Consider the following 55,769-nt stretch of genomic DNA (forward strand, 5'->3'; position numbering starts at 1 on the left):
GCAGCTGACCGGGGCGGCGTCGCGCGGGCCGGGGGGGGGGCCCCCGGGGGGGGGGGGGGGGGGGGGCGGCGGGGGCGGGGGGGGGGGGGGGGTGGTTTCCCCCCCCCCCCCCCCCCCCCCCCACCCTCGTTCAGATCTCCAGCTTGAAGCCCACGTGCGAAGCCGTGAAGCCGAGCCGCTCGTAGAAGCGGTGGGCGTCGGTCCGGGACTGGTCCGACGTCAGCTGTACCAACTGGCAGCCCTCACGGCGAGATGCGTCGATCGCCCACTCGATGAACCGGGTGCCCAGCCCGCCGCCGCGCTCGTCGGCGTGAATGCGCACGGCCTCGATGATCGACCGGGTGGCCCCGCGCCTCGACAGCCCCGGGATGATCGAGAGCTGGAGGGTGCCGACGACCCGGCCCTCGCGCACGGCGACGACCAGCCGCTGGTGGGGATCGGCGCTGAGCCGCTCCAGGGCGCTCAGATAGGGCGCCAGGTCGTCCGGTGACTCACGCCGGGTGCCCAGTGGGTCGTCGGCGAGCATGCCGACGATGGCCGGGATGTCCTCGGCGACCGCGGCGCGTATTTCAAGATCTCCCATGCTCGCAGCCTATGCGGGCACGTTCAGCGATTCCACGACCCGGACCAGGGGAGCCAGCTCGGGGTTCCTGGCCGCCTCGTCCAGGGCCTCGCGCAGCGCGAGGTCATTGGTCGGGCGAGCCTCTTCCAGCAGCCGTACTCCCGCCTCGGTGACGTTCGTGTAGATACCGCGCCGGTCGGTCGGGCAGAGGTAGCGCTCCAGGAGACCGCGGTCCTCGAGGCGCGTCACCAGCCGGGTGGTGGCGCTCTGGCTGAGGACGACCGCGTCGGCGACCTGCTTCATCTGCAGATGGCCCCCTTCGTCGTCGTGCTGCCGGCTGAGGACGTCGAGCAGGGAGTACTCGCGCACGCTCAGATCGTGCTGCGCCTGCAGGGCGCGCTCGATGTGCGTCTCGATCCTCCCGTGCAGCAGGGAGAGGGCGCACCAGCCCTGAGCGAGAGCGGTGAGCGCGGGGTCCGTCGCTGTCATTGGCGTGTTCCTCCGTCCAGGAGCGGCTGAATCAAGGATAGAGCAGGTTCGCAATATCCCTCGCTTGCATATAGCCCGCGCCTGCAACTATTGTGAACGAAGGCAAAGCGCACCTGCAATCGTCTGGGAAGGTTGTCCCCCATGCCTCTCGCGCTTCTGGCCCTCGCGATCGGGGCCTTCGGAATCGGAACGACCGAGTTCGTGATCATGGGCCTGCTGCCCGAGGTCGCGGGCGACTTCGGGGTCTCCATCCCCACGGCCGGCCTGTTGGTCACCGGCTACGCGCTCGGAGTGGTGATCGGCGCTCCGCTGATGACCGTCCTGGGCACCAAGATCCCGCGCAAGCGGATGCTGATGCTGCTGATGGGCCTGTTCATCGCGGGCAATCTGCTGTCCGCCGTGGCGCCCTCCTTCAGCGTCATGCTGATCGGCCGGGTGGTCGCCTCCCTCGCCCATGGCGCCTTCTTCGGCATCGGCTCCGTCGTGGCCGCCGAGCTGGTCGCCCCCAGCAAGAAGGCCGGGGCCATCGCGATGATGTTCACCGGCCTCACCGTGGCGAACGTGATCGGCGTCCCGCTCGGAACCCTGGTCGGACAGCACGTCGGCTGGCGCGTCACCTTCGCCGTCGTCGCCGCCCTCGGTGTCGTCGGCCTGGCCGGGATCGCCAAGCTGGTCCCCGAGCTGCCCAAGCCAGAAGGCGTGCGCCTGCGGCACGAACTGGCGGCGTTCAAGAACACCCAGGTCCTGCTCGCCATGGCGATGACCGTCCTCGGCTTCGGCGGGGTCTTCGCCGCCATCACCTACATCGCGCCGATGATGACCCATGTCGCCGGCTTCGCCGACAGCTCCGTCACCTGGCTGCTGGTCCTCTTCGGCCTCGGCATGGTCGGCGGCAACCTCATCGGCGGGAAGTTCGCCGACCGCGCCCTGATGCCCATGCTGTACGTGTCCCTGGGCGCCCTGGCCCTGGTCCTCGCCCTCTTCACGCTCACCGCGCACAACGAGATCGCGGCCGCCGTGACCATCACCCTGATCGGCGCCCTGGGCTTCGCCACCGTCCCGCCGCTGCAGAAGCGCGTCCTCGACCAGGCGCACGGCGCCCCCACCCTGGCCTCGGCCGTGAACATCGGCGCCTTCAACCTCGGCAACGCGCTGTCCGCCTGGCTCGGCGGCATGGTGATCGCGGCCGGCTTCGGCTACACCTCCCCCAACTGGGTCGGCGCCGCCCTCGCCGCGTCGGCCCTCCTCCTCGCCTTCCTGTCGGCCGCGCTGGAGCGCCGGGACAGCGCCCCGAGCGCCGTGGCCACCGGCGGCACGCCCGCCGAGCGGCGGACGCCGATCCACCACTGAACCCTCCGTGCCTCTCACCGCACGTCAGCACCATCCAAGGAGAACCATGAGCACCACCGCCGTCGCCCCCCTCACCCTCCAGGACGCCGAGTTCCTGATCACCGAGGCCAGCCGTGCCGCCGAGGCCGCCGGGGTCACCGTCAGCGTCACCGTGCTGGACGCCGGAGGCCACCTGCTGGCCTTCCGGAGGGACGACCGCGCCGTGCTGATCTCCGGCGAGACCAGCACCCGCAAGGCCTACACGGCGCTTCAGCTGAACACCCCCACCGCCGACCTCGTCGACGCCGTCCAGCCCGGCGGCCTCTTCCACACCCTGCCCACGGCGCTCGACCGGCCGCTGCTGTTCATCGCGGGCGGTGTCCCCGTCCAGCGCGACGGCCGGCTGATCGGGGCCATCGGCGTCGGCGGCGGCGCGCCCGACCAGGACCACGGCTTCGCCACCACCGCCGTCCAGGCACTGGTCTGATCGCACCCCCCTCAGCGCGGAACGCCGGCTCCCCGGAGGAGAGCCGGCGTTCGCCGTGCCGTGGACGCCTCAGCCCGCCGCCACCGTCAGCGGTGCGAAGCGCCGGCTCCAGTCTCCCGGCGGCTCCGTGACGCCGTAGGCCATGACGGTGTTCATGGCGACGGAAGCCAGCCCCCGCTCCTTCGCCCAGGCCCGCAGCTGCTCGTGCCGGACGTCGATGTCGGTGCGGAGCGGCCGGTCGGTGCGGGCGGCGAGCGAGGCGATGAGGGACTTCGCCGTCTCCGTGTCGTCGGCGATCAGCGGGCCGACGACATGGGTGTCCATGTTGGGCCAGGCAGCCGCGTATCCCACGACCCGGCCGTCGTCCACGGCGACGCGCAACTGGTCCGAGAACGCGGGCAGCCGCGTGATGAGCGGGGTGCGGTCGGCGCCGAACACCTCCTCGTCCAGCCGGAGGATGGCACCGAGGTCCTCGGCGGTGGCGGCCCGTGTCGCCACCCGCGGCTCGGACCCGCCCGCTGTGAAGAGACCGGACAGCATCTCCGAGCGTCCCGCGGTCTTGAACCCCAGCTCCTCGTAGAGCGGACGGCCGTACGGCGTCGCGTACAGGGTCAGGGGAGTCGTTCCCGCAGCCGAGACGATGTGCCGTATCAGCCGGCGCCCGACGCCCTGCCGGGAATGCCGCTCGGCAACCAGGACCATGCCGATCGCGCCGAGTTCAGGGCGTTCCCCCGGGCCGTACTCCGTGATCACGCAGGCGGCGACCAGGCCCCCGGCGGGGTCGTCGATGCCGTAGCCCTTCCCGGCGGTGAGGAGCAGGCGCCACTTGTGTTCCTCACGCGGCCACCCCCGGTCCTCGGACAAGTCGGCGCAGGCGGTGAGATCGCGCGGCGTCAGTCGGCGAATGGGCAGAGCAGCGACGGAAGGAGTTGGCACGCAGGTCAGGCTTGCCGACCCGCGCCCTCGTCGTCCACCTGTTTCAAGGGAGACGCACACGCTTTTGGCCATGCCGTAGCCGGCAGCACAGGCCCAGGACAGACGCGAGACGTTTCACGTGAAACATGACCCTCCAGCCGCCGTGCACCTGCCCGTGATCGCCGTCCGCGCCCACCCCGGGGAAATGCGATCGCTCCCCAGTAGCCTCGGGCCCATGGCGAGACTTCATCTCTTCGATCTTGACGGCACGTTGTTGCACGGCACTTCCGCGCCCGTCGAGATCTCCCGTCAACTCGGCCTGGAAGCCGAGACGGTGGAACTCGACCGCGCGATCACCGAGGGACGGATAACTCCGCCGGAGTACGCGGACCGGGTGTACGCCCTGTGGGCGGAGCTGACCGACGCACAGGTGACCACGGCATTCGACGGCGCACCCTGGCTGGCCCGGATCCGGGAGGTCTGGGCCGAGATCAGGGAAGCGGGCGACTACTGCGCGGTGGTCTCGCTCTCGCCCTCGTTCTTCGTGGAGCGGCTGCTGGGCTGGGGAGCCCATGCCGCCTTCGGGTCCCGCTTCCCGGCGGTGCCGTTCGTCGAGCCGCTGGATCCGGCGGGCGTCCTCACGGCCGCGGCCAAGGTGACCATCGCGGACCGCCTGTGCGAGCGCTTCGGGGTGGACCGGGCGGACTGCGTGGCCTACGGCGACTCGATGTCGGACCGGGATCTGTTCGCCGTGGTCCCGGTGTCCGTGGCGGTCAACGCGGACGGACATCTCGCCGGTCTGGCGACGTACTCCTACACGGGCCGGGATCTATGGGATGCCTATGAAATGGCTTGTGCCGCCCGGTAATTGAGGGAATCGATGCTTCGCCCGTTGCCGGATCGGCGGCGGGGGCAGGGGGGACTTGTGTGCGGGGCGACGGCCGGTAGGGTCGACTCCGGTTCATGTCCGGGGCGAGCCGCTCCGGGGGAGCGACTGCGGCCCTTGTCACACTCTCGCCTTACTTGTCCGTACGCGAGGGAAGCACGGGTTCAATGTGGCCGTGTCGGCCGCGGGCCCGACCGGGAAGAACTAGCCGTCAACGGGGGCAAGCAGGCACCTTCCGAGCGAGGAGGTGCGCAGACCGACCGAAAGATGTTCGAGGCGAGGCACACCATGGACGCTCCGACCACCACGTCGGCGGGCAACGAGGGGGCCGGCGGGGGCAGCTGGTTCACGTCAGCCCCCAGCAGGCCCCCGGGCGAGCCCTCCGCCGAGCCGCCGGTCGCGCCGGGTGGTCAGCAGGAGGCGTCCCAGGGCCCGCGTCCCGCGCCCGCGCAGCCCCCGGGGCGAATACCGCCGGCACAGGAGCCGTCCCGCCCCCAGGAAGCCGCCCAGCTGCCGCCGACCGGCCAGCACGCGGCGCCCCGGTCCTTCGTGCCTCCGGCCGAGCAGTCCGCGCCCGACGCCTTCGACCGACGCGTCCCCCCTCAGCGCAGCGCACTGCCACCTCCCGGTGCCTCCCCGGACGCGCTCCGGATCCGCGGGACGATGACCGAGGTCGGTCCGATGGCCGACAAGGTGACCTCGTACTTCTACGCGCTGCTCTTCGTCCGCCACCCAGAACTGCGTTCCCTGTTCCCTGCCGCCATGGACACCCAGCGGGACCGGCTGCTGAAGGCGCTGCTCACCGCGGCCGAGCACATCGACAACACGCCGGTCCTGGTCGAGTACCTCCAGAACCTGGGCCGCGGCCACCGCAAGTACGGCACCCACGCCGGGCACTACCCGGCCGTCGGCGAGTGCCTCATCGGCGCCCTCAGCAAATACGCCTCGGCCATCTGGGACCCGGAGACGGAGGCAGCCTGGGTACGGGCGTACACCACGATGTCCCAGGTGATGATCGACGCGGCGGCAGCGGACGAGCTCCGCGCGCCGGCCTGGTGGCACGCGGAGGTCGTCACGCACGACCTCCGGACCGCGGACGTCGCGGTGGTCACGGTCCGCCCGAACCAGCCGTACCCCTTCCTCGCCGGGCAGTACACGAGCCTGGAGACACCGTGGTGGCCTCGGGTCTGGCGGCACTACTCCTTCGCCTCCGCACCCCGTTCGGACGGGCTGCTGACGTTCCATGTGAAGGCCGTCCCGGCGGGCTGGGTCTCCAACGCGCTGGTGCACCGCGCCCGCCCCGGTGACGTCATCCGGCTCGGCCCGGCCGCCGGCTCGATGACCGTCGACCACAGCAGGGACAACGGACTGCTCTGCCTGGGCGGCGGCACCGGCATCGCCCCCATCAAGGCACTGGTCGAGGACATCGCCGACCGCGGCTCCCGCCGCCCGGTCGAGGTGTTCTACGGCGCCCGGACCGACCACGACCTGTACGACATCGACACCCTGCTCCAGCTCCAGCAGAGTCATCCCTGGCTCTCGGTCCGCGCGATCGTCGACCAGCAGGCGCACCTCCAGCTCCCCGACGCCATCCGTGCCTACGGCCCGTGGAGCGAGTACGACGCCTATCTCTCCGGTCCGCCCGGCATGATCCGCAACGGAGTGCGGGCACTGCGGGACATCGGTATCCCCGCGCACCGCATACGGCACGACTCGGTCGAGGAACTGGTCGTCGTCGGCGACTGACCCGTCAGCCGAGGTCGGGGGCGTGCATGGCCCGTACGCCTTCGATGTTGCCGTCCAGATAGTGCCGCAGGGACAGCGGGACCAGGTGCACGGAGGCGATTCCGACGCGGGTGAAGGGGACGCGCACGATCTCGTACTCGCCGGTGGGTTCGTCGACTTCGGGGCCGTGCCGCAGGGCCGGGTCCATGGACTCCAGCCGGCAGACGAAGAAGTGCTGCACCTTCACACCGGTCGCGCTGCCGTTGTCGCCGATGTGCTCCACCGTGTCCACGAAGCAGGGCACGACATCGGTGATCTTGGCGCCGAGCTCCTCGTGCACCTCGCGGTGCAGGGCGTCGACGACGGTGGTGTCCTCCGGCTCGACCCCGCCACCGGGCGTGACCCAGTAGGGATCGACACCGGGCTTGGTGCGCTTGATCAGGATGAGGTCGTCGCCGTCCAGAAGAACGGCGCGGGCGGTGCGCTTGACCACGGGTCGGACGGTCATGGGAGAAATGTGGCCCAGCTGGTTCCACGTGAAACATCGCGAAGCGCCACCGTGCCGCCGCACCGCGTGAACTCGGACATTCGCGCTCAGCCCCAGTCCACGGCCGCGTGCTGGAGCCACTCGTGCGCCCGGGCCACATGCGGCATGGCGAGCGTGCCGGTGCGCACCACCAGGAAGTACGTCCGCAGCGGCGGCACCGCGGGATCGTGCAGCGCCACGACCTCGCCGCGCCGCAGGGCGGTGGCGCACAGATAGCGGGGCAGTACGGCGAGGCCGGCACCTGCGACGGCACAGGCGAGGACCGCCCGCAGATCGGGCACCACGACCGTGCCGGAGGCGGCCGGATGCGCGTCGAACACGGAGCCCCAGTAGCGCGAGACGAAGGGCAGCGACTCATGGACCTCCACGACCGGCAGGTTGTCCAGGACGGGCGAGCCCTTCTCACGCACCGTTGTGGTGCCGATCTCCTCGGCCCAGCGCGGAGCGGCGACCAGCACATGCTCCTCGTCGCAGAGCGCGGTGGCGGTGAGCAGGGCGCCGCGCGGCCGGGCCGTGCTGATGGCGAGGTCGTGGTGCCCGGCGGACAGCCCCTCCAGGGTCTCCTCGGCGTTCCCGAAGGAGGCGCGCAGCGCGAAGCCCTGGCCGTCGTCGCCGGCCAGCTCCGACAGGGCCGGCAGGGCGCGTTCGGCCGTGAACTCGGGCGGTCCCGCGAGGTGCAGGGTGCGAACCGAGGAGTCGTCGTCGAGGCCGCGTTCCGCTATCTCCACGAGGGCGTCGAGATGCGGGGCCGCCTTGTGGGCGAGTTCGTCGCCGATGGTCGTGGGGGTCACCCCGCGGGCCTGCCGCAGAAAGAGGGGGCGGCCCAGCTGCTTCTCCAGGGTCCGGATCTGGGAGGTCACGGCCGGCTGCGAGAGGCCGAGCAGCGCGGCGGCGCGAGTGAAGGAGCCGGCCCGGTGCACGGTCACGAAGGTGCGCAGCAAGGCCAGATCCATCGCACACCCTCCCGTTCGGCCCGCCCATTTCCGGCCCCCGGGCAGGCCTTCAACTATAAATAAGTCGATAGGTCTCTGTCGCTACAGTGATTGGACACTGACGCAGAGTCAACTAGCCTTGGTCGCGCGGTTCTTGGCGCGCGAGAACCGGGACGGTCCGAGCCACGAGGGGGGAGGCTCGGACCGTCCGTTATGCGTAGCGTGGCTCGCGAGGACGTCCGTAATCCGGTCACCGATCCGACTCGTCGAGCGCGCGGAGCACATCGGCCACCAGGTCTTCGGGATCCTCGGCCCCGACCGACAGCCGGATGAAGCCCTCCGGCACGTCGTCCCCGCCCCAGCGCCGCCGCCGCTCCGCCGTGGAGCGCACCCCGCCGAAGCTCGTCGCGTCGTCGACCAGCCGCAGCGACTCGAGGAAACGCTCGGCACGCGCGCGCGAGGGCAATGTGAAGGAGATCACCGAGCCGTAGCGGCGCATCTGCTGCGAGGCGATCTTGTGCGCGGGGTCGTCGGGCAGCCCCGGGTGGCGCAGTCCGGTTACCTCGGGCCGCTCGCGCAGCGCCTCCGCGAGCAGCAGAGCGGTCGCGTTCTGCCGGTCCACGCGCAGTTGCAGGGTGGCGAGGGAGCGGTGGGCCAGCCAGGCCTCCATGGGCCCGGAGATCGCGCCGACGATCTTGCGCCAGCGGCGTACGGCGGCCATGGCCTCCGTGTTCCGTCCGGAGACGTACCCCAGCAGCACATCCCCGTGGCCGGTGAGCTGCTTGGTCCCGCTGGCCATGGAGAAGTCGGCGCCCAGTGCCAGCGGCCGCTGGCCGAGCGGGGTGGCCAGGGTGTTGTCGACGGCGACGAGCGCGCCCCGCGCGTGCGCCTCCCCGGCGAGGCGCCGGATGTCGCACACGTCGAGCCCGGGGTTGCACGGAGACTCGATCAGCAGCAGCTTCGCCCCGTCCAGGACGTCGAGCTGGGCGTCGCCGGCGGTCGGCGCGGTGCGCACCTCGATGCCGTACGTCTCCAGCTGGGCGCGGACCAGGGGCAGTACCTGGTAGCCGTCGGAGGGCAGGACGACCGCGTCCCCGGCGCGCAGCTGGGAGAAGAGCACCGCGGCGATGGCCGCCACGCCCGAGGCGAACACCAGCGTCTCGACGTCCTGGCTGCCGGGCGCCTCCAACTCGCCGATGGCCCGCTCCAGATGGGTCCAGGTCGGGTTCTCCTCACGGCCGTAGGCGTAGGGCCCGCTCACCTCGCCGGGCAGATGGAAGTGCGCGGCGAACACCGGCCCGGGCAGGGTCGGCTCGTTCTTGACCGGCTCGGGCAGCCCCGCGCGCACCGCGCGCGTGCCCTCGCCCTGCGGCGCGTCGCTCATCCGGCTGTTCCCTCCACCTCGTCCCGTACCGCGGCGAGCAGGCCCTCGCTCGCCGCCTCCACCATCTCAAGACACTCCTCGAAGCCGTCCAGACCGCCGTAGTACGGATCCGGTACATCGAGGTCGTCACCCGCGGATTCAGAAGGTGTGTGCGAAGCACTCGTTGAGGGGCGGTGGTCGGGCGACGGGCGGGCGTACGAGCGCAGCAGCCGCACCTTGCGGGCGTCCTCCTCGGTGGGGGCGAGGCGGCGCAGGGACTTCAGGTGGCCGGAGTCGAGGGCGATCACCAGGTCGAGGCGGGCGAACCAGGACGCCTGGAACTGGCGTGCGGTGTGCTCGCCGTCGTAGCCGTGCTCCGTCAGGACGCGGACGGTCCGCGGGTCGGCGCCGTCGCCCTCGTGCCAGCCGCCGGTGCCGGCGCTGTCGGCCTCGACGCGGTCGTCGAGGCCGGCCTCGGCCACCCGGGCCCGGAAGACGGATTCGGCCATCGGGGAACGGCAGATGTTGCCGGTGCAGACGAAGCAGACGCGGTAGGTCATCGGGCGCTCAGTCGGTGTCGGGAAGGATCATGTTCAGGGCCCAGGACACGATCGAGATGATCAGGCCGCCCAGCACGGCCGTCCAGAACCCGTCCACGTGGAAGCTCAGGTCCAGCTTGTCGCACACCCACGACGTCAGCAGCAGCATCAGCGCGTTGACCACCAGGGTGATCAGGCCGAGGGTGAGGATGAACAGCGGGAAGGTCAGGACCTTCACGATCGGCTTGACCAGGAAGTTCACCAGACCGAAGACCAGGGCGACCAGGATCAGCGTCCAGACCTTCTTGGGCGTGCTGTCGCCGGTCAGGGTGATCTTGTCGAGCAGCCACACGGCGACCGCCAGGGCGCCCGCGTTGGCGATCGTCTTGACTACGAAATTCTTCATGTGTCTGATCGTGACAGAAGAGATCGGATGCAAATAGTGAGGCGAGGGCGACAACTGAGATGAAGGCATTCCGGCTGGACGAACTGGAGGCGGAGCGCGCCGCCAACGACGGTGCCTACCTGCAGTTCCTGCGGGAGCGGAACATGTCGGTCGGCCTCTACGCCCTCGACGCGGGTTCGCACGACCCGCAGCAGCCGCACAACCAGGACGAGGTCTACTTCGTCGTCAGCGGCCGTGCCGCGATCACCGTCGGCATGGAGACGACGCAGGTGGCGCGGGGCAGCGTGGTGTACGTGCCGGCCGGGGTGGCCCACAAGTTCCATCACATCAGCGAGGATCTGAGGGTTCTGGTCGTCTTCTCTCCGCCCGAGGCCTGACCCCGGCCCTCGGGGTTCCCTAGGGGAAGGGTCAGGGGAGGACAAGGGATCCGAGGCCTCCGGACGACCCCCTCGCGGCTCTAGCATCGAGTGCAGGACATCGCATCGTGCGGGACGCACGAGACCGTACGTGCCGGAGCGCACGAGAAAGCTGAGGGGACAGGGCAATGCGAGAGATCTTCACGGGACTGCCGTGGTGGGTGAAGTGGATCGCGGTGCCGGTCATCGCCCTCGTCGTGTTCGGCGGTCTGATCACGGCCGTGATCAGCTGGGTGGTGTTCCTGCTCTTCAAGTTGCTGATCTTCGTGGCGCTGGTCGGCGGTCTGATCTACATCGTGCGGAAGTTCATGTCGAACTCCTCGTCGAAGAGCGACTGGTGAGGACCGAGGGAATCGGCGTCCGGTAACAGGAATCGCCGGTTCCCTCGGGGGAGGGAAGTTTCCCGCACGCGCCGACCCGGAGCGGCGGCGGACGGTTAGAGTCGCTGACCCCCTCGCGCTCCGGGAGTGACCCTTGGCCACGCTTGACGCCACCTCCGCACCCACGGAACATCCCCCGCCCCCCACCCAACGCCGTTCCAGTACGCCCCCCGTGCAGCGGCCGGCCGTCCCGGCCGACCCCGCCCAGTCGCACTCGGCCACCCTCATCGGTTCCGTGCAGCGTGCGATGCGGCTGCTGGAGTGCGTCGCCGGGCACGAACACGGCGCCCCGGCCAAACAGCTGGCCCGCGAGACCGGCCTCGCGCTGCCCACCGCCTACCACCTGCTGCGGACCCTGGTCCACGAGGGCTATCTGCACCGCGACAAGGGGCTGTTCTTCCTCGGCGAAGCGGCGGAACGGCTGAGCAGCAGCGGGGCGCAGCAGAAACGTCGCAGCGCGGTGGCCGACACCCTCGCCCACTGGCGCGATTCGATCGGTGTGCCCGTGTACTACGCGATGTACCGGGACGGCGAGATCGACGTCATGTGCGTCTCCGACTCCCCGGGCTGTCCCGCGGTCGAGGAGTGGGCCGACTTCCGCGAGACCGGGCACGCGCACGCCATCGGCCAGTGTCTGCTCTCCCAGCTGGACGAGGACGCCCGCCGCGACCATCTCGGCCGCTACCCCGCCCAGGCCCTCACCCCGTACACGGTCCGTGACAGCCATGCGCTGCTGCGACGCCTGGAGCGGACGCGGCGGATGGAGCCGCTGGTGGAACGTCAGGAGTACGCGCTGGGGACGGTGTGCGCGGCGATCCCCATCACCGTCGGCACCACAGCCGCCACGATGGCCATCTCTCTTCCCCTGCACCAGTCCGACCGGCTGCTGCCGGCCGTAGGGCTGCTCCAGGCCGAGGTGGGACGGCATCTGGGATCACTGGCGATCTCTATCAGTATCTGAAAACTCACTCCTTGTGATCTCCCGTGTACGTTCAGCAAGATTTGACTACCATTAAAGGGGTAAATCCCGGCCGGTCGGTGCCATATGACGGGGTAGGCGATGCGCGAGTCCGTACAAGCAGAAGTCATGATGAGCTTTCTCGTTTCGGAGGAGCTCTCCTTCCGCATCCCCGTGGAGTTGCGCTACGAGACGTGTGATCCGTATGCCGTGCGGCTCACCTTCCATCTGCCCGGGGACGCGCCGGTGACCTGGGCCTTCGGCCGGGAGCTGCTGATCGACGGGGTGGGCCGGCCGTGCGGGGAGGGCGATGTGCACATCGCGCCCGCCGATTCCGAGGTGCTGGGCGAAGTGCTGATCCGGCTTCAGGTCGGCGGCGACCAGGCCGTGTTCCGCTCCTCCGCGCCGCCCCTGGTGGCCTTCCTCGACCGTACGGACAAGCTGGTGCCGCTCGGCCAGGAAGGCGCGCTGGCCGACTTCGACGCCCATTTGGACGAGGCTCTGGACCGCATCCTGGCCGAGGAGCAGAGCGCCGGCTGAAGCGTTGCGGCACGGGGCGGGATCCGCTCCGCCGAGCCGCGCGAGGGGGCGCAGGAACGCTTCTGCGCGCCCTCCGGCAGGCGCCGTGCCCCTCTCCTCGCACGGCCCGTCCGCCGGGGCCGTGCGCCGCTCTCACCGCTTCCGGCGCCGCCCCCGCCCGCCGCGCGCCGGAGCCTCCACGGCCGCGACCGCCTCCTTGCCGGGCCGGTCGGCCGACACCACCAGGGCCGCGAGCAGTGTGGTGACGGGCACCGAGGCGACCAGGCCGATCGAACCCACCAGGGTGCGCACGATCTCCTCGGCCACCAGTTCACTGTTGGCGACCGTGGCCACGCTGCTCTGCGCGATCGAGAAGAGCAGCAGCAGCGGCAGCGCGGCGCCCGCGTAGGCCAGGACGAGGGTGTTGACGACGGAGGCGATGTGGTCGCGGCCGATGCGGATGCCCGCCCGGTACAGCCCGCGCCAGCCCATCGTCGGATTGGCCTCGTGCAGCTCCCAGACGGCCGAGGTCTGGGTCACCGTCACATCGTCCAGGACACCCAGCGAACCGATGATGACACCGGCCAGCAGCAGACCGCTCATGTCGATCGACGGATACAGACCGTGGATCAGACCGGTGTTGTCGTCGGTGTTGCCGGTGAGCGCGGCCCAGTCGATGAACTCCGAGCCGAGCAGGCCGATCAGGCACAGTGAGACCAGCGTGCCGAGCACCGCCACCGAGGTCCGGGCCGACAGCCCGTGGCAGATGTACAGGGCGATCAGCATGATGGCGCTCGACCCGACCACCGCCATCAGCAGCGGATTCGAGCCCTGCAGGATCCCCGGCAGGATGAACATGGTCAGCACCAGGAAGCTGACCGCCAGCGCGACCAGCGCCATCACACCACGCAGCCGGCCCACCACCACGACGGCGAGCGCGAAGATCCCGGCGAGCAGCGCCATCGGGAACTTCCGGTTGACGTCGGTGACCGAGTACTGCAGGTCCTTGGGTGCGGAAGGCTCGTAGGCGGCCACGACCTGCTCACCCTCGTGCAACTGCCGGGACTGGTCGGGCTGCACGATCTCGGTGAAGGTACGGCCCTTGTCCTTGCCGGTGTCGACCCGGACCGTGGCCTTCTTGCAGGTGCTGTCGTCCTCCTGCTTCGAGGAACCGCCGTCGGCGGTGGCGGTGTCGCCGGTCGAGCCGCCCCCGGAGGCGTTGACCGACTTACAGCTGACCGAGACGACCTTGGTGACCGTCGCCTGCTGCGTCTGGCGGTCGAAGCCGACGCCGGTGCGCTCGTGCGGTGGGGCGCCGCCGGGCCACAGCACCACCAGGCCGACCACGACCGCGGCGGTGAAGGGGATCAGGATCGCCGCGATGACCTTGCGCAGATGCTTGGAGACAGGTGCGGCGGGTCCGTGGCTGTGGCTGTGCGAGTGGCCGTGCCCGCCGCCGGCTCCGGAGCCGCCCTGGGCGGGGCCCTCTCCGGGCGGGTGTGCGTGGGCATGGTCGTGGCCGGGCTGTGGGCCCTGTCCGGGAGCGTGGCCCTGGTCGTACGGCCGGCCCTGCCCGTGGCTGTGTCCGTCACCGGCACCATGGCCCCCGTGGCCGGCACCGCCGTCCTGCGGGGCGCCGGTGCCGCGCCTCGGCTCGGGGGGCGGATGAGGGTGCTGCTGCGTCGAGGTCACCGCCCGATCATCGCAAGAACGGCAGGGGCCCCCTGTTCACCGCGCCCGAATTGACGCTAGCGTGGAGGCACCTTTGCACACGCGGGAGCTCGGAGCACCGGGCTGAGAGGGCGCTGACCTCCGTATTCGCGATGTTTCACGTGGAACGAGTGATGTTTCACAGGGAACGCCGCCCGACGGAAGCCGCTGCGTCGACCGCCGAACCTGTTACCGGGTAATGCCGGCGTAGGGAGTAGGTCTCATGACCGACAAGGACGTACGCACGCCTGCCTTCAGTCAGGACGAACAGCCCATTTCGGGCGAATCATCCCTGGAGGCCGGGAAGTCCATCGGCTGGCACAAGGGGTATGTCGAGGGTTCGCGCCCCGACCTCCGGGTGCCGGTCCGTCAGGTGCATCTCACCAACGGGCAGTCGGTGACGCTCTACGACACCTCGGGCCCGTACACCGATCCGTTCGTCGAGACCGACGTCCGCAGGGGTCTGCCGCCGCTGCGGGAGAACTGGATCATCACGCGTGGCGACACCGCCGAGTACGCGGGCCGGCCCGTCCGTCCCGAGGACGACGGGATCAAGCACACCTCGCCGCGCGGCGGTCTGCGCAACCTGGACGCGGTCTTCCCGGGCCGCCCGCGCCAGCCCCGCCGCGGCCGGGACGGCGAGGCGGTCACCCAGCTCGCGTACGCCCGCCGGGGCGAGATCACCCCGGAGATGGAGTACGTCGCCATCCGCGAGAACGTTTCTCCCGAGGTGGTCCGCGAGGAGATCGCGGCGGGCCGGGCCGTGCTGCCGGCCAACGTCAACCACCCGGAGATCGAGCCGATGATCATCGGCAAGCGGTTCCTGGTGAAGGTCAACGCCAACATCGGCAACTCGGCGGTGACCTCCTCGATCGAGGAGGAGGTCGAGAAGATGACCTGGGCGACCCGGTGGGGCGCCGACACGGTCATGGACCTCTCCACCGGCCGCAACATCCACACCACCCGCGAGTGGGTGCTGCGCAACTCCCCCGTCCCGATCGGCACGGTGCCGCTCTACCAGGCCCTGGAGAAGGTCGACGGCAGGGCCGAGGAGCTGACCTGGGAGATCTACAAGGACACGGTCATCGAGCAGGCCGAGCAGGGCGTGGACTACATGACCGTCCACGCGGGCGTGCGGCTGCCGTTCGTTCCGCTGACCGCCAACCGCAAGACCGGCATCGTCTCGCGCGGCGGCTCGATCATGGCGGCCTGGTGCCTGGCGCACCACAAGGAATCGTTCCTGTACGAGAACTTCGAGGAACTCTGCGAGATCCTCGCCGCCTACGACGTCACCTACTCGCTGGGTGACGGCTTGCGCCCCGGCTCCATCGCCGACGCCAACGACGAGGCGCAGTTCGCGGAGTTGCGCACGCTCGGGGAACTCAACCGGATCGCCAGGCGTTTCCATGTACAGACGATGATCGAGGGCCCGGGCCACGTCCCGATGCACAAGATCAAGGAGAACATCGACCTTCAGCAGGAGATCTGCGATGAAGCTCCATTCTATACGCTCGGCCCGCTGACCACGGACATCGCGCCGGCGTACGACCACATCACCTCCGGTATCGGCGCCGCGATGATCGCCTGGTGGGGCACGGCGATGCTCTGCTACGTCACGCCCAAGGAGCACCTGGGCCTGCCCAACCGGGACGACGTCAAGACCGGCGTCATCACCTACAAGATCGCCGCCCACGCGGCCGACCTCGCCAAGGGCCACCCGGGCGCCCAGGAGTGGGACGACGCGCTGTCCGACGCCCGCTTCGAGTTCCGGTGGGAGGACCAGTTCAACCTCGCCCTGGACCCGGACACCGCCCGTGAGTTCCATGACGAGACCCTCCCGGCGGAGCCGGCCAAGACGGCCCACTTCTGCTCGATGTGCGGGCCGAAGTTCTGCTCGATGAAGATCAGCCAGAGCATCAACGAGCGCTTCGGCGGTGCGGCGGCCGAGGGAGCGTCGCCCGAGGAGATCGCGGAGGGGATGCTCCAGAAGTCCAAGGAGTTCGCGGCGAGCGGCAACCGGGTCTATCTGCCACTGGCGGACTGAGCCGCTCCCCTGGTGCCGTTCCGGGCCGTCCAGCACCCTGGACCGGTATCCGGGCCCCTGGGGCCCGCGAGGCATCTCTCACGGCACCACGGAGGAGTACGACGGGCGCGCGCCCGTCAGTTCCCCGGTGCCGCCTCGTGGACCGGGTGTCCGGCCTGCGCCCCCGGGCCGGGGGCGCAAGCCGGGTCATTCCGGCTGGTGTTCCGGGCCTCCGAAGTCCGGGCTGGTGTAGTCCGGGCTGGTGAAACTCGGCCGGGGGGCGGCGCCGGCGCCGTCGTCGGTGCTGAAGCCGGGACGGCCGTAGCCGAGGCGTGGCATCCGGCCCGCCGGACCGGACGGGGCCGTACGGCGCAGTCCGGCCGTGCCGGGTTCGGTGGCCAGCGCCTCCCGGAGGAAGGGCAGGATGCCGCGCTCCAGCAGGGCGTCCCGCCAGGCCTCCCGGGCCTTGGCCACCTCCCCGCCTGGTTCGCCGTAGGGTCCTGCCTCCAGCGAGGGGCTGTTGCGCAGTGCGGTGAGCAGCAGACCCGCGCCGGCCATGAGGATGGCGGCCGCGGTCACGACGCCGAACACCCAGCCCGCGGTGAGCATGGTCTGGGCGAACGCCGGGGCCGGGTCCAGCATCTTCAGGACGTAGCCGACGAGCAGGAAGATCGCGGCGGCGGTGCCGGCGAGCACGGGTGCCAGGACCAGGGCGAGGGCGAAGCCTCCGGCGCCGGTGGTCTCGGCGGCCTCGCCGAGGGTGGTGGCGAGCCCCACCGCACCGCCCGCGCCCGGCTCCGTGGAGCCGGTCTCGTGGACGGTGGCCGGGGTGGACCGCGCAGGGTTGCGCAGTTCCTCGCGGACCTTCACGTAGTGCTGGTACTCGGTCGCCGCGGCCGCCGTGATCAGTGCGGTGGCGTTGAGCGCCATGGTGCGCAGCTGTTCGGTGTTCAAACGCTGGCCTATACCGGCCAGTTCGGGACGGTAAGGGGCGGAGCGCAGCGCCTCATCGAGGATCCGCTCGTATTCCTGGCGGTCCTCGCTGTGCAGGTGCTGCGGAACGCTGTTCATGTGCATCCCCCGATGCTCCGTAGGGCTGGGGGCTCGCACGCCGGCGAGCCGTCGGGCAGAAACGGAGGGGAGCCTGCTACGGATAAACCGATGGTAGAGCCGTTACGGCACGCGGTGACAGGGGGTTGCCGGAAATTGGGGGTGGCCCGCGTGTGAAGCCGGAGGGATAGAACAGCGCATCGAACGCTCAGGCGTCCAGTGGAAGTTGCCTCACCAGCAGCTTTCCGGCCATGGTCACTCCGCCGTCCATGGCGATGGCCAGACCGTCGGCGTAGACGTGCGGTCCTTCCACAACGGGGCCGGTGCCCTCTTCGCCCTCCTCGGAGCCGACTTCCCCCAGGAGATAGGGAATCGGGCTGTGTCCGTGAACGATCCGGGTGCCGCCGTACGTATCGAGAAGGGAACGGACGGCGTCTGCACCCCCTTCGTCTCGGAAGGAGAAGCGCTTGGTGAACTTGCGGAAGAGATCCCAGACCTCGTCCGCGTCATTACGGGTGATGGTCTCGCGGACGGTGTCGTTGACCGCCTCGATCGAGTCGCCGTAGTCGAGGTAGGCGGTGGTGTCGGAGTGCACCAGCAGGTAGCCGTCGACCTCCTCGACCGCGTCCAGGCGGGCCATCCACTGGAGGTGGTGGTCCTGGAGCCGGTCCATGTCGGTCTTCTGGCCGCCGTTGAGCAGCCAGGCCGCCTGGAAGGTGGCGGTGCCCGCGCCGGAGTTGACGGGGGTGTCGCCGAACCGCTTGGCGCCGAGCAGCAGCAGCTCGTGGTTGCCCATCAGGGCCTTGCAGTAGCCGCCGGCCGCGGCCGCCTCGGCGGACAGCCGCATCACCAGGTCGATGACGCCGATGCCGTCCGGACCCCGGTCGGTGAAGTCGCCGAGGAACCAGAGCCGGGCGGTGCCCGCGCACCAGTTGCCGTCGGCGTCGATCAGGCCCTGCTCCCGCAGCGCGGCGAGCAGCTCGTCGAAGTAGCCGTGCACATCGCCGACGACGTACAGCGGCCCGGGACCGGCGGCGAGCTGCGCTGCCGGTGCGGTGGCCGGATCGACCGGCAGCTGGATCGTGTCGCCGCGGTTGATGACGGGCAGGTCGCGCTGGGTCGGCGTGTATCCGTCCGGGTACTCGTCGGACCCCTCGGGGTACGCCTCGTCGAGCGGCGGGGCGACGTCGCCGGGGTGGCTGCCGTGGGCGTACGGACCGGTCTCGTTGACGTACGCCGGCACCCGGAAGTCGCGCAACGTCGCCGTCCGCTCCGTCTCGGGTCCCTGACCGGCCCCCTGAGTCATCAGACCCCTCCACCATCGCGCCGCATCTGCACCGCTTCGGACTGCCTGGTCGCAGCGGCCCGCGGTGTCGTGGGCCCATCATAGGAATGCGCGTAGCTCCGTGTGATGACCCAGGGGTGGTGAATCGGGGCAGGAGTCCAGTTCAGCGCGGCTTTCGCCCCGGTTGGGCAGGGGTTCGGACCTCTGCCGTTCACCTGCCGGTCGCCGTCCGACGGGACCGGGCAGGTCGGCCGCCCGCCTTCCGGTTGCGTCCGGCGGGTGGGCCGGACGCCTCTCCGGGTGGCCGTGCTACTCCTCCTCCGGTGCCCGCGGCGGGCTGACCGTGGTGCGTGGTGCCCGTCGCTGGGAAGAGGTACGCACGATCAGTTCGGTCGGTATCACCTGCTCGACCGGCTGGTCCGACTCGACCCCCTCGATCGCGTCGATGAGCAGCTGCACCACCGCCGTGCCGATCCGGCGCGGCTTGAGCGAGAGCGTGGTGATGGGCGGCTCGGTGTTGGCGTACACGGTCGACTCGCTGCAGCACACCAGCAGCAGGTCGTCGGGGACCCGCAGCCCGTAGCGGCGGGCGGCGGCGAGCAGATCGGTGCCGTTGGGGTCGAACAGGCCGTAGACGGCGTCCGGGCGGTCCGGGCGGGCCAGCAGCCGGTCGGCCGCGACGGCGCCCGCGCACGGGTCGTGCGCCGGGTAGGCCTCGTAGACCGGGTCCTGGCCGACGCGTTCGCACCAGCGCAGGTAGGCGGTGGTCGACAGATGGGTGTAGGTGTCCGTCGTGGTGCCCGTGAGCAGGCCGATCCGGCGGGCGCCGGCGGCGGCCAGATGGTCGAGGATGCCGAGGACGGCGGCCTCGTGGTCGTTGTCCACCCAGGCCGTGACCGGCAGCGCGCCCGCCGGGCGGCCGTCGGAGACCACCGGGAGGCCCTGCCGGACCAGCTCGCTGACCACCGGGTCCTGGTCGGAGGGGTCGATGACGACCGTGCCGTCCAGGGCGACGTTCGACCACACGTCGTGGCGCGAGGTCGCGGGCAGGATCACCAGGGCGTAGCCGCGGGCGAGTGCCGCCGAGGTCGCGGCCCGCGCCATCTCGGCGAAGTACGCGAACTCGGTGAAGGTGAAAGGTTCATCCCCGTACGTCGTCACGGTCAGGCCGATCAGGCCCGATTTGCCGGTACGGAGGGTTCGGGCGGCGGCCGAGGGGCGGTACCCGAGCCGGTCGGCCACCTCGCGGACATGGCGCCGGGTGGCATCCGGGAGCCGGCCCTTGCCGTTCAGGGCGTCGGACACGGTCGTGATGGAGACTCCGGCGGCGGCGGCCACGTCTCTGATGCCCGCCCGGCCCGGCCGGCTGCCTCGCCGAGAGGTTTCCGCGCGGCTCACCTGGTGCTTCCCTGCTGCTGTCATGGCGAGCCGATAGTAGGGCTCATGCGGTGGGGTAGTGCGGACGCATATGCACGCGTTGACAGGCACGTTTCTGCAAGGTCAAACATGGTCAACTGCCTTAGAAAGAAAGTCAGTTGAACGATCCAATAGGGAGACGTGACTTGTCGGCACGCATGGGCCTGCCAAGTGCTCGATGTTTCGAAGAGGTCTCAACTCACCTTCACGGGTGATGCGCGCCACGGCGCGAGCCACCGGCGCATAGATATATGTAGGGCGCGCCCCCAATAAATGCGCCTTCGTACGGTGATGCCCGTGATGCCCGTGGGGCGGATGAGGTTCGCCGGTCCCGGCTGTCCGCTTGCTCCGCCGCTGTACGCACGGGCGCCGAATCCTCATAAGGTGAGCAGTATTGGATGTCGGCGGCGCGGACGGTCCGCCGGTGGTCGCGAGGAGGACTGCGGTGAGCGAGACGAGCCCCAAGCTGCGCGCCGAGCTGGAGGGTATCCCCACCTACAAGCCGGGCAAGCCGGCCGCGGCCGACGGTCCGGTCGCGTACAAGCTCTCCTCCAACGAGAACCCGTATCCCCCGCTGCCCGGCGTGATGGAGTCGGTCACCGCGGCCGCCTCCGCCTTCAACCGCTACCCGGACATGGCCTGCACCGGCCTGATGGACGAGCTGGCGGACCGTTTCGGCGTCCCGCTCGGCCACCTGGCGACCGGTACCGGCTCGGTCGGTGTGGCCCAGCAGCTGATCCAGGCCACCAGCGGCCCGGGCGACGAGGTGATGTACGCCTGGCGGTCCTTCGAGGCGTACCCGATCATCACGCAGATCAGCGGCGCCCGCTCGGTCCGGGTGCCGCTCACGCCGGGCGAGGTGCACGACCTGGACGCGATGGCGGACGCGATCACCGACCGCACCCGCCTGATCTTCGTCTGCAACCCCAACAACCCGACCGGTACGGTCGTGAAGCGGGCCGAGCTGGAGCGGTTCCTGGACCGGGTGCCGAGTGATGTGCTGGTCGTCCTCGACGAGGCCTACCGGGAGTTCATCCGCGACCCCGAGGTGCCGGACGGCATCGAGATCTACCGTCGGCGGCCGAACGTCTGCGTCCTGCGGACCTTCTCCAAGGCCTACGGCCTCGCCGGGCTGCGGGTCGGCTTCGCGGTCGCCCACGAGCCGGTGGCGGCGGCGCTGCGCAAGACGGCGGTGCCGTTCGGCGTGAGCCAGATCGCCCAGGAGGCGGCGATCGCCTCGCTGCGGGCCGAGGACGAGCTGCTCGGCCGGGTGGGCTCGCTGGTGTGCGAGCGGCAGCGCGTGGTCGAGGCGCTGCGCGCCCAGGGCTGGACGGTGCCCGAGACCCAGGCCAACTTCGTGTGGCTGCGGCTGGGGGAGCGTACGGCGGCCTTCGCGGGAGCCTGCGAGGAGCACGGCGTGGTCGTCCGGCCGTTCCCGGGCGAGGGCGTGCGGGTCACGGTCGGCGAGACCGAGGCGAACGACATCTTCGTGAAGGTGGCGGAGGCGTTCCGCAAGGAGCTCTAGCCCCCGACAGGTCCCCGCGTACGGGGTCGCACGGCCGGTGTTCCAGGGCCGGGCGGCCCCGTACGTCTGTGTCGGCAGGGTGCCGAACGGCTCAAGTCGGACCCCCCTTCCACCTCCGATAATCAGTGCGTCATAATGGCTTGTGAATGTGAATGCATTCACAAGCGCGTCCCCTTTGCCCGTGATGTACGTGACAAAAGGGGCAGAGTGCCGCTGTAGTACGGCGACGTAAGGAGACTGACGACGTGTACCTGGCTCTGGCGCCGGAGACACTGGCGCGCTGGCAGTTCGGCATCACCACCGTCTACCACTTCCTGTTCGTCCCGCTGACGATCTCGCTGGCCGCCCTCACGGCCGGTCTGCAGACCGCCTGGGTGCGCACGGAGAAGGAGAAGTACCTCAGGGCGACGAAGTTCTGGGGCAAGCTCTTCCTGATCAACATCGCGATGGGGGTGGTCACCGGCATCGTGCAGGAGTTCCAGTTCGGCATGAACTGGTCGGACTACTCGCGGTTCGTCGGCGACATCTTCGGTGCTCCGCTCGCCTTCGAGGCGCTGATCGCGTTCTTCTTCGAGTCCACCTTCATCGGGCTGTGGATCTTCGGCTGGGACAAGCTGCCCAAGAGGATCCATCTGGCCTGCATCTGGATGGTCTCCATCGGCACGATCCTGTCCGCGTACTTCATCCTCGCGGCCAACTCGTGGATGCAGCACCCCGTCGGCTACAAGATCGACAAGGTGAGGGGGCGCGCCGAGCTCACCGACTTCTGGGCGGTCCTCACCCAGAACACCGCGCTGGCCCAGGCCTTCCACACGCTCTCCGCGTCCTTCCTGACCGGTGGCGCGTTCATGGTCGGCATCGCCGCCTTCCACCTCTTCCGCAAGAAGCACATCACCGTGATGAAGACCTCGCTGCGGCTCGGTCTGGTCACCCTGGTCATCGGCGGCCTGCTCACCTCGATCAGCGGTGACACCCTCGGCAAGGTCATGTTCAAGCAGCAGCCGATGAAGATGGCCGCCGCCGAGGCCCTGTGGGACGGCCAGAACTCGGCGCCGTTCTCGGTCTTCGCCTACGGCGACGTGAGCAAGGGCCACAACACCGTCGAGCTGTCGGTCCCCGGCATACTGTCGTTCCTCGCCGACGACGACTTCGGTTCGTACGTCCCCGGCATCAACGACACCAACAAGGCCGAGCAGCAGAAGTACGGCGCCGGCGACTACCGGCCCATCATCCCGGTCACCTTCTGGGCGTTCCGCTGGATGATCGGCTTCGGTATGGCGTCCTTCGCCATCGGCATTCTCGGACTCTGGCTGACCCGCAAGAAGTTCATGCTGCCGCAGCACCTGCGGGTCGGTGAGGACGAGGTGCCGAACCTGGTCCTCTTCAGGAACAAGGCCCTCAGCCCCAAGCTCGGCAGGCTGTACTGGCTGGTGGCGATCTGGACCCTCGGCTTCCCGCTGATCGCCAACTCCTGGGGCTGGATCTTCACCGAGATGGGGCGCCAGCCATGGGTCGTCTACGGCGTGCTGCAGACCCGGGACGCGGTCTCTCCCGGGGTCTCCCAGGCCGAGATCCTCATCTCGATGATCACCTTCACCGCGCTGTACGCCGTCCTCGCCGTCGTCGAGGTCAAGCTGCTCGTGAAGTACGTGAAGGCCGGCCCGCCGGAGCTCACCGAGGACGACCTCAACCCGCCCACGAAGATCGGCGGCGAGGCCCGTGACGCCGACAAGCCGATGGCCTTCTCGTACTAGGCCGAGGGAGACGCAGTCATGGAACTTCACGACGTCTGGTTCGTGCTGATCGCCGTCCTGTGGACCGGCTACTTCTTCCTGGAGGGCTTCGACTTCGGGGTCGGCATCCTCACCAAGCTGCTGGCCCGTGACCGGCTGGAGAAGCGGGTGCTGATCAACACGATCGGCCCTGTCTGGGACGGCAACGAGGTGTGGCTGCTCACCGCGGGCGGCGCCACCTTCGCCGCCTTCCCCGAGTGGTACGCCACCCTCTTCTCCGGCTTCTATCTGCCCCTGCTGGTCATCCTGGTCTGCCTGATCGTCCGGGGCGTCGCCTTCGAGTACCGGGCGAAGCGGCCCGAGGAGAACTGGCAGCGCAACTGGGAGACCGCGATCTTCTGGACCTCGCTGATCCCGGCGTTCCTGTGGGGTGTGGCCTTCGGGAACATCGTGCACGGCGTGAAGATCGACCGGAACTTCGAGTACGTCGGCACCGTCTGGAACCTGCTCAACCCGTACGCCCTGCTCGGCGGACTGGTGACGCTGACCCTGTTCACCTTCCACGGCACGGTGTTCACCGCACTCAAGACGGTCGGCGACATCCGGGTACGGGCGCGGAAGCTGGCGACCAAGGTCGGTCTGCTCGCCGCCGTACTCGCGCTGGCCTTCCTGCTGTGGACCCAGGCCGACAGTGGTGACGGCGAGAGTCTGGTCGCCCTGGTGGTGGCCGTCGTGGCGCTGGTCGCCGCACTCGGGGCGAACCTGCGAGGGCGCGAGGGCTGGGCGTTCGCCCTGTCCGGAGTGACCATCGTGGCCGCCGTGGCGATGCTCTTCCTGTCGCTCTTCCCGAACGTCATGCCGTCCTCGCTCAACGCGGACTGGAGCCTCACGGTCACCAACGCCTCGTCGAGCCCGTACACCCTGAAGATCATGACCTGGCTCGCGGCGATCGCCACGCCGCTGGTCCTGCTCTACCAGGGGTGGACGTACTGGGTGTTCCGCAAGCGGATCGGCACGCAGCACATCGCCGAAGCCGCGCACTGAGTCCGGCGGGAGGGTGATTCACGATGATCCGCACTGTTTCACGTGAAACACCCTCCCTGGGCCGAAGGGCATGTTTCACGTGAAACCAATCGATCCCCGTCTGCTGCGGTACGCCCGCGCCACCCGCCTCTTCCTGGTGGCCGTCGTCGGTCTCGGTGCCGTCGGCGCCGGGCTGGTCATCGCCCAGGCCATGCTCATCGCCGAAGTGGTGGTGGGCGCCTTCCAGCACGACCATTCGGCCTCCGAACTCCGCACTCCCCTGCTGCTGTTGGTGGCCGTCGCCGTCGGCCGGGCGCTGGTCTCCTGGCTGACGGAGCTCGCCGCGCACCGGGCGAGCGCGGCGGTCAAGTCCGAGCTGCGGGGGCGGCTCCTGGACCGGGCGGTGGCGCTCGGTCCCGGCTGGCTGAGCGGACAGCGGACCGGGTCGCTGGTCACCCTCGCCACGCGCGGTGTCGACGCCCTCGACGACTACTTCTCCCGCTATCTGCCGCAGTTGGGGCTCGCGGTGGTCGTGCCGGTCGCGGTGCTGGCGCGGATCGTCACGGAGGACTGGGTCTCCGCGGCGATCATCGTCGGGACCCTGCCGCTCATCCCGCTCTTCATGGTGCTGATCGGCTGGGCCACCCAGTCCCGGACGGACCGTCAGTGGCGGTTGCTGTCCCGGCTGTCCGGCCACTTCCTGGACGTGGTCGCCGGGCTGCCCACGCTGAAGGTGTTCGGCCGGGCCAAGGCGCAGGCCGAGTCCATCCGCCGGATCACCGGCGAGTACCGGCAGGCGACGATGCGGACCCTGCGGATCGCCTTCCTCTCCTCCTTCGCGCTGGAACTGCTGGCCACGCTGTCGGTGGCGCTGGTCGCCGTGACCATCGGCATGCGGCTCGTCCACGGCGACATGGACCTGTACATCGGGCTGGTCATCCTGGTGCTGGCGCCCGAGGCGTATCTGCCGCTGCGCCAGGTGGGCGCCCAGTTCCACGCGGCCGCGGAGGGGCTCGCGGCGGCCGAGGAGATCTTCGCGGTGCTGGAGACACCGGTGCCGGTGTCCGGCGCGGGCGAGGTGCCCGCGGACGCCGCCCTGGCATTCGACGGGGTGACGGTCCGCTACCCGGGCCGGTCGGCCGACGCGGTCACCGACGTCTCGTTCACCGTCGAACCCGGTGAGACCGTCGCCCTGGTCGGCCCCAGCGGGGTGGGCAAGTCGACGCTGCTGCACGTGCTGCTGGGGTTCGTACGGCCCGCGGAGGGGCGGGTACGGATCGGGGGAGCCGACCTCGGCGAGGTGGACCTGGAGACCTGGCGGTCGCGGATCGCCTGGGTGCCGCAGCGACCGCACCTGTACGCCGGGACGATCGCCGAGAACGTACGGCTCGCGCGTCCCGACGCGGACGAGGACGCGGTACGGCGGGCGCTGCGGGACGCGGGGGCGCTGGAGTTCGTGGACGCGCTGCCCGAGGGGGCGGAGACGGTTCTCGGCGAGGACGGCGCCGGACTCTCGGCCGGGCAGCGGCAGCGGCTGGCGCTCGCCCGGGCGTTCCTCGCGGACCGGCCGGTGCTGCTGCTGGACGAGCCGACAGCCGCGTTGGACGGGGCGACCGAGGCGGAGGTCGTGGCGGCGGTACGACGGCTCGCCGAGGGGCGGACCGTGGTGCTGGTCGTGCACCGGCCGGCCTTGCTGTCGGTGGCGGACCGGGTGGTGCGGCTCTCCGGCGGCGAGGCCACCAGGGGGCTCCGCCCTCTGGACCCCCAGGATCTTCGACAACCCACCACCCGACTCGGTTCGTCGGAAGGCGAGGCGGAGCCACTCGGGCAGTTGGAAAGCGGGCTCCTGGAGTCGGCAGGCGGCCGTTCGAGGAGCGTGCTCGCGCGGGTACGTGCCGCGTCGGGTGCCCGGCGGGGGCGGCTGCTGCTCGCGCTGCTGCTCGGGGCTCTGGCGCTGGGCAGTGCCGTGGGGTTGATGGCGACCTCCGGGTGGCTGATCTCGCGGGCCTCGCAGCAGCCGCCGGTGCTGTATCTGATGGTCGCCGTGACGGCCACGCGGGCGTTCGGGATCGGCCGGGCCGTGTTCCGGTACAGCGAGCGGCTGGTGTCGCACGACGCCGTGCTGCGGATGCTCGCGGACACGCGGGTGGCGGTGTACCGGCGCCTCGAACGGCTGGCGCCCGCCGGGCTGCGGGCCACCCGGCGGGGCGACCTGCTCAGCCGGCTGGTCGCCGACGTGGACACCCTGCAGGACTACTGGTTGCGGTGGCTGCTGCCCGCCGGGGTCGCGGTGGCCGTGTCCGCCGGGGCCGTGGGGTTCACGGCCTGGCTGCTGCCCGAGGCCGGGGCCGCCCTCGCGGTGGGACTGCTGGCGGCCGGTGTCGGGGTTCCGCTGGTCACCTCCGCCGTGGCCCGTCGCGCCGAGCAGCGGCTGGCGCCCGCCCGCGGGCTGCTCGCGACCCGGGTGACCGACCTGCTCACCGGCACCGCCGAACTGACGGTCGCCGGTGCGCTGCCCGCCCGCAGGGCCGAGGCCCGGCAGGCCGACGGCACGCTCACCCGGATCGCCTCGCGGGGTGCCACGGCCACCGCGCTCGGCGACGGCCTGACCGCACTCCTGACGGGCCTGACCGTCGCCGCGACCGCGCTGCTGGGCGCCCGGGGTGTCGCCGACGGCCGGCTCGACGGGGTGACGATGGCGGTCGTCGTCCTCACCCCGCTGGCCGCCTTCGAGGCGGTGCTGGGGCTGCCGCTCGCCGTGCGGCACCGGCAGCGGGTGCGCAAGAGCGCCGAGCGCCTCTACGAGGTGCTGGACGCGCCGGAGCCGGTACGGGAGCCGGAGCGGCCGCGCCAGGCGCCCGCCACGCCGTTCCCCCTCGTGCTGAAGGGCCTGTCCGCCCGCTACGAGGGCCGGCGGCGGGACGCGCTCACCGGGGTCGACCTCACCCTCCCCGAGGGCCGCAGGATCGCCGTGGTCGGTCCCTCCGGCTCCGGCAAGACGACCCTCGCCCAGATCCTGCTGCGGTTCCTCGACCCGGACGCGGGCTCCTACACCCTCGCCGGCGTGGACGCCTACGGCATGGACGGCGACGACGTACGGCGGCTCGTCGGGCTGTGCGCCCAGGACGCGCACCTCTTCGACAGCTCCGTGCGCGAGAACCTGCTGCTCGCCCGGAAGGACGCCACCGAGGAGGACCTGCGGGACGTGCTGGGCCGGGCCCGGCTGCTCGACTGGGTGGACGGGCTGCCCGACGGACTGGACACCCTCGTGGGCGAGCACGGGGCCCGGCTGTCCGGTGGGCAGCGGCAGCGGCTGGCGCTCGCCCGCGCGCTGCTCGCGGACTTCCCGGTGCTCGTCCTGGACGAGCCCGCCGAGCATCTGGACCTGCCCACGGCGGACGCGCTCACCGCGGACCTGCTGGCCGCCACCGAGGGCCGTACGACCGTGCTCGTCACGCACCGGCTGGCGGGCCTGGAGGCCGTGGACGAGGTGCTGGTGCTCGACGCGGGCCGGGTGGTGCAGCGCGGCCCGTACGCGGAGCTGGCCGCAGAGGCGGGGCCGCTGCGCGCGATGGCGCAACGGGAGGCGGCGGCGGAGTCACTGGTGGGTACGGCGACCCCGTAGCCGACTTGGACCCCTTGGTCGGTCAGGACCCGTCGGCTGTTCCGGTGGCGTCAGCCGCGGGCGGACAGCAGCTGCTCGATCACGACCGCCACCCCGTCCTCGTTGTTGGCGACCGTGCGGCCGGAGGCGGCGGCGATGACGGCGGGGTGGGCGTTGCCCATCGCGTACGAACGGCCGGCCCAGGTCAGCATCTCGACGTCGTTGGGCATGTCGCCGAAGGCCACGACCTCCTCGGGCGAGATGCCGCGCTCGGCGCACTCCAGGGCGAGCGTGCTGGCCTTGGAGACACCCGGGCCGCTGATCTCCAGCAGGGCGCTCGGGCTGGAGCGGGTGACGGTGGCGCGGTCGCCGATGGCGAGCCGGGCGAGGGTGAGGAAGGCGTCGGGGTCGAGCTCGGGGTGGTAGGCGAGGATCTTGAGCACGGGCTCGCCGCCGCTCGGCCCGCCGGCCGCGAGGATCTCCTCGGCGGGCAGCAGATGGTCCGGTATCTCCATGTGCATCTTGGGATAGGCCGGCTCCTGGTGGAAGCCGTACGTCTGCTCGATCGCGTACACCGTGCCGGGCGCGGCCTCGCGCAGCAGCCATACGGCGTCCAGCGCGTTCTCGGTGGCCAGCTCGCGCACCTTCACGAAGCGGTGGGCGCCGCGGCCGCCGTGCAGGTCGACCACGGCGGCGCCGTTGCCGCAGATCGCCAGGCCGTGGCCGTGCACATGGTCGCTGACCACGTCCATCCAGCGGGCCGGGCGGCCGGTGACGAAGAAGACCTCGACACCCGCCTCCTCGGCGGCGGCCAGCGCGGCCACCGTCCGCGGGGAGACCGACTTGTCGTCGCGCAGCAGGGTGCCGTCGAGATCGGTGGCGATCAGCCGGGGCGGGGTCGCGAAGGCAGGGGTCTCGGGCTGTCGGGTCGCTGAGGTCACCGGGCCATTCTCGCGCATATGCCCGCACGCCAGTGCGGCACAGTGCACAGATGAGACACAGACGACTCCGAAGTGTCCTGAAGGGCGCCTCAGCCCAGCTGGGCCGGGGCCTCCATGGCGATCTGCTCGAAGACCTTCTGCTCGGCCGCGAAGTCCGAGTCGGGGATGGGCCAGTGGATCACCAGCTCGGTGAAGCCCAGCTCCTGGTGGCGGCCGGCGAAGTCCACGAAGGCGTCCAGGGAGTCCAGCGGCCGGGCCCGGTCCGGGGTGAAACCGGTGAGCAGGACCTTCTCCGGCTCCGAGGCGTCCCGGCCGATCGCCGCGCAGGCCTCGCCGAGCCGGCCCAGCTGGCCGCGGAGCGCCTCGACCGACTGCTCGGGCGTGCCGTTCTCGTAGAGCTTCGGGTCGCCGGTGGTCACCCACGCCTGGCCGTGCCGGGCGGCCAGCTTCAGCCCGCGCGGGCCGGTGGCCGCGACCGCGAAGGGCAGCCGGGGCCGCTGCACGCAGCCGGGGATGTCGCGCGCCTCGTGGGCCGAGTAGAACGTGCCCTCGTGGGTCACGGAGTCCTCGGTGAGCAGCCGGTCGAGCAGCGGCACGAACTCGGCGAACCGGTCGGCGCGCTCGCGCGCGGTCCACGGCTCCTGGCCCAGCGCGGTGGCGTCGAAGCCGGTGCCGCCGGCGCCGATGCCCAGCGTCACCCGGCCGCCGGAGATGTCGTCGAGGGAGATCAGCTCCTTGGCGAGCGTCACCGGATGCCGGAAGTTCGGCGAGGTCACCAGGGCGTCGACGCGGATACTCTCCGTAGTCATGGAGGCTACTGTCAGAGTCGGTACCGCGCCGAACCAAGCTGTGTCGCGGAAGCACCGCCAGGGCGGGTGATCGTAGGTGTACGCCGTCCGGAAGCCGAGCGATTCAGCCCCGTGTCAGATCGTCAGACCTTCGTTCCAGGGGGGGGGCATACCTCAGCCAGCCCCGATGTCACCGACGGACGAGTCCGGGTCGTAACTGCGGAGAATGCCTACGAACCGGTCGAGCAGGGAAGTGGCGGCGGCGTCCGGATAACCGGTGTTGAAGTGCATGACCCCGTTTCGGACGTCCTTCACGCGCCGGAGCAGACCGACGAAGTGACTACGGTCCACCCCGGGCCAGTTGAGCTTCTTCCAGCGCTCTTCGTCGTCGAGCAGCCGGATGTACTCGCCGAACATCAACTGGTCGACGTTCCTCCGGCGTCGGTCCCTGTGTACCTGTCGAACGTCCTCCTCGCCGAATGCCCGGCTGAGACAGCGACGGAGCCGCCGTTCGATCTCGCCGAGTACGAAGAAGGGGCCCGCAACGGCCACGAATTGGTCGGCGAGGTCTGCTGAGGTGACGATGCCCGTCACCGATCCCGCGGCATTGCGAACCAAGACGAAGCCGTATGTCTGGATGTATGGCAGTACCGGTAGGAGATAGGCGGTCGCTTCAGCCACGTGATAGTCGCTGGTGAGGGCGTTCCGGACGGTGGGTTGCCGGCCGGTGGCGTGCATATGGGCGATGGAGGCCCAGGTCACGACGCCTTGGAGCGAGCCCAGGCTGTCGAGGACGGGCAACTGGGAGAAGCCCCGTTCGGCCATGATGCTCATGGCCTTGGGCAGCATGTCGTCGGGCGCGATCGAGACGGCTCCGCTCACGGCCGAGGAAAGCGCGCCGACCCGTAGAGCCGTCTGAGGCAGCAGGCCAACGGGATCCTCCCCAGGTGTCTCGTCCGGTGACTCGTCGGGCTCCGGTGGGGCGTCCACGCTCGTTGCCTGGAGCGGGCTCTCGGCAACCGCCCTTGGGGTGTCAGGGCTGACGGCTCGGTCTGTGCCCGCGTCGGTGTCACTGGTGGTGTGCCGCCGTGAAGGACCAGCGTCAGTGCCAGGCAGCGGCACCACACGGATCTCGCCGTCGATCGGGCCTACAGCGAAATCGGGCGTTGTGGTCAGCCCGGCGTTGCTCAGGTCGAGCGCGATACGCGATACCGCCGCATGGTTCCGGAAGCGAATATTCCATCGGGCCAGCAGTTGGCGTCGGCTCAGCGTGCCACCCGCCAGGTCCGCGACATCGAATTCACCCAAGGCTGACATCGGCTTCCTCACGGACCGTCACTTTGCCCATGGCTCTCTCTACAAGGCCCAGCAGACGCTCGGCTCGGTCCCGGTAGAACGCCTCGAAGTCGTCGTCGCGGAGGGTTTGCGGGTTGATGAGGTGCGTTCCGACCACGTCGTCGAGCCAGTCACCGCTGAGTCCGGTCGCCTTCTCCAACGCGGCGAGGTAGACGGAGGGGGAGTTGCCTCCGATTGCCTGGTAGGACTGATAGGAAAGTGCGGTTTTGTTGACGATGCTGGTCATTCGAGAGCTGTCAGCCTCATTGCGGTCGAACCATGCCTTGGGGAAGACCTGTCTGATGTCGACAGACCAGCCGGTCAGGTTCTGTGCGCTAATTGCCTCGTCGGGGGAGAGCCAGTCCACTGCGCCCTCTTTCATCAGCAGCGCATGGATGCCCTTGTAGGCGGCGCTGTTGCGTGAGGCCAGCCGGTGCAAGCGCTGCTCCTGGAAGGAAGCCTCGGTGATGGTGTCCGGCTCGGGGCCTCCATCCCTGAGCCAGGCGATGACCTGTTCCACGTCGCGGACGAAGCGGGTGTCGGTCACACCTCCGTACAATTCACCGAGCACTCCGCACCAATACCAGCGGGACAACCCGTCCTTGATCGTGGACTCCTGGAGCGCTTCTCTGCCGAGAAGTGCGGCGATGGCTGCCAGTGGTACCAGCTGCGAGCCGTACGGCAGATCCCTTTCCCTGAAGACATGCTGCGAGCCGAGGAACTTGCCGACCCAGGCAAAGGCTCGGGTGACCTCGGGAGCGAACGCGTTGTAGTCGGCCAAGGGAAGGCGCAGCAGATCACGGCGCTTACAGCTGACCGCGGGCGGACTGGCGGTGCCGGAATTGTCCGCCATGAACCGCTGCTTGCGCTGCCAGGTCTGCACGAGAGCGATGGTTTGGAGAAAATCCAGACTGGTCAGCCCGGTCTCGTGGCGGCTGTCGGCGTCGATGGAGCCGAAAACCGGGTACGCGCTGCTGAGCACCTGCTTGGTCGTCTTCCACTCCTCGCTGAGGCTGAAGTCCCGACCGTGTTCACGGGTGTACTGGTCGTCTCCGGCATAGGTCGCGGTGAGCAGTTCGAATACGTTGAGAATCACGCCACCCGTATTGACCCGCTCGAAAACCGAGCAGACCGCATCCTTCTGGGTCTCCCTGGGCAAGCGGATCAACGGCACCTTGAAACCCTTGACCGTGTCGATGACCTTGGCCTGGAACGCCGACCAGGTGTCCCAGCGGTCCTCGGAAGCGCTGACGTAGGTGCGCTGCCACCTGCCGGTACCGTCTGCGTCGAAGATCAGGTTCAGCGGGAAGTAGCCGGCTGCGCATTCGGCGTCCCTGGTGGTCAAGTCCTGGATGATCCGCCCGAAGGAGCCGCGCAGGATGCGATCCGCGGGGACGGACCGGATCGCCTCGTCCCGGTCGGACTTCTCGTCCACCGCCAGCGAGATGTCGATGTAGTACCAGCGTTGGACGGGCTTGTTCCGTGCGTCACTCGTCTCCACTGGCCGGTCCGACCGTAGCGCCTGGAACAGCGAGGTCAGCCGTTGCTGTCCGTCCAGCAGAAGCTGTTCGGGAACGGTGTCGGGCTGTACCCCGGTTCCATGCAGTGGCCGTGCTTTGAACTGCGCCTCGCCGCCCGTGTCCAGTGTCATCGCCACGCCCAGCGGATAGTCGAGCGTCACCGTGGCCAGCAGAGCGCGGATGCGGTCGTCGTCCCACTTCCATTGACGTTGGAAGTCCGGCAACTGGATCTTTCCGACCGCGACATCGTCCAGCATTCGGCCCAGGCTCGGGCCATCCAGCGCCACCACGTGTACTCCCCGGCTCGCACTCGTACCGTCGCGCACGAGCACCGGCTTGCGCGTACTGCCGACGGACAGGTCCCCTTCGATGATGCCTGATAGGTGGCCCTCCAAGGGGCTGTCTTCCGGATTCGCCGACGGCTCTGGAATCCCGCGTGATTGACGCATCGTCAGCGTCAGTACAGAGGCTTGGTTGGCGCTGCGCCAGCCGGGTTCAGTGGCCATGGTGACGTCCGGCCTCGACGACATAGCACGGTTGTGCGGGGACCGCGTTCGGCTCATCGGCATCTGAGCGGGCCAATGCGTTCGCCGGCCGAAGGGAATCTTCGCAGGTCAGGATGCGATAGGTGAAACAGCCTTGACTGAGGTGACGAGCGTGCCCAGGCGCAGCCGGTCGGTGACGGTCGCGGCGGCGGTCAGCGTCGGGATCGCACCGAACCACGGGCCGTCCCGGAAGGTGCGCCAGGACAGGTGGTCGTAGGTGTAGGCGGTGTGGAAGCCCAGTTCCTCGGCCCGCGTCCAGTCGGTACGGCCGCCCTCGCTCCAGCGGCGGTGGGGCAGGATCACGGTGCTCAGACGCAGACTCATGCGTCCGAGACTAAGCGGACCCGTCGACAGCGGACGAAACGGTCACCGTATGCGGCCGCTCAGCCACGGCGTGAGCAGGTTCGCGGAGAGATGCTCCTTGTACGTGCGGTCCCCGGGCAGCGGCACGACCAGCGAGGCCGTGGGCGGGAAGCGGCGGGCGCGGACGTGGGCCAGGCCGCCGAGGACCGACCGGAGGAACGCGGGCACGTCGTCGCGCGGGATGTCGTGGAACTCGACGCCCTCGACGGTGATCAGCGCGTCGTCCTCCGGGTAGAGCCGCACCCGCACCCGGGGCACCCCGCCGAACTCGGCGTACGCCTCGTGCGGCAGCGAACCGTCCGGGTCGGCGGTGACGCCGAGGCCCGCCGCGCTACGGCGCGAGGTCCGGTCGGCGCCGATGTCGTGCGTCACCTCGATCGCGCGGCCGTACTCGGCGGCGACCGCGTGGAGAGCGGTGACGGCCGCCTCGGTCGTGGGGAGGTGCCCGGCGTACTCCGAATGGTCCATACCAGTCATGATGCCGGGGTCAGTGCGCGTCGGGGAAGCGCAGGTACTCCGGCGGTACGGCCCTGGTCAGCCAGACCCCGTTCGCGCTGATGTGGAAGACATGGCCGTCCCGGTGCATCGCGCCCGCGTCGACCGACAGCACGACCGGACGGCCGCGCCGGGCGCCGACCCGGGTCGCGGTCTCGCGGTCCGCCGACAGATGGACGTCGTGCCGGTTCATGGGCCGCAGGCCCTCGGCCCGGATCGCGTCCAGGTTCCGTGCGACGGTCCCGTGGTGGAGGTACGGCGGCGGGGTCGCCGGGGGCAGTCCGAGTTCGACGTCGATGCTGTGGCCCTGGCTGGCGCGGATCCGGGTGCCGTCGATCGCGAACCGCTGCTTGTCGTTGCTGGCGACGACGTGGTCGAGTTCCTCGCGGGTGACCGGGAAGCCGTGTGCGGCCACCGCCGCGAGCAGGGTGTCGATCTCCACCCAGCCGGCTTCGTCGAGCGCGAGGCCGATGCGCTCGGGCTGGTGGCGCAGGTGCTTCGAGAGGTACTTCGACACCTTCACGGTGCGCCGCTCGTCCCACGCCTTGTCGTTCTGTCCGATGTTCGGCTTGTCATCTCGCCTGTCGTTCCGTCTGGGGTGCTTCTTGTCGTTCACCTCACCAGCGTGCCGGGAGAGACGGGGATCACGCAGTTATTTTTCGCCGGAGGTTTGATCCACAACCAAGTGCAGTTATCCACAGGGGAATTGGCGGCACTGTGGACAACCGCTGGGCGATTCAGGGTGTTTCGTCAAGATCGTTAACAGGGTGGTGATGTGCGGTCAGCTCGTCCAAGTGCCGGGCCCGTACCTCGCGTTCGGCGGCCAGCGCGATGAACTCGGCGGTGCGGTCGGGACCAACAAGACGCCGTACGGCCTGAATCGTGTCGGCGGGAAGAGACACGGTACGCGACTCCTCCCGGCCGGCGGGCCGCTGCCCCGCACCCAGCTGTCGCCGCACCTCACGGGTCGCGAACAGACGCATGGCGCGGGCGAGTTCGGCGTCCACCGTCTGCTGCGCGAGGGGGCGCAGGCGTCGTACCAGGGAGGCCGCCTCGGCCGCTTTCGCGTCGGTGCGGTGGTCCGGGTCGTCGAGGTAGCGGGCGAAGACGTGCTCGGTGGTGAACTCCAGGAAACGGGCGGCGATGTGCTCCACCTGGACCCTCAACTCCCGCAGGTGCTCGGAGATCGCGAGGAGAGGCACCCCGGCCGCGTGCAACTCGGCCGCCACGGCGAGCTCTTGCGGGCTCGGGACGAGGAACGAGTCGGGGTCGCCGTCCGCCGGCTCCAGGATGCCGAGCTCCACCGCCTCGCCTACGGCCAGGTCGTCGGGGGTGCCCCCGAAGCGGGCGTCCAGCTCGGCGCGGGAGAGCCGGACCGGTTCCTCGTCCGTCCAGGGCCCCTCCGCCTCGGTCACCAGACCGAGGACGCCCGCCAGGCCCCGCCCGGTGTCCCAGGCGTCGAGCAGCTCCTTGATGGACGCCAGGGTGTAGCCGCGGGCCAGGAGATCGGCGATCTGGTGCAGGCGGGTGAGATGCGCGTCGGAGTAGACATTGGCCCGCCCTCGGCGCTCCGGGCGGGGGAGCAGCCCCTTGTCCTGGTAGGCACGGATGGTCCGCACGCTGGTCCGGCTGCGGTGAGCCAGGTCCTCGATGCGGTAGGAGGGGGTGGCCGGGGGGTCGGTCATGTGGGGTTCCTTGAGTGGAGGCGGTACGGGGTCGCCCGCGGCTGACGAGAAGCGGCTGGGCAACGCCCCTTCAGGGGCGCGGGGAACTGCGCGACCAGCCCCCACTCACTCGCAGACGGACAACGGTCCCCGCCTACGCCACCACCGTCACAGCTTCGGCTCCACCCGCGCGATCCGCCGCAACACCCCCGGCGCCACCCGCGACAGCACCCGGGCCCCCCGCGCCTCCGGGGTCACCGGCACCACGGCCCTGTTCTTCTGCACCGCCTCCAGGATCGCCGAAGCCACCTTCTCCGGCGGGTAGTTCCGCATCCCGTACAACCGCGCGGAGCGCTGCTGCCGACGCCGTTCCTCCGCCTCGTCGACCCCGGCGAACCGCGCCGTCGACGTGATGTTGGTGTTGACGATGCCGGGACAGATCGCGGTCACCCCGACGCGCCGGGGCGCCAGTTCGGCACGCAGGCACTCGGAGAGCATCAGCACCGCCGCCTTGGAGGTGCTGTAGGCGGGCAGGGCGCGGGAGGGCTGGTAGGCCGCCGCCGACGCGACGTTCACGATGTGGCCGCCCTGGCCGCGCTCGGCCATCCGGGCCCCGAAGAGCCGGCAGCCGTGGACCACGCCCATGAGGTTGACGTCCAGGACCTTGCGCCAGTCGTCCGTGGTCGTCGCGAAGAAGGACCCCGACAGGCCGATGCCCGCGTTGTTGACCAGTACGTCCAGGACGCCGTACTCGCGGTGGACCTTCTCCGCGAGCTTCTCCATCGCCTGCTCGTCGGAGACGTCGGCCGTCTCCGCCCAGGCGTCCGCCGCGCCGACCAGCCGGGACAGCTCGGCGGTGCGGGCGGCGGCCTCCGCGTCCCGGTCCACGGCCACCACCCGCGCGCCCGCCTCGGCGAAGGCGAACGCCGTCGCCCGGCCGATGCCGCTGCCCGCGCCGGTGACCAGGACCAGCTGCCCGCCGAACCGCTGGGCGTGGCGGTCGGCACGCCTGGGCTCCGCGCCCCGCCCGTCCTCCACCGACGTCACGAACTCCTCGATCCAGGCCGCCACCTGGTCCGGCCGGGTGCGCGGGATCCAGTGCTTGTCGGGCAGGGTGCGCCGGGTCAGCTGCGGCGCCCAGCGCTCCAGGTCGTCGTAGAGCCGCTCGGAGAGGAACGCGTCGCCGAGGGGCGTGATGAGCTGCACGGGCGCGTGCGCGTACGCGTCCTCGCGCGGGCGGCGCAGCCGGGACCGTACGTTGTCGCGGTACAGCCAGGCGCCGTGCGCCGCGTCCGAGGGCAGGGAGGCGGTGGGGTAGTCCCCGGAGGCGGGGAGCCGCTCGACCCGCTGGAGGATCTTCGGCCACTGCTTGCCGAGCGGGCCGCGCCAGGCCAGCTCGGGCAGGGCGGGGGTGTGCAGCAGGTACACGTACCAGGACTTGGCGCCCTGGCCGAGGAGCTGGCCCACCCGGCGGGGTGTCGGGCGCTTCACGCGCGCGTTGATCCAGTGCCCGAAGTGGTCGAGGGACGGCCCGGACATCGAGGTGAAGGAGGCGATCCGGCCCTCCGTGCGGCCCACCGTGGCGAACTCCCAGGACTGCACCGAGCCCCAGTCGTGGCCGACGAGGTGTACCGGGCGGTCCGGGCTGACCGTGTCCACGACCGCCAGGAAGTCGTCGGTCAGCTTGGCCAGTGTGAAGCCGCCGCGCAGTGGCCGCGGGGCCGTCGAGCGGCCGTGGCCCCGGACGTCGTACAGGACGACGTGGAAGCGGCCGGCCAGGCGGGCCGCGACCTCGGACCAGACCTCCTTGCTGTCCGGGTAGCCGTGGACGAGGACGACCGTCGGGTCCGACGGGTCGCCCAGTTCCGCCACGCACAGGTCGACGCCGCCCGTGTGTACCCGGCGCTCGCGCGCGCCTTCCAGTGCCGTCACTTGTCCTCCGCCCAGCGCCGCACGTGCGGCAGATCGTCGTCCAGCCAGAAGGCGTTCTGCTCGGGGTCCCGGGAGTCGGTGACCACCAGGATCTCCTCGAACTTGGCGCCCGTACCCCGGAATCCGAGGTGCGGTTCGACCGCCCACAGGCCCGGCCGGGGCGGGTGGTCGGAGAAGCGGTACGGCGACCACAAGGGCGACCAGCCCTCGCGGTGGCCGTGCAGCGCGTCGGCGGCGAGGCCCTTGAGGGACTGGGTGCCGAACCCGAAGAGATGCGGTGACCAGCGCCGCTGTCGCACCCGGTCCACCTTGTGGGCGATCACGCCGAACGGGTACGCGCGGTGCCGGTTGGCGTAGCCCTGGCGGACCATCAGGCGGTCCACGTCCTGGTAGATCTCGCGCAGCGGCCGCCGCTCGCGCACCTCGTGCAGGAGCAGCTCCCGGTGCGCCTCCAGGTCGGCCATCAGCCGGTCCTGCACGGGGTTGGCCCCGAGGGAGCCCGAGTAGCCGATGTCGGCCGTGTAGCCCTCGTACACCGGGGCCAGGTCCAGGATGAAGGGCATCCCGGGCTCGAGCCGGCGGTCGGTGGGGAAGAACTGCAGCGGTATGCGGAAGTTCACGAACGCCGTGCGGTCGCCGAACCAGGCGAAGGGGAGGTGGAACCAGTCCCGCACGCCCCGCTCGCGCAGCCACGCGCGCTGCATCCGGGCCGCCTCGCGCTCGGTGATCCCCGGCTCCAGCCGGGCCGCGACCGCCTCGGCGCACTCGTACGCGAGCCGCTGCACCCGCCGGAAACCCTGGAGCTCCGTGGCGCGTTCTTCCTTCGATGCCACTGCCGTCGTCATCCGCCCCGTCCCCGTCCCCGTCGACTGCGGTACGTGCCCGTAACTTGACACTGGTGAATGTGACAGTTGTTAGAGGCGACGTCAATAGGAGGGACAGGGCCTGTGGATAACTCTGCGTAGCTCTCAAGCAGGGGATCCCCTAGGGCTCCGTAATACTCGAGAGTGATGCGAAGACGGCTCTCGGGTCTGACGACCGGCCGTGGTCCAGGTCACTACCTTCGACGATGTGACTGTGATCGCGACCGAAAGCCTGAGCAAGCGGTTCCCCCGGGTGACCGCGCTCGACCGGCTGTCCGTGGACATCGGACCCGGTGTGACCGGACTCGTCGGAGCCAACGGCGCCGGCAAGTCCACCCTGATCAAGATCCTGCTGGGTCTGTCCCCCGCGACCGAGGGCCGAGCCGAGGTGCTCGGCCTCGACGTCGCGACCAAGGGCGCCGCCATCCGCGAGCGCGTGGGCTACATGCCGGAGCACGACTGCCTGCCGCCCGACGTCTCGGCCACCGAGTTCGTCGTGCACATGGCCCGGATGTCCGGCCTGCCGCCCGCCGCCGCGCGCGAGCGCACCGCCGACACCCTGCGCCATGTCGGGCTCTACGAGGAGCGGTACCGCCCCATCGGCGGCTACTCGACCGGCATGAAGCAGCGCGTGAAGCTCGCCCAGGCCCTGGTGCACGACCCGCAGCTGGTCTTCCTCGACGAGCCGACCAACGGCCTCGACCCGGTCGGCCGCGACGAGATGCTCGGCCTGATCCGCCGCATCCACACGGACTTCGGCATCTCGGTCCTGGTCACCTCGCACCTGCTCGGTGAGCTGGAACGCACCTGCGACCACGTGGTCGTCGTCGACGGCGGCAAGCTGCTGCGCTCCAGCTCCACCACGGACTTCACGCAGAGCACCACCACCCTCGCGATCGAGGTCACCGACAGCGACGCGCACCCCGACGGCACCCGCGCGGTGCGCGACGCGCTGCACGCGCGCGGGGTGGAGACGGACAACGAGGGCGGCGGCCTCCCCGGCGCCGGCCACATCCTGCTGCTCACCGCCCAGGGCGAGGAGACGTACGACCTGATCCGTGACGTGGTCGCCGACCTCGGCCTTGGCCTGGTGCGCATGGAGCAGCGCCGGCACCACATCTCCGAGGTGTTCACCAGCAGCGACGACGAGCAGCGGAAGGAGGCGGCCGTCCATGGCGGTTGAGCAGCCCCTGGCCACCCCCGCGGGTGACCAGTCCCGGATCCACGACATCGGCTACCGCGGCTACGACGGCCCGCGCCTGGGCCGCGCCTACGCCCGCCTGTCCCTCTACTCGCAGACCCTGCGCGGCTCCTACGGCCTCGGCCGCTCGGTGAAGTCCAAGGTGCTGCCGATGCTGCTGTTCGCGGTGATGTGCGTGCCCGCGGCCATCATGGTCGCCGTCGCCGTCGCCACCAAGGCGCACGACCTGCCGGTGTCCTACACGCGGTACGCGATCATCATGCAGGCGGTCATCAGCCTGTACGTCGCCTCGCAGGCACCCCAGGCCGTCTCCCGCGACCTGCGCTTCAAGACCATCCCGCTGTACTTCTCGCGGCCCATCGAGACCGCCGACTACGTCCGGGCCAAGTTCGCCGCCCTGGGCTCCGCGATGTTCATCCTCACCGGCGCCCCGCTGGTCGTGCTCTACGTGGGCGCCCTGCTCTCCAAGATGGACTTCGCCCACCAGACCAAGGGGTTCGGCCAGGGACTGCTCTCGGTGGCCCTGCTGTCCCTCCTCTTCGCCGGCATCGGCCTGGTCATCGCGGCGATCACGCCGCGCCGCGGCTTCGGCATCGCCGCCGTGATCGCCGTCCTGACCATCTCCTACGGCGCGGTCTCCACCCTCCAGGCCATCGCCGACTCCCAGGGCAGCACCGGCGCCATCCCGTGGATCGGCCTGTTCTCGCCGGTCACCCTGATCGGCGGCCTGAGCTCCGCCCTGCTCGGCGGCACCAACACCTTCCCCGGCGGCGACGGACCCTCCCACGCCCAGGGCGCGGTGTACCTGCTCGTCGTCCTCGGCCTCATCGCCGCGAGCTACGGCCTTCTGCTGCGCCGCTACAAGAAGGTGGGACTGTGACCACGCTCTCCATCGACCACGTCTCCCGCTGGTTCGGCAACGTGGTCGCCGTCAACGACATCACCATGACCATCGGCCCCGGGGTCACGGGCCTGCTCGGCCCCAACGGCGCCGGAAAGTCCACCCTCATCAACATGATGGGCGGCTTCCTCGCCCCCTCCACCGGCACGGTCACCCTCGACGGCCAGCCGACCTGGCGCAACGAGGCCATCTACAAGCACATCGGCATCGTCCCCGAGCGCGAGGCGATGTACGACTTCCTCACCGGCCGCGAATTCGTCGTCGCCAACGCCGAACTGCACGGCCTCGGCGCCAAGGCGGCCCAGAAGGCGCTCGCCACGGTCGAGATGGAGTACGCCCAGGACCGCAAGATCCAGACGTACTCCAAGGGCATGCGCCAGCGCGTGAAGATGGCGTCCGCCCTGGTCCACGACCCCTCGCTGCTCCTCCTCGACGAGCCCTTCAACGGCATGGACCCCCGCCAGCGCATGCAGCTGATGGACCTGCTGCGCAGGATGGGCGACGAGGGCCGCACGGTCCTCTTCTCCTCCCACATCCTCGAAGAGGTCGAGCAACTCGCCTGGCACATCGAGGTCGTGGTCGCCGGACGGCACGCGGCCAGCGGCGACTTCCGCAAGATCCGCCGCCTGATGACCGACCGCCCGCACCGCTACCTGGTCCGCTCCAGCGACGACCGCGCGCTCGCGGCCGCCCTGATCGCCGACCCCTCCACCTCGGGCATCGAAGTGGACGTCACCGAGGGCGCGTTGCGCATCCAGGCCATCGACTTCGGCCGCTTCACCGCCCTGCTGCCCAAGGTCGCCCGCGACCACGGCATCCGGCTGCTCACGGTCTCGCCGTCCGACGAGTCCCTCGAATCCGTGTTCTCTTACCTGGTCGCGGCGTAGGAGGCCGAAGATGTACGACCCCACAGTCGCCCGCCTCACCTACCGGGCCCTGCTCGGCCGTCGCCGGGCCCTCATCCTGGGCGCCCTGCCCCTGCTGCTCATCGCGATCTCCGTCGTCGTCCGCGGCCTCGCCGGTGCCGACGACCAGACCGCCGCGGACCTGCTCGGCGGCCTCGGGCTCGCCACGATGGTGCCGATCATCGGCGTCATCGCCGGCACCGGCGCGATCGGCCCGGAGATCGACGACGGCTCGGTGGTGTACCTGCTGTCCAAGCCGATCAAACGGCCGACGATCATCTTCACCAAACTGATCGTGGCGATCGCCGTGACGATGGTGTTCTCGGCCCTGCCCATGCTCATCGCGGGCTTCGTCCTCAACGGCAACGGCCAGCAGATCGCCGTCGCCTACACGGTCGCGGCCCTCGTCGCCTCCATCGCCTACGCCGCGCTCTTCCTGCTCCTTGGCACGGTGTCGCGGCACGCGGTGGTCTTCGGGCTCGTCTACGCCCTCGTCTGGGAGGCCCTGTTCGGCTCCCTGGTGTCCGGCGCGCGCACGCTGAGCGTTCAGCAGTGGGCCCTGGCGGTCGCCCACAAGGTGACCGGCGGCGAACTGGTCACGTCCGACGTGTCGTTGACGACGGCCACGGTGCTGCTGATCGCGGTCACCGTCCTGGCGACCTGGTACGCGGGCCAGAAGCTGCGCTCGCTGACGCTGGCGGGCGAGGAGTAGACGCCCGCCTTATTGACGGGGGCTTCACCTCTGTCCGGGCACACTGGGCAAAGGGGACGTTCTGTGGAGAGGAACGGGGATGGCAGAGGACTGGGACGGCATCGTTCTGAACGAGGACTTCATACGGTCGGCCGAGACCTCGGAGCCGTCCGCGCGGGCGCGGATGCTGGCCGCGCGCTGGCGCGCGGAGGCGCCGGAACCCCAGCCGTGGCGGTCGGACGAGCCGCCCGCCGGGTGGTTCTTCAGCAAGGGGCGGCGGCGTTGGTGGCGCCGGTAGGTGGTTCTTCGGCTGCGCGCCGGTGGGGGCCGGTCGCGCAGTTCCTCGCGCCCCTGACGGGGCGCGTGCAGTGGGCGCCTCTCAAATAATCACTGGCGTCCAACTCGGCCCGAAGGCACAGTTGTTGTGTCACCCCACCATCTGGGAGAGGAGCCGGACGATGTCCATGCACGACAGTACGTCCCGCTCCCACCAGGGCAGCCCTCGGCGGATCGCCGTGTAGCTGCCCGGGGCGGCCGCTTCGAGCACGCGATGGTCGCTCTCGCGTGGGCCGCCCACCCGGAGGATTGGCCGAGTGGTAAGGCACTGGCTTGCTAAGCCATGGTCGGGCCTGAAAAGCCCGCGCACGTTCGATCCGTGCATCCTCCGCAGAACTTGTAAACGTGCGTGAGTGTCCCCACCCAAGGGGCGCGGGGAACTGCGCGACCAGCCACAGACGGCCCGCAGCTACCCCACCACCTCAGCCCAGCAGACGCTCCACGACCACCGCGATCCCGTCCTCCTCGTTCGAAGACGTCACCTCGTCGGCCACCGCGCGAAGCTCTTCATGAGCATTGGCCATGGCCACCCCGTACGAAGCCCAGGCGAACATGGGCACGTCGTTCGGCATGTCGCCGAAGGCGATCGTGTCGGCGGACCTCAGCCCCAGCCGGCGCGCGGCCAGCGACAGCCCCGTCGCCTTCGACAGCCCGAGCGGAAGCAGCTCCACGATGCCCTCGCCCGCCATGGCCACCGTGACGAAGCCCCCGGCAGCCTGCCGGGCCGCTTCCGCCAGCTCGTCGTCGGACAGCTCCGGATGCTGTATGTAGATCTTGTTCAGCGGCGCCGCCCAGAGGTCGGCGACGTCCGTGAAGGGGGTCGACGGGAGATGCCCCGTCACCGCGTACCCCGGCCCCACCAGCACGTCGCCGTCGAGGCCGTCGCGGCTCGCCGCGAGGTACAGCGGGCCGACCTCCGCCTCGATCTTCGCGAGGGCGACGCCGGCCAGCTGGCGGTCCAGCGTCACGGACGTCAGCAGACGGTGCGACCCGGCGTCGTACACCTGCGCGCCCTGGCCGCACACGGCGAGGCCGTCGTAGCCGAGGTCGTCGAGGATGTGCCGGGTCCAGGGGACCGCGCGGCCGGTGACGACGATGTGCGCGGCGCCCGCCGCGGTGGCCGCGGCGAGCGCTTCACGGGTGCGCGGGGAGATCGACTCGTCGGAGCGCAGCAGCGTCCCGTCGAGGTCGGTGGCGATGAGCCCGTAGGGGAAGCTCACCGGGACACCGGCTCCAGGACCTCCCGGCCGCCCAGGTACGGGCGCAGCACCTCGGGTACGCGCACCGAGCCGTCGGCCAGCTGGTGGTTCTCCAGGATCGCCACGATCGTGCGCGGTACGGCGCAGAGCGTGCCGTTGAGGGTCGCGAGCGGCTGCACCTTCTTGCCGTCGCGCATCCGCACGGACAGCCGGCGGGCCTGGAAGCTGTCGCAGTTGGAGGCCGACGTCAGCTCGCGGTACTTGCCCTGGGTCGGGATCCACGCCTCGCAGTCGTACTTGCGGGACGCCGACGCGCCGAGGTCGCCCGAGGCCACGTCGATGACCTGGAAGGGCAGCTCGAGGCCGGTCAGCCACTGCTTCTCCCAGTCCAGGAGCCGCTTGTGCTCGTTCTCCGCGTCCTCCGGAGCGACGTAGGAGAACATCTCGACCTTGTCGAACTGGTGCACCCGGAAGATGCCGCGGGTGTCCTTGCCGTACGTGCCCGCCTCGCGGCGGAAGCAGGGCGAGAAGCCCGCGTACCGGCGCGGCAGCTGGTCGGCGTCGATGATCTCGTCCATGTGGTACGCGGCGAGCGGGACCTCGGAGGTGCCGACCAGGTAGTAGTCGTCCTTCTCCAGGTGGTACACGTTCTCCGCGGCCTGGCCGAGGAAGCCGGTGCCCTCCATGGCGCGCGGGCGGACCAGCGCGGGGGTCAGCATCGGGGTGAACCCGGCCTCGGTGGCCTGCGCGATCGCCGCGTTGACCAGCGCCAGCTCCAGCAGCGCGCCGACGCCCGTCAGGTAGTAGAAGCGCGAGCCGGACACCTTGGCGCCGCGCTCGACGTCGATGGCGCCCAGCGCCTCGCCGAGCTCCAGGTGGTCCTTGGGCTCGAAGCCCTCGGCGCCGAAGTCGCGGATGGTGCCGTGCGTCTCCAGGACGACGAAGTCCTCCTCGCCGCCGACCGGGACGTCGGGGTGCACGAGGTTGCCGAGCTGCAGCGCGAGGCGCTTGGTCTCCTCGTCGGCCTCGTGCTGCTCGGCGTCGGCGGCCTTGACGTCGGCGGCGAGCTGGCCCGTCTTCCTCAGCAGCTCGGCCTTCTCGTCGCCGGAGGCCTTGGGGATGAGCTTGCCGAGCGACTTCTGCTCGTTGCGCAGCTCGTCGAAGCGGACGCCGGAGGACCTGCGCCGCTCGTCGGCGGAGAGCAGGGCGTCGACGAGCGCGACGTCCTCTCCACGGGCGCGCTGGGAGGCGCGCACACGGTCGGGGTCCTCACGGAGCAGGCGAAGGTCAATCACGGGGCCAAGGCTACCGGGGTGGGGTGGCCGCTCACGAATCACTATTCGTATGTGTTCCGAATCGCGGCTTACGTTCCGTTATGGGGGAATTGCCGAGCGTGTCAATAAAAAGTGTCTCACTCCCCGGGACGGGGCAGGCGGGCGGCCGGTGGTTGACTCGATTCCCTTGTGGAGGGCGGGACTTGGGGGCGCGGTTGTCCACAGGGATCCCCACCCTCGCGAGAGTTATCCACAGGGTGTGTGGATGAGGTGTGGACTTCAGAATTGATCACTCCACGAGCGTCCTGTGAAGAGAGGAATTCCCGGTTCAAACCGGGGCAACACCCACTTTCGAGTGGAAAGGCGTCGCTCCAAAAGATGAACCATGGGAAACGAGTGGACGAAGGGTGATGCGAGTGATCACGACCCCATCGGGGGGCCGTAGGCCGATTTGTCGACAGACTCATGCTTCGCTGTCGACTTGTCCCCAGGTCGAGAAGGGCACCTGTGGATAACTCCTGTGGATAACGAAGATATGAACGTATGGCCGGTTAGAAACGGCCGTCCTGGCAGCGCGCCACCCAGTCCGAGGCGGTCACGAACTCCTCGTCCGAGGTCCCCGGGCGCAGCGGCCCGACGGTCTCGCCCGGCTTCATGTCCGCTCGCGGGTACGAGCCCAGGAACCGCACCTGGCGGCAGATCCGCTTCAGCCCCATCAGGGCCTCCGCCACCCGCCGGTCGGAGATATGGCCCTCGGCGTCGATGCAGAAGCAGTAGTTGCCGATGCCGGCGCCGGTCGGCCGGGACTGCAGCAGCATCAGGTTGATGCCCCGGGTGGCGAACTCGCCGAGCAGGTCGCGCAGCCCGCCGGGGTGGTCGTCGTTCTGCCAGAGCACGACCGAGGTCTTGTCGGCGCCGGTCGGGGCCGCCGGCCGGGCCGGGCGGCCCACCAGGACGAACCGGGTCTGCGCGTTCTCCGCGTCGTGGATCCCGGTCTCCAGGGCTTCAAGGCCGTAGCGCTCGGCCGCGAACTCACCGGCGAACGCGGCGTCGTAGCGGCCCTCCTGGACCAGGCGGGCGCCGTCCGCGTTCGAGGCGGCGGACTCCCAGAGCGCCTCCGGGAGGTTGGCCCGCAGCCAGTTGCGGACCTGCGGCTGGGCGACCGGATGGGCGGTCACCGTCTTGATCTCGGAGAGCTTGGTGCCCGGGCGGACCAGCAGCGCGAAGGTGATCGACAGCAGCACCTCGCGGTAGATCATCAGCGGCTCGCCCGCGACCAGTTCGTCGAGGGTCGTGGTGACCCCGCCCTCGACGGAGTTCTCGATCGGCACGAACGCGGCCTCGGCCTCGCCGCCGCGCACCGCGTCCAGCGCGGACTGCACCGAGACGTAGGGGATCAGCTCCCGGGTGGCGGCCTCCGGAAGCGTGCGCAGGGCGACTTCGGTGAAGGTGCCTTCGGGACCGAGATACGCATAGCTCGCTGGCATGTCCCTCACCCTAATGGGCGCAGGGGAGCCCGGCTCACTTGTCTCGCCGGAACCACTCGACCGGGTGGTTTGAAATGCGGAATCGCACCAATAGTGATCAGAAACCACTGTGGTAACCGCAGATCACGCTTGATCAGCCTTCCAGCAGCCGCTGTCCCACATACTCCCCGTCGCCCGCCCCGCCCGGCACCGCGAACAGTCCACTCGCCTCGTGCCGGATGTACTGCGACAGCGCGTCCCCGCGGTCCAGCTTCCGCTGCAGCGGCACGAACCCGCGCAGCGGATCCGCCTGCCAGCAGACGAAGAGCAGCCCCGCGTCCGGCGTCCCGTCGGCGTCGATGCCGTCGTGGTACGAGAACGGGCGCCGCAGAATGGCCGCGCCCCCGTTCTGGTCGGGCCGGGTGATCCGCGCGTGGGCGTTGATCGGGACGACGTACTCGCCGTCGGCCCTGGCCTTCTCCAGGTCCATCGCCGTCGTCTCGGTGCCCCCGGACAGCGGGGCCCCGTTCGCCTTCTTCCGCCCGATCACGTTCTCCTGGGTGGCGAGCGACAGCTTCTCCCAGTCGTCGAGGAGCATGCGGATCCGCCGTACGACGGCGTAGGAGCCGTTCGCCATCCAGGCGGGCTCACCGGACGACGGCACGAAGATCCGCTGGTCGAAGTCCGATTCCGTCGGCTTCGGATTGCGCGTGCCGTCCAGCTGGCCCATGAGGTTGCGGGCCGTCATGGGGTGGGCGGTCGCCCCCGGAGTGCGGTTGAAGCCGTTCATCTGCCAGCGCACCTTGGCCGCGCTGCCCGCGTCCTTCTGGATCGCGCGCAGGGCGTGGAAGGCGACCAGGGCGTCGTCGGCGCCGATCTGCACCCACAGGTCGCCGTTGCCGCGCGTCCGGTCGAGGTGGTCGGAGGAGAAGTCGGGCAGCGGGTCCAGGGCGGACGGGCGCTGCTTCTCCAGACCGGTGCGGGCGAAGAAGCTGTTGCCGAAGCCGAAGGTGATCGTCAGCGACGAGGGACCCGCGTCCCGGGCCACCTCCGTGTCGTCCTGCGTCATCGGCTCGCCCGCCATCAGCCGCCCGGCCGTCGTCGACCAGCGGCGCAGCAGCGCGGCGGCCTCCGTGCGGCCGGCGCCCGCCGCCAGGTCGAAGGCGACGAGATGGCCGCGCGCCTGGAGGCCCTCGGTGATGCCCGGCTGATGTTTCCCGTGAAACATCGCCCGGCCGGAGCCCACCGAACTGAGCGGGGTGGCCCCGGCGGGCGCGGCCGCGTAGCCGACGCCCGCGCCCGCGGCGCCGAGGACGAGCCCGGTGGCCCCGGCGGTGCCGAGCAGCGCGCGCCGGCTGACGCCTCCGGCCGGGGGAGCCGCGGGACTCTCCTCGCCGGCGGACGGACGGAGGGACGAGGACGGTTCAGCCATGGTGCGGTTCAGCCGATCTGCGCGTTCTTGGAGACGGTCACCTGGTCGATGTCGGAGGTCCGCACGGTCACGGAGACCTTCCAGTCGCCGGCCATGGGGATCTGCACCCCGTTGGCGGCCCAGTGCCCGGTGGTGACGTGGTCGGGGGCGACGGGAAGCGGCCCCAGGTTCTTGGCGGCGAGGGTGAAGGCGACCTTCACCTCGGGGATGTCGAAGGCGCGCCCGTTGGGCCGCTGGACGTAGACGTGCATCTCGTTGCTGCCCACGGTCGCGGGGTCGAGGTCGACCCGGACCACGCCCTTGCCGTCCGTGCCGCCGGTGTCGAAGGACATGTCGAGGGTCAGCGCGCCCCCGGAGGAGTCCGACGCCGACGAGGACGACGAGGAAGCCGCGGTGGCGGCCTTGGCCTCCTGCTCGGTACGGCCGGGCTCGGTCTGCGTCAGCACGGTCGTGACGGCGAGCAGCACGACGGCGACCCCGGCCTCCGCGAGCACCGAGCGGCGCAGCCCGAAGCGGGTGGGGTCGGCGTCCCGGACCCGCTTCTGCCGGGCGCTGTCCACGGCGGCCTGCTGCCGGGCCAGTTGGGCGGCGCGCCCGGGGCTGTCGTCGTCGGCGGAGGAGGACCGACCGGCCGACCCGCTCTTGCCGGAGACCTTGCCGGAGACCTTCGCCCCGGACTTGACGGCGGCCTCCTTGGTGGCGGCGGACGCCTTGACCTTCTCCTTCTCCTCGACCTCCGCGGACTGCTCTTCCTCCTCGGTGACGGCCGGGTCCGCGAGCCGTCCCGTCCACCGCCGCGAGATGGACGCGATGCCGACGAGCAGCGCCACGAGCGCGATCTTGACGAGCAGCAGCTGCCCGTAGGTCGTGTCGGTGAAGGCCGACCAGGAGCCGAGCTGGCGCCAGGACTGGTAGATGCCGGTGGCGACCAGGGCGAGCACGGACCCGAAGGCGACGCGGGAGAAACGGTGTACGGCGGTGGCGTCGACGGGGGTGTCGGCGGGCGCCCGGTACAGGGCGACCAGCAGGGCCGTGAGGCCGCCCAGCCAGGTGGCGACCGCGAGCAGATGGAGGACGTCGACCGGCATCGCGATGCCCGGCTGGAGCCCGGTGGAGGCGTGCTCGGCCATGGCCCAGCTCGCCGCGAGCCCGGCGGCCACCACGGTCCCGCCGACGGCGAGGCCGAAGGTCAGGTCGCGCTTCTCCTCTTCCTCCTCGCGCTTGTCGTAGGCGCCGAAGAGGACGGCGATGAACAGCGCGGCCGCCGCGAGCAGCAGCAGCCGGGAGACCAGGGCCGCGCCGGGCTTGGTCTGCAGGACCTGGCCGAGCAGGTTGAGGTCGAAGATGTCGCCGACGCTGCCGGAGGTCGTGTAGGAGCCGCGCAGGAGCAGCAGCCAGAGGGTGGCCGCGGTGAGCGTCAGCCAGCCGCCGACGACCAGGCGCTGCATGGCCCGCACCCCGGAGCCGCGCTGCCAGCAGGCGAGCACGAAGGCGGCGCCGCCGACGAGCACGATGTACCCGGCGTACGACATGTACCGCCCGAAGCCGTAGAGCCAGCCGACGACCCCGCCGCCCGCGTCCTGGTCCCCGACCGAGGCGACTGTCTTGGAGGGCGCTCCGACGGAGAAGGTGTAGGCGCCGGCGACGGGGTGGCTGTCGGCCGAGACGACCTGGTAGGCGACGGTGTAGGTGCCCTTGCCGAGCCCGCTCTTGAGCTGCACGCCGTAGGTGGTGCCGCTCAGGTTGGTGGGCTTGCCCTTGTCGACGCGCTTGCCCTGGGGGTCGAGGACCCGCAGCGAGTTGTCGTTCATCGACACGTTCTCGGAGAACGTGAGCGAGACCTGGTCGGGCGCCTTCGGGACCACCACCCCCTGGGAGGGGTCGCTGCCGGTCAGCGCGGCGTGCGCGGAGGCCGGCCCGGCGCCGGCCAGCAGCGCGCCGGTGACGGCGAGGAACAGCAGCACCAGCGTGCGCAGGCGGGGGGTGATGGTCCGCTTCAAGGTCGGTCCCTCCCTCAGTGTCCGGTCGACGGGTTGTACGTGGCGGACTTCACCGGCATCTCGACGGTGAGCGGACCGGATTCGGCGAACTTGAGTTTCACAGTGATCGTGTCGCCCTGTTCCGGGCGGCGCTTCAGCTTCTCGAACATCAGATGATTGCCTCCGCTTTTGAACACGAGTTGACCGTGTGCGGGCACCTCGAAGGAGTCGACCTCCTCCATCGCCCCGCCGTTGGTCTCGTGCATGGTGATCTCACCGGCGGAGTCGCTGCTGACGGAGGTCAGCTCGTCCTTCGTGCCGCCCTTGTTGGTGATCGTCAGGAATCCGGCGGCCATGTCGGCGGAGACGGGCTGCGGCATGTAGGAGGCGGCGACGGACAACTCGGCCGCCGAGGAGCCGGAACCGGAGCCGCCGCAGCCCGCGAGGGCGAGGGCCCCCGTGATCGCTATCCCGGTCAGGGCGAGGTGCCTCCCGGGCTTCATGGGTTTCACGGGTTCTCCCCCTTGATCAGCTCGGGGAGGTCCTTGGTGTAGTCGTCGACGGTGGCGTCCTCGCCGTAGAGGACGTAACCGCCGTCGGTCTTCGGCGAGAACGCGATGACCTGGGTGCCGTGCACCGAGACGACCTTGCCGGTCTTCTTGTCCTTGTGGGTCGGCTCGATGGAGATGCCGAGGGTGCGGGCGCCGGCCTGGATGGTGGCGAAGTCGCCGGTCAGGCCCACGAAGCTGGGGTCGATGCCCTTGAGCCACTTGCCGAGTTCGGAGGGGGTGTCACGGGCCGGGTCGGTGGTGACGAACACGACCCGCAGCTTGGCCTGGTCGGCCTTGGACAGCGCCTTCTTGGCGACCGCGAGGTTGTTCATGGTCAGCGGGCAGACGTCGGGGCAGTGCGTGTAGCCGAAGTAGATCAGCGTGGGCCGGCCCTTGGTCTCGGCCCGCAGGTCGTACTTCTTGCCCTGGGTGTCGGTGAGGACCAGGTCCGGCTTCTCGAAGGGCGTGTCGAGGATGGTCGCGGCCTTGTTCGAGGTGTCCCCGGCGACCACCGTGACGGGAGACGTGGAGTCGTCGCCGCTGCCGCAGGCGGAGAGGGTCAGGGTGGCGGCGGCGAGCAGCGCGGCCGCGGCGAACGTCTTCTTGCGCATAGGAAAATGTCCCAGATGTGAGAGATCCGGCGCGCACCGGGGTGGTACGGCGGCCGTCGTCGGTGACGGTCCGCACGACCCCGGTGCGCGTTACGGACGTGGGGCTCAGGCTTCGGAGCCGGTGGTGGAGCGGCGACGGCCGGCGAGGACGCCGTAGGCGACCCCGGCGGCGCCGACGACGATGCCGACCACACCGAGGACGCGGGCGGTGGTGTCGGTGCCGCCGGAGGGGCCGGTGTCGTCGGAGGCGGTGGTCTCCGTCTTGGCCGCGGTCTCCTCGGCCGAGGCGTCCTCGGCCGTGCCGGTCCCGTGGTGGTCGCCGGTGGCGGCGGACAGCGTGAGGACCGGGGCCGGGTTCTCCGGCTCCTCCTGGCCCTTCTGCTGCACCTCGATCCAGCGGACGACCTCCTTGTTGGAGTACGTCTGGACCGCCTTGAAGACCAGTTCGTCGGTGTCCTCGGGCAGGGCGCCCACGGAGAGCGGGAACTTCTGGAAGTAGCCCGCCTCGATGCCCTTGCCGTCGGTGGCGGTCCAGGTGACCTTGGTGACCGCCTCGTCGATCTTCTCGCCGTGCATCTCCAGCGGCTTGGCCAGCTTGGACTTGGTGACCTCGATCTTCCAGCCGGCCATCGGCTGCGGCATCACGGAGGCCAGCGGGTGGTCGGTGGGGAAGTTGACCTCGACCTTGGTGGTCGAGGCGTTGTCGCGCTCGTTGGGCACCTTGAAGTCGATGACCGCGTAACCGCCCTTGGCGGCGGTGCCCTCGGGCTGGACGCTGACGTGCGCGAACGCGGGCGAGGAGACGGCCAGCACGGCCGTACCCGCGACGGCGGTGACGGCGGCGATACGAGAAGCCTTCATGGCAGGGAGCACTCCACTCTGAGTGAGTTCTGTCGTTGAGGGGGCGTGCGGGCAGCGGAATGCGCACGCACGCGCGCGTGCCGCACGACGGCGGCAGGCCCCTCCGGATCGGACAGATCCCGGTGAGTGTGCTGGTCGCGTCGTGTCAGGCGGCGAGAGCGAGAACGGCGGCGGACTTCGGCGGACCGCGCCGGATCACGGAGTGCTGGAGCGTGACGGCGCACGGGGCGGGCGGTTCGGCCCAGGCGCTACGGCGGTCACGCGCGGGCGCCTCGGGTGCCGCCACAAGCCCGGCGCACAGGGCGCGCGCCAGCGCGAGCGCCCCTCGCAGGGAACGGACGAGCGCCGCTTCCCCGACCCCGCGCGCCGAATCGGCGGACAGCTCGATCAGCCGCAGCAGCGCCAGATCGCCCCGGCGCAGCAGCCATCCGGCCACGACGGCCGCGAGCACGTGCCCGAGCAGCATCGGCACGGAGGGCAGCAGCGAGCCGAAGGACCCGGTGCCCGTCGTGCCGCCCATCCCGCTCATGCCCGTGCTCATGCCCGTGGCGGAGGAGGTGGTGAGATGCGCGTCCGCGAGGATCTTGTACGCGTGGGCGGGGCTGAGCTGCGCCGCCCCGGCCCCGCACAGCAGCCGTGCGGCCCGCTCGACCGCCGAGGCGTCGCCCGCGGACAAGGACGACAAGGAAGACACCGACGACATCGACGACATGGTCATCGAGCCGCCGGACAGCGCGGTGGTCCCGTGCTGGCCGAGGCCGAACAGCGTGTGCAGGGCGGTCTGCAGGACCGCCAGCAGCGCCACGATCCCCGGCAGGGTGCGGGCCCGCCCGGTCAGCGGGACGACGAGTGCCAGGGTGCCCAGGAAGCCCGCGCCGAGCGTCCACAGCGGAACGGTGGCGCAGGAGGCCAGGGCGTGCCCCGCCGCGGCCAGCACGACACAGAGCGCGGCGAACACCACGGCCCGCAGGAGCCGCAGTCCGCTTCCGGTGCGCGCCGTGCGCGGGCGGGGGGCAGTCATGGCGCGCTCATCATCGCACTGGACCCGCACCCGCTTGACGTCAGGTCCGGAAGATTCCGTTACCTGCGGAAAGGGGGACTGGGAGGGATGGTGGGCGGCATACGAGAGGTGATCGAGGGAAAGAACCTAAAGATCATTCTTGTGCCGAACCACCCGCTCATACACCGAAACCTCCCGGGGCGCATCCCCCGGATGGGCGTTCTCACATGAACGGAGTGCTTACACCCGCGCACGGGTGGCAATAGGTATCGGTATGTCGAGCCGCGGCCAGGAGGCTGGAGCATGAGCATCTGGTGGTCCCTCCATCTGAGGCGCGAGGCCGCGAGCGTGCCGCTCGCCCGTCGGCTGCTGATCGGCACGATGGAGACGGCGGGTGTCGACCCCGACATCTCCTACGACCTCTCCGTCGCCCTCAGCGAGGCCTGCGCGAACGCCGTCGAGCACGGCGGGGCCGGCCGCCCCTCGGAGGCGTACCGGGTCACCGCCTACCTGGACGGCGAGAAGTGCCGTATCGAGGTGGCCGATTCGGGCCCGGGGCTCGGTCCGGGGTTCGCCCGCACCCAGGACCTCAGACCCGCCCGCCCCGACGCCGAGAACGGCAGAGGGCTCTGTCTCATCAGGGAACTCGCCGATCACGTCCACATCGGCAACAAACCCGGCCGCGGTGGCACCGTGGTCAGCTTCGACAAGATCCTCAAGTGGAAGAAAGATCCTTCCCTGCTTTCGGCATGAAGCTCGCTCCCGCATAACACCCGCGCTAGGGTGCGCGCATGATTCTCAGAAAGCTTAAAGAAAGTGTGCTCAGGCCCGGTGTGATATTGCGTCTGATTGCCGTGGGCGACGCGAAAGCGCTGTGCGCCGCATACGTCGGCAACCGAAGCCATCTCGAACCCTGGGAACCGGTCAGACCCGAGTCCTTCTTCACCGTCGAGGGCCAGACCGAACGCATCGATGGCCTGCTGGGACAGGTCGCCGACGGGTTGATGGCGCCCTGGGTCATGGAGTCGTCCGAGGACGGCCGGATCGTCGGCGCGATCACCCTTTCCGGAATTTCCCTGGGCCCTTTCTGCAGTTCCTACGTCGGCTATTGGGTGGCGGGCGATCAGCAGGGCCGGGGTCTGGCCACCGCCGCTCTGGAGCGGGTCTGCGAGATCGCCAGGGATGTCGTGGGACTGCACCGGATCGAGGCGTCCACCCTGATCGAGAACACGACGTCCCAGCGGGTGCTGAAGAAATGCGGATTCGAGACGATCGGTGATGCGCCGCAGTATCTGCACATCAATGGAGAATGGCGGGACAGCCGGCTGTTCCAGCGGGTCCTGCACGACCGCGCCCCGGCCCTGTGACGCCGTCGCCCGGGTGCTGTGACCGCCTCAACCCGCCGCTGTGACCAGCGTTTTCGCGTCGGCTTCAGCTTCCTGGGTGTTCACAGCTCGTTGCCAGCTCCCGCCCATGCCCCTGACAAACGGCGTTTCTAGCTTCGTCGACCATGACGGGAAACCACAAGAACACGTCGATCACCCGGCGCCGGGCCCTCGCGGTGTCCGGCGGCACGGTGGCGGCCGGCGGCCTCGCGGTCGCCGGCTTCCAGTCGGCCTTCGCCGACACGACCGACAGCACCGACGCGGACGCCTCGGCCTCCGCCAGCTCCACCAGCAGTGAGTGCATGACGCTGATGACCAGCGTCACGGAAGGCCCGTACTACCTCGATGGTGCCTTGGTGCGCAAGGACATCACCGAGGGCAAGGCCGGCGTTCCGCTGACCCTCCGCCTGACCGTCGTGGACGCCACCGACGGCTGCACCCCGGTCAAGGGCGCCGCGGTCGAGATCTGGCACTGCGACGCCTGGGGCTACTACTCCGGCTACACCACCGCCAACCCCGGCGGCTCCGCCCCCGCGGAGAGCGAGGAGGGCGACTCCGCCAACGACCAGACCTACCTGCGCGGCTATCAGATCGCCAACGCCAACGGGGTCGTCAAGTTCGAGACGATCTTCCCCGGCTGGTACACCCCGCGCACCTGCCACATCCACGTGAAGGTGCACACGGGCGGCGAGAAGGAGGACGGCACCTACGAGGGCGGCATCGTCAACTACACCGGGCAGCTCTTCTTCGACGACGACATCGCCGAGGAGATCTTCACGCTCGAGCCCTACTCGAAGCACACCGGCAGCTACACCGTCCTCGCCGACGACATGGTGTACGACGGCGGTGGCGCCTCCAGCGGTCTGCTGACCCTGAAGGCCGTGCACAAGAAGGACCCCTCGAAGGGCTACAAGGGCTCGCTGACCCTGGGCATCGACCCGGACGCCGAGAGCACGGGCGCCGGCAGCGGTGGCGGCGGCACCCCGCCGAGCGACGCTCCGACGGGCACCCCGCCGAGCGACGCCCCCAGCGACAGCGCCTCCCCTTCGGCCTCCGCCTCCTCATAAGGTAAGGGACATGACAAGCCGCGAGGACGACGCGCTGGCGGTGGCCGCGGTCACCGCGCTCACCGGTCAGCTGGCGCTGGCCCCGAAGCCGGGGCTGCCCGACCCGCGTGACCTGGACGCCCGCAGCACGCGCCAGGAGCACGACAGTCTGCGCTGGTCGGCCAAGGCGCTCGCGCCCGGCCTCGCGGCGATGGCCGCCTCCGCCCGCCGCACCGGCGAACCCTCGCCGGTGCTGCGGGCGGAACTGGGCGCGATCGGCCGGTGCACCGAGCACTCGGTCGGCCTGGCCGGCGGCGGTCACAAGGGCGCCCTGTGGGCCCTCGGCCTGCTCGTCGCCGCGGCCGCCCTGGACCCCCGGGCCAAGGCCCGCGACATCACCGCGAACGCCCGCAAGATCGCCGCCTTCAACGACAAGGGCGCCCCCAAGCGCCCCTCCCGGGGTTCGTCGATCTCCGCGAAGTACGGCGCGGCCGGCGCCCGTGGCGAGGCCCGCGCCGGATTCCCGCACGTCCGCAGGGCACTCGACGCCCTCGCCACCGCCCGCAAGGCCGGCGCCACCGAGAACCAGGCCCGCCTCGACGCCTTACTCACCGTGATGTCCACCCTCCAGGACACCGAACTCCTCTACGACACCGGCCCCAT

Annotated in this window: 52 protein-coding genes, 1 tRNA gene, 2 pseudogenes and 1 riboswitch (1 of these 56 only partly in view); of the genes and pseudogenes, 23 read left to right on the forward strand and 32 right to left on the reverse strand. The window is 70.2% G+C overall.

Going from position 1 to position 55,769, the window contains the following annotated elements; genetic code table 11:
* Window positions 1-130: 130 nt before the first annotated feature.
* Both ACGFZS_RS10180 and ACGFZS_RS10185 read right to left on the reverse strand, forming a co-directional pair.
* Entirely contained in the window at window positions 131-583 is a 453-nt protein-coding gene (locus tag ACGFZS_RS10180; RefSeq protein WP_393794719.1) for a GNAT family N-acetyltransferase, read from the reverse strand.
* A 9-nt stretch (window positions 584-592) separates the two neighbouring features.
* Window positions 593-1,051 (reverse strand): MarR family transcriptional regulator, encoded by a 459-nt coding sequence (locus ACGFZS_RS10185; protein WP_359212160.1) that lies wholly within the window; start codon window positions 1,049-1,051, stop codon window positions 593-595.
* 141 nt (window positions 1,052-1,192) lie between these two features.
* Here ACGFZS_RS10185 and ACGFZS_RS10190 point away from each other — a divergent pair, with 141 nt between their 5' ends.
* Window positions 1,193-2,401 carry an MFS transporter gene (locus ACGFZS_RS10190; protein ID WP_393794720.1) on the forward strand — a complete coding sequence of 403 codons (1,209 nt, stop codon included), beginning with the start codon at window positions 1,193-1,195 and terminating at the stop codon, window positions 2,399-2,401.
* Window positions 2,402-2,447: 46 nt separating this feature from the next.
* Window positions 2,448-2,867 (forward strand): heme-binding protein, encoded by a 420-nt coding sequence (locus ACGFZS_RS10195; RefSeq protein WP_393794721.1) that lies wholly within the window; start codon window positions 2,448-2,450, stop codon window positions 2,865-2,867.
* Between the two features lie 69 nt (window positions 2,868-2,936).
* Here the strand turns inward: ACGFZS_RS10195 and ACGFZS_RS10200 are convergent, their stop codons facing one another.
* On the reverse strand, window positions 2,937-3,803 hold the full coding sequence (locus ACGFZS_RS10200; protein ID WP_393794722.1) for a GNAT family N-acetyltransferase: 867 nt from the start codon (window positions 3,801-3,803) through the stop codon (window positions 2,937-2,939).
* A gap of 214 nt (window positions 3,804-4,017) precedes the next feature.
* Between ACGFZS_RS10200 and ACGFZS_RS10205 the strand changes: the two genes are divergently transcribed.
* Complete coding sequence (locus tag ACGFZS_RS10205) at window positions 4,018-4,650, forward strand: HAD family hydrolase (RefSeq protein WP_393794723.1); 633 nt, start codon at window positions 4,018-4,020, stop codon at window positions 4,648-4,650.
* A 285-nt stretch (window positions 4,651-4,935) separates the two neighbouring features.
* Complete coding sequence (locus ACGFZS_RS10210) at window positions 4,936-6,414, forward strand: globin domain-containing protein (RefSeq protein WP_393794724.1); 1,479 nt, start codon at window positions 4,936-4,938, stop codon at window positions 6,412-6,414.
* Window positions 6,415-6,418: 4 nt separating this feature from the next.
* Here the strand turns inward: ACGFZS_RS10210 and ACGFZS_RS10215 are convergent, their stop codons facing one another.
* From ACGFZS_RS10215 to ACGFZS_RS10235, 5 genes are all read right to left on the reverse strand, one after another.
* Window positions 6,419-6,901, reverse strand: coding sequence for an NUDIX domain-containing protein (locus tag ACGFZS_RS10215; protein WP_123975752.1), 483 nt, complete (start codon window positions 6,899-6,901; stop codon window positions 6,419-6,421).
* An 86-nt stretch (window positions 6,902-6,987) separates the two neighbouring features.
* A complete protein-coding gene (locus ACGFZS_RS10220) occupies window positions 6,988-7,893 on the reverse strand; it encodes a LysR family transcriptional regulator (protein ID WP_393794725.1) in 906 nt (301 codons plus the stop codon).
* A 229-nt stretch (window positions 7,894-8,122) separates the two neighbouring features.
* On the reverse strand, window positions 8,123-9,256 hold the full coding sequence (locus tag ACGFZS_RS10225; RefSeq protein WP_393794726.1) for a cystathionine gamma-lyase: 1,134 nt from the start codon (window positions 9,254-9,256) through the stop codon (window positions 8,123-8,125).
* Window positions 9,253-9,795, reverse strand: coding sequence for a low molecular weight protein-tyrosine-phosphatase (locus ACGFZS_RS10230; protein ID WP_355728309.1), 543 nt, complete (start codon window positions 9,793-9,795; stop codon window positions 9,253-9,255). The genes ACGFZS_RS10225 and ACGFZS_RS10230 overlap by 4 nt, the downstream gene beginning before the upstream one ends.
* A gap of 7 nt (window positions 9,796-9,802) precedes the next feature.
* Window positions 9,803-10,180, reverse strand: a complete 378-nt coding sequence (locus ACGFZS_RS10235) for a phage holin family protein (protein WP_189262814.1) — start codon at window positions 10,178-10,180, stop codon at window positions 9,803-9,805.
* Between the two features lie 59 nt (window positions 10,181-10,239).
* On the opposite strand from ACGFZS_RS10235, the gene ACGFZS_RS10240 reads away from it, so the two are divergent.
* The 4 genes from ACGFZS_RS10240 (at window position 10,240) to ACGFZS_RS10255 (ending at window position 12,474) form a co-directional block, all read left to right on the forward strand.
* Entirely contained in the window at window positions 10,240-10,557 is a 318-nt protein-coding gene (locus tag ACGFZS_RS10240; protein ID WP_089100494.1) for a cupin domain-containing protein, read from the forward strand.
* Window positions 10,558-10,724: 167 nt separating this feature from the next.
* Window positions 10,725-10,937, forward strand: a complete 213-nt coding sequence (locus ACGFZS_RS10245; protein WP_089100495.1) for a DUF5326 family protein — start codon at window positions 10,725-10,727, stop codon at window positions 10,935-10,937.
* 211 nt (window positions 10,938-11,148) lie between these two features.
* Complete coding sequence (locus ACGFZS_RS10250) at window positions 11,149-11,937, forward strand: IclR family transcriptional regulator (RefSeq protein WP_393794727.1); 789 nt, start codon at window positions 11,149-11,151, stop codon at window positions 11,935-11,937.
* 99 nt (window positions 11,938-12,036) lie between these two features.
* Entirely contained in the window at window positions 12,037-12,474 is a 438-nt protein-coding gene (locus ACGFZS_RS10255) for an SsgA family sporulation/cell division regulator (RefSeq protein WP_351748159.1), read from the forward strand.
* A 132-nt stretch (window positions 12,475-12,606) separates the two neighbouring features.
* Here ACGFZS_RS10255 and ACGFZS_RS10260 read toward each other — a convergent pair whose 3' ends face one another.
* Entirely contained in the window at window positions 12,607-14,145 is a 1,539-nt protein-coding gene (locus ACGFZS_RS10260; protein WP_393794728.1) for a YibE/F family protein, read from the reverse strand.
* A 71-nt stretch (window positions 14,146-14,216) separates the two neighbouring features.
* Window positions 14,217-14,394: riboswitch (TPP riboswitch) on the forward strand.
* Here ACGFZS_RS10260 and thiC point away from each other — a divergent pair.
* Window positions 14,387-16,207 (forward strand): phosphomethylpyrimidine synthase ThiC, encoded by a 1,821-nt coding sequence (gene thiC / locus ACGFZS_RS10265; RefSeq protein WP_365695463.1) that lies wholly within the window; start codon window positions 14,387-14,389, stop codon window positions 16,205-16,207. It overlaps the preceding riboswitch by 8 nt.
* A 186-nt stretch (window positions 16,208-16,393) precedes the next feature.
* Here thiC and ACGFZS_RS10270 read toward each other — a convergent pair whose 3' ends face one another.
* The 3 genes from ACGFZS_RS10270 to ACGFZS_RS10280 form a co-directional block, all read right to left on the reverse strand.
* Window positions 16,394-17,263 (reverse strand): hypothetical protein, encoded by an 870-nt coding sequence (locus tag ACGFZS_RS10270; protein ID WP_393544743.1) that lies wholly within the window; start codon window positions 17,261-17,263, stop codon window positions 16,394-16,396.
* Between the two features lie 181 nt (window positions 17,264-17,444).
* Complete coding sequence (locus tag ACGFZS_RS10275) at window positions 17,445-18,542, reverse strand: metallophosphoesterase (RefSeq protein ID WP_393794729.1); 1,098 nt, start codon at window positions 18,540-18,542, stop codon at window positions 17,445-17,447.
* A gap of 288 nt (window positions 18,543-18,830) precedes the next feature.
* Window positions 18,831-19,943: a LacI family DNA-binding transcriptional regulator gene (locus tag ACGFZS_RS10280; protein WP_359212112.1), complete on the reverse strand. Its 1,113-nt coding sequence runs from the start codon at window positions 19,941-19,943 to the stop codon at window positions 18,831-18,833.
* Window positions 19,944-20,382: 439 nt separating this feature from the next.
* Here ACGFZS_RS10280 and hisC point away from each other — a divergent pair, with 439 nt between their 5' ends.
* The 4 genes from hisC (at window position 20,383) to cydD (ending at window position 27,843) form a co-directional block, all read left to right on the forward strand.
* Window positions 20,383-21,462, forward strand: a complete 1,080-nt coding sequence (gene hisC, locus ACGFZS_RS10285; protein WP_393794730.1) for a histidinol-phosphate transaminase — start codon at window positions 20,383-20,385, stop codon at window positions 21,460-21,462.
* 245 nt (window positions 21,463-21,707) lie between these two features.
* Window positions 21,708-23,216, forward strand: a complete 1,509-nt coding sequence (locus ACGFZS_RS10290) for a cytochrome ubiquinol oxidase subunit I (RefSeq protein ID WP_355724462.1) — start codon at window positions 21,708-21,710, stop codon at window positions 23,214-23,216.
* 18 nt (window positions 23,217-23,234) lie between these two features.
* A complete protein-coding gene (cydB, locus tag ACGFZS_RS10295; protein ID WP_393794731.1) occupies window positions 23,235-24,239 on the forward strand; it encodes a cytochrome d ubiquinol oxidase subunit II in 1,005 nt (334 codons plus the stop codon).
* Window positions 24,240-24,318: 79 nt separating this feature from the next.
* Window positions 24,319-27,843: a thiol reductant ABC exporter subunit CydD gene (gene cydD / locus ACGFZS_RS10300; RefSeq protein WP_393794732.1), complete on the forward strand. Its 3,525-nt coding sequence runs from the start codon at window positions 24,319-24,321 to the stop codon at window positions 27,841-27,843.
* 50 nt (window positions 27,844-27,893) lie between these two features.
* Here the strand turns inward: cydD and ACGFZS_RS10305 are convergent, their stop codons facing one another.
* The 10 genes and pseudogenes from ACGFZS_RS10305 to ACGFZS_RS10350 form a co-directional block, all read right to left on the reverse strand.
* Window positions 27,894-28,781 carry an HAD-IIB family hydrolase gene (locus ACGFZS_RS10305; RefSeq protein ID WP_393794733.1) on the reverse strand — a complete coding sequence of 296 codons (888 nt, stop codon included), beginning with the start codon at window positions 28,779-28,781 and terminating at the stop codon, window positions 27,894-27,896.
* Window positions 28,782-28,852: 71 nt separating this feature from the next.
* Window positions 28,853-29,680: pseudogene (locus ACGFZS_RS10310) on the reverse strand (LLM class flavin-dependent oxidoreductase); the annotation flags it as partial.
* A 45-nt stretch (window positions 29,681-29,725) separates the two neighbouring features.
* The gene (locus ACGFZS_RS10315) at window positions 29,726-30,880 is read right to left on the reverse strand and encodes a CBS domain-containing protein (RefSeq protein ID WP_393794734.1); all 1,155 of its coding nucleotides are present in this window, start codon (window positions 30,878-30,880) and stop codon (window positions 29,726-29,728) included.
* Complete coding sequence (locus tag ACGFZS_RS10320) at window positions 30,852-32,912, reverse strand: DUF262 domain-containing protein (RefSeq protein WP_393794735.1); 2,061 nt, start codon at window positions 32,910-32,912, stop codon at window positions 30,852-30,854. Before ACGFZS_RS10320 ends, ACGFZS_RS10315 begins: the two co-directional genes overlap by 29 nt.
* A 117-nt stretch (window positions 32,913-33,029) precedes the next feature.
* Window positions 33,030-33,275, reverse strand: a pseudogene (locus ACGFZS_RS10325) (LLM class flavin-dependent oxidoreductase); the annotation flags it as partial.
* Between the two features lie 42 nt (window positions 33,276-33,317).
* Complete coding sequence (locus tag ACGFZS_RS10330) at window positions 33,318-33,782, reverse strand: hypothetical protein (RefSeq protein ID WP_393794736.1); 465 nt, start codon at window positions 33,780-33,782, stop codon at window positions 33,318-33,320.
* 19 nt (window positions 33,783-33,801) lie between these two features.
* A complete protein-coding gene (locus ACGFZS_RS10335) occupies window positions 33,802-34,371 on the reverse strand; it encodes an RNA 2'-phosphotransferase (RefSeq protein ID WP_393794879.1) in 570 nt (189 codons plus the stop codon).
* Window positions 34,372-34,546: 175 nt separating this feature from the next.
* Window positions 34,547-35,494: a MerR family transcriptional regulator gene (locus ACGFZS_RS10340; protein ID WP_393794737.1), complete on the reverse strand. Its 948-nt coding sequence runs from the start codon at window positions 35,492-35,494 to the stop codon at window positions 34,547-34,549.
* Between the two features lie 147 nt (window positions 35,495-35,641).
* Entirely contained in the window at window positions 35,642-37,405 is a 1,764-nt protein-coding gene (locus tag ACGFZS_RS10345; RefSeq protein WP_393794738.1) for an SDR family oxidoreductase, read from the reverse strand.
* Window positions 37,402-38,250: a M24 family metallopeptidase gene (locus tag ACGFZS_RS10350; protein WP_393794739.1), complete on the reverse strand. Its 849-nt coding sequence runs from the start codon at window positions 38,248-38,250 to the stop codon at window positions 37,402-37,404. Before ACGFZS_RS10350 ends, ACGFZS_RS10345 begins: the two co-directional genes overlap by 4 nt.
* Window positions 38,251-38,482: 232 nt before the next feature.
* Here ACGFZS_RS10350 and ACGFZS_RS10355 point away from each other — a divergent pair, with 232 nt between their 5' ends.
* The 5 genes from ACGFZS_RS10355 to ACGFZS_RS10375 all read left to right on the forward strand — a co-directional run bounded on the left by ACGFZS_RS10355 (window position 38,483) and on the right by ACGFZS_RS10375 (window position 42,264).
* Window positions 38,483-39,451 carry an ABC transporter ATP-binding protein gene (locus ACGFZS_RS10355; RefSeq protein ID WP_365695450.1) on the forward strand — a complete coding sequence of 323 codons (969 nt, stop codon included), beginning with the start codon at window positions 38,483-38,485 and terminating at the stop codon, window positions 39,449-39,451.
* Window positions 39,441-40,349, forward strand: coding sequence for an ABC transporter permease subunit (locus tag ACGFZS_RS10360; protein WP_355724491.1), 909 nt, complete (start codon window positions 39,441-39,443; stop codon window positions 40,347-40,349). The genes ACGFZS_RS10355 and ACGFZS_RS10360 overlap by 11 nt, the downstream gene beginning before the upstream one ends.
* Window positions 40,346-41,257, forward strand: a complete 912-nt coding sequence (locus ACGFZS_RS10365; protein WP_385677385.1) for an ABC transporter ATP-binding protein — start codon at window positions 40,346-40,348, stop codon at window positions 41,255-41,257. The genes ACGFZS_RS10360 and ACGFZS_RS10365 overlap by 4 nt, the downstream gene beginning before the upstream one ends.
* 10 nt (window positions 41,258-41,267) lie before the next feature.
* Window positions 41,268-41,987, forward strand: coding sequence for an ABC transporter permease (locus ACGFZS_RS10370; protein WP_355724496.1), 720 nt, complete (start codon window positions 41,268-41,270; stop codon window positions 41,985-41,987).
* A 79-nt stretch (window positions 41,988-42,066) separates the two neighbouring features.
* Window positions 42,067-42,264 carry a hypothetical protein gene (locus ACGFZS_RS10375; protein WP_355724499.1) on the forward strand — a complete coding sequence of 66 codons (198 nt, stop codon included), beginning with the start codon at window positions 42,067-42,069 and terminating at the stop codon, window positions 42,262-42,264.
* Between the two features lie 129 nt (window positions 42,265-42,393).
* On the opposite strand, the gene ACGFZS_RS10380 is transcribed toward ACGFZS_RS10375, so the two are convergent.
* Entirely contained in the window at window positions 42,394-42,543 is a 150-nt protein-coding gene (locus ACGFZS_RS10380; RefSeq protein WP_393544772.1) for a hypothetical protein, read from the reverse strand.
* Between the two features lie 2 nt (window positions 42,544-42,545).
* On the opposite strand from ACGFZS_RS10380, the gene ACGFZS_RS10385 reads away from it, so the two are divergent.
* A tRNA-Ser gene (locus ACGFZS_RS10385) sits at window positions 42,546-42,633 on the forward strand.
* Window positions 42,634-42,724: 91 nt separating this feature from the next.
* On the opposite strand, the gene ACGFZS_RS10390 is transcribed toward ACGFZS_RS10385, so the two are convergent.
* The 9 genes from ACGFZS_RS10390 to ACGFZS_RS10430 all read right to left on the reverse strand — a co-directional run bounded on the left by ACGFZS_RS10390 (window position 42,725) and on the right by ACGFZS_RS10430 (window position 52,696).
* Window positions 42,725-43,522: an HAD family hydrolase gene (locus ACGFZS_RS10390; protein WP_393794740.1), complete on the reverse strand. Its 798-nt coding sequence runs from the start codon at window positions 43,520-43,522 to the stop codon at window positions 42,725-42,727.
* Complete coding sequence (gene serS, locus ACGFZS_RS10395) at window positions 43,519-44,796, reverse strand: serine--tRNA ligase (RefSeq protein WP_355724507.1); 1,278 nt, start codon at window positions 44,794-44,796, stop codon at window positions 43,519-43,521. Before serS ends, ACGFZS_RS10390 begins: the two co-directional genes overlap by 4 nt.
* 530 nt (window positions 44,797-45,326) lie before the next feature.
* Complete coding sequence (gene pheA, locus ACGFZS_RS10400) at window positions 45,327-46,262, reverse strand: prephenate dehydratase (RefSeq protein ID WP_393794741.1); 936 nt, start codon at window positions 46,260-46,262, stop codon at window positions 45,327-45,329.
* A 133-nt stretch (window positions 46,263-46,395) separates the two neighbouring features.
* The gene (efeB, locus tag ACGFZS_RS10405; protein WP_393794742.1) at window positions 46,396-47,673 is read right to left on the reverse strand and encodes an iron uptake transporter deferrochelatase/peroxidase subunit; all 1,278 of its coding nucleotides are present in this window, start codon (window positions 47,671-47,673) and stop codon (window positions 46,396-46,398) included.
* Window positions 47,674-47,681: 8 nt separating this feature from the next.
* Window positions 47,682-49,673 carry a copper resistance CopC/CopD family protein gene (locus ACGFZS_RS10410; RefSeq protein ID WP_393794743.1) on the reverse strand — a complete coding sequence of 664 codons (1,992 nt, stop codon included), beginning with the start codon at window positions 49,671-49,673 and terminating at the stop codon, window positions 47,682-47,684.
* Window positions 49,674-49,687: 14 nt separating this feature from the next.
* Window positions 49,688-50,155 (reverse strand): copper chaperone PCu(A)C, encoded by a 468-nt coding sequence (locus ACGFZS_RS10415; protein ID WP_393794744.1) that lies wholly within the window; start codon window positions 50,153-50,155, stop codon window positions 49,688-49,690.
* A 5-nt stretch (window positions 50,156-50,160) separates the two neighbouring features.
* A complete protein-coding gene (locus ACGFZS_RS10420; protein ID WP_393794745.1) occupies window positions 50,161-50,814 on the reverse strand; it encodes an SCO family protein in 654 nt (217 codons plus the stop codon).
* 105 nt (window positions 50,815-50,919) lie between these two features.
* On the reverse strand, window positions 50,920-51,675 hold the full coding sequence (locus ACGFZS_RS10425) for a YcnI family protein (protein ID WP_393794746.1): 756 nt from the start codon (window positions 51,673-51,675) through the stop codon (window positions 50,920-50,922).
* A 145-nt stretch (window positions 51,676-51,820) separates the two neighbouring features.
* Window positions 51,821-52,696, reverse strand: coding sequence for a hypothetical protein (locus tag ACGFZS_RS10430; protein ID WP_393794747.1), 876 nt, complete (start codon window positions 52,694-52,696; stop codon window positions 51,821-51,823).
* A gap of 282 nt (window positions 52,697-52,978) precedes the next feature.
* Between ACGFZS_RS10430 and ACGFZS_RS10435 the strand changes: the two genes are divergently transcribed.
* The 4 genes from ACGFZS_RS10435 to ACGFZS_RS10450 form a co-directional block, all read left to right on the forward strand.
* A complete protein-coding gene (locus tag ACGFZS_RS10435) occupies window positions 52,979-53,428 on the forward strand; it encodes an ATP-binding protein (RefSeq protein ID WP_355724531.1) in 450 nt (149 codons plus the stop codon).
* Between the two features lie 38 nt (window positions 53,429-53,466).
* Window positions 53,467-54,042: a GNAT family N-acetyltransferase gene (locus ACGFZS_RS10440; protein ID WP_393794748.1), complete on the forward strand. Its 576-nt coding sequence runs from the start codon at window positions 53,467-53,469 to the stop codon at window positions 54,040-54,042.
* A gap of 143 nt (window positions 54,043-54,185) precedes the next feature.
* Window positions 54,186-55,127 (forward strand): intradiol ring-cleavage dioxygenase, encoded by a 942-nt coding sequence (locus ACGFZS_RS10445; RefSeq protein ID WP_355724537.1) that lies wholly within the window; start codon window positions 54,186-54,188, stop codon window positions 55,125-55,127.
* A gap of 10 nt (window positions 55,128-55,137) precedes the next feature.
* Window positions 55,138-55,769, forward strand: partial view of a triphosphoribosyl-dephospho-CoA synthase gene (locus ACGFZS_RS10450; RefSeq protein ID WP_393794749.1) — the 5' portion only. Its footprint extends 184 nt past the window's final position; 632 of the gene's 816 nt are visible here — the first part of the coding sequence; the start codon lies at window positions 55,138-55,140; the stop codon falls past the right edge of the window.

Source organism: Streptomyces sp. NPDC048288, assembly GCF_043201555.1.
GTDB lineage: Bacteria > Actinomycetota > Actinomycetes > Streptomycetales > Streptomycetaceae > Streptomyces.

Excerpts from the sequence above, each read along its gene's own strand:
- ACGFZS_RS10270 (WP_393544743.1), bottom strand. The coding sequence starts at position 17,263 with ATGCACATGAACAGCGTTCCGCAGCACCTGCACAGCGAGGACCGCCAG.
- ACGFZS_RS10225 (WP_393794726.1), bottom strand. The coding sequence starts at position 9,256 with ATGAGCGACGCGCCGCAGGGCGAGGGCACGCGCGCGGTGCGCGCGGGG.
- ACGFZS_RS10320 (WP_393794735.1), bottom strand. The coding sequence starts at position 32,912 with ATGGCCACTGAACCCGGCTGGCGCAGCGCCAACCAAGCCTCTGTACTG.
- ACGFZS_RS10425 (WP_393794746.1), bottom strand. The coding sequence starts at position 51,675 with ATGAAGGCTTCTCGTATCGCCGCCGTCACCGCCGTCGCGGGTACGGCC.
- ACGFZS_RS10230 (WP_355728309.1), bottom strand. The coding sequence starts at position 9,795 with ATGACCTACCGCGTCTGCTTCGTCTGCACCGGCAACATCTGCCGTTCC.
- ACGFZS_RS10180 (WP_393794719.1), bottom strand. The coding sequence starts at position 583 with ATGGGAGATCTTGAAATACGCGCCGCGGTCGCCGAGGACATCCCGGCC.
- ACGFZS_RS10305 (WP_393794733.1), bottom strand. The coding sequence starts at position 28,781 with ATGCGCGAGAATGGCCCGGTGACCTCAGCGACCCGACAGCCCGAGACC.
- ACGFZS_RS10210 (WP_393794724.1), top strand. The coding sequence starts at position 4,936 with ATGTTCGAGGCGAGGCACACCATGGACGCTCCGACCACCACGTCGGCG.
- ACGFZS_RS10215 (WP_123975752.1), bottom strand. The coding sequence starts at position 6,901 with ATGACCGTCCGACCCGTGGTCAAGCGCACCGCCCGCGCCGTTCTTCTG.
- ACGFZS_RS10350 (WP_393794739.1), bottom strand. The coding sequence starts at position 38,250 with ATGACGACGGCAGTGGCATCGAAGGAAGAACGCGCCACGGAGCTCCAG.
- pheA (WP_393794741.1), bottom strand. The coding sequence starts at position 46,262 with ATGCCAGCGAGCTATGCGTATCTCGGTCCCGAAGGCACCTTCACCGAA.
- ACGFZS_RS10275 (WP_393794729.1), bottom strand. The coding sequence starts at position 18,542 with ATGACTCAGGGGGCCGGTCAGGGACCCGAGACGGAGCGGACGGCGACG.
- ACGFZS_RS10430 (WP_393794747.1), bottom strand. The coding sequence starts at position 52,696 with ATGACTGCCCCCCGCCCGCGCACGGCGCGCACCGGAAGCGGACTGCGG.
- ACGFZS_RS10435 (WP_355724531.1), top strand. The coding sequence starts at position 52,979 with ATGAGCATCTGGTGGTCCCTCCATCTGAGGCGCGAGGCCGCGAGCGTG.
- ACGFZS_RS10440 (WP_393794748.1), top strand. The coding sequence starts at position 53,467 with ATGATTCTCAGAAAGCTTAAAGAAAGTGTGCTCAGGCCCGGTGTGATA.
- ACGFZS_RS10420 (WP_393794745.1), bottom strand. The coding sequence starts at position 50,814 with ATGCGCAAGAAGACGTTCGCCGCGGCCGCGCTGCTCGCCGCCGCCACC.
- cydB (WP_393794731.1), top strand. The coding sequence starts at position 23,235 with ATGGAACTTCACGACGTCTGGTTCGTGCTGATCGCCGTCCTGTGGACC.
- ACGFZS_RS10280 (WP_359212112.1), bottom strand. The coding sequence starts at position 19,943 with ATGACAGCAGCAGGGAAGCACCAGGTGAGCCGCGCGGAAACCTCTCGG.
- ACGFZS_RS10245 (WP_089100495.1), top strand. The coding sequence starts at position 10,725 with ATGCGAGAGATCTTCACGGGACTGCCGTGGTGGGTGAAGTGGATCGCG.
- ACGFZS_RS10220 (WP_393794725.1), bottom strand. The coding sequence starts at position 7,893 with ATGGATCTGGCCTTGCTGCGCACCTTCGTGACCGTGCACCGGGCCGGC.
- ACGFZS_RS10340 (WP_393794737.1), bottom strand. The coding sequence starts at position 35,494 with ATGACCGACCCCCCGGCCACCCCCTCCTACCGCATCGAGGACCTGGCT.
- ACGFZS_RS10185 (WP_359212160.1), bottom strand. The coding sequence starts at position 1,051 with ATGACAGCGACGGACCCCGCGCTCACCGCTCTCGCTCAGGGCTGGTGC.
- thiC (WP_365695463.1), top strand. The coding sequence starts at position 14,387 with ATGACCGACAAGGACGTACGCACGCCTGCCTTCAGTCAGGACGAACAG.
- ACGFZS_RS10375 (WP_355724499.1), top strand. The coding sequence starts at position 42,067 with ATGGCAGAGGACTGGGACGGCATCGTTCTGAACGAGGACTTCATACGG.
- ACGFZS_RS10235 (WP_189262814.1), bottom strand. The coding sequence starts at position 10,180 with ATGAAGAATTTCGTAGTCAAGACGATCGCCAACGCGGGCGCCCTGGCG.
- ACGFZS_RS10370 (WP_355724496.1), top strand. The coding sequence starts at position 41,268 with ATGTACGACCCCACAGTCGCCCGCCTCACCTACCGGGCCCTGCTCGGC.
- ACGFZS_RS10255 (WP_351748159.1), top strand. The coding sequence starts at position 12,037 with ATGCGCGAGTCCGTACAAGCAGAAGTCATGATGAGCTTTCTCGTTTCG.
- ACGFZS_RS10360 (WP_355724491.1), top strand. The coding sequence starts at position 39,441 with ATGGCGGTTGAGCAGCCCCTGGCCACCCCCGCGGGTGACCAGTCCCGG.
- ACGFZS_RS10205 (WP_393794723.1), top strand. The coding sequence starts at position 4,018 with ATGGCGAGACTTCATCTCTTCGATCTTGACGGCACGTTGTTGCACGGC.
- ACGFZS_RS10445 (WP_355724537.1), top strand. The coding sequence starts at position 54,186 with ATGACGGGAAACCACAAGAACACGTCGATCACCCGGCGCCGGGCCCTC.
- efeB (WP_393794742.1), bottom strand. The coding sequence starts at position 47,673 with ATGGCTGAACCGTCCTCGTCCCTCCGTCCGTCCGCCGGCGAGGAGAGT.
- ACGFZS_RS10415 (WP_393794744.1), bottom strand. The coding sequence starts at position 50,155 with ATGAAGCCCGGGAGGCACCTCGCCCTGACCGGGATAGCGATCACGGGG.
- ACGFZS_RS10195 (WP_393794721.1), top strand. The coding sequence starts at position 2,448 with ATGAGCACCACCGCCGTCGCCCCCCTCACCCTCCAGGACGCCGAGTTC.
- ACGFZS_RS10240 (WP_089100494.1), top strand. The coding sequence starts at position 10,240 with ATGAAGGCATTCCGGCTGGACGAACTGGAGGCGGAGCGCGCCGCCAAC.
- ACGFZS_RS10330 (WP_393794736.1), bottom strand. The coding sequence starts at position 33,782 with ATGGACCATTCGGAGTACGCCGGGCACCTCCCCACGACCGAGGCGGCC.
- ACGFZS_RS10190 (WP_393794720.1), top strand. The coding sequence starts at position 1,193 with ATGCCTCTCGCGCTTCTGGCCCTCGCGATCGGGGCCTTCGGAATCGGA.